This is a genomic window from Mesotoga sp. UBA5557 (assembly GCF_002425715.1).
Taxonomy (GTDB): Bacteria; Thermotogota; Thermotogae; order Petrotogales; family Kosmotogaceae; genus Mesotoga.
The window spans coordinates 1-57,671 of the sequence record NZ_DIMV01000099.1; the positions used below are offsets into that span (position 1 = coordinate 1).

Below are 57,671 nucleotides of genomic sequence, written 5' to 3' on the forward strand. Positions count from 1 at the left end.
ATGAAAGAATAATCGAGTTGGCAGCAAGCATGAGTGCACTGAAAGCTGAGGGAATAGTTAGTAAACTAATTTCCCGGACAGATTATACCTATGTATTTGGTTGAATCTTCAGACTCTGGAGTATTTCGCGTTGTGGTTTGGTAATCTCAGTAAGGATATGACCGTACTTGCCTGAATATCGTACCAGAGTTAATGTTTCCATCTCGAGAAGGAGTTCTCGGACGGTGTATTTCTCTATGAGTTTTGTATCACACATTTTCTTTCTCAAAGCACTCATAAGGATCAAGGCAATGAACTGAACAAAGAGTCTGCCATCCATAGAAGCAGCACTGTGAATGCGCAGGCGTTTCATGTCCAGCTGATTCTTCAAGTCATCAAAAGACTTCTCGATCGTATCCTTTTGTTTTGGTATACCCTTAGTGCTTCTACAGGATCTTTAATCTCTGGCGCGAAAGCGTCAGCATCACTTCCCCGGATGTTCCTCCGGGCATCACTTCCTCCGCCAGCGAGCCTCACTTCCTGCCGGAGGCAGCATCACTTCTGCATCTTGCAACTGATCTTTTGCTCTTACCGACCCCCTACCCGCTACCCCCTACCACGGCTCTATTTCAACAAAACCGTCTTCATGCTGAATGAATCCAGTATCGCGATAGTGACATCAAACTCCTCGTTGCCGAATTCGCTTTCAACAAATGGAGACTGCAGCGTGATCTCAAGCAGCTGAGTGTCGGCAGGTTTTTCGGCGGGCAGAAAGTCTACGGAATTTTGAACCACGAGTCTCAACGGGTCTTGGTTGCCAAAGAAGTAATCGATGAACGCCTTTCGCTCTTCCTCGGTAATACCATAAGTGTAGGTCGCAATCTGTCCTGCCGAGGTGTCTACAGGAACCCAACCGTAATTCGGCAGGTAGAACTCAGCCCAAAAATGAGAACCCAGCTGTCCGGAGAAAACCTGAAAGCCTCCCGGCGCCCTTGCAGGTATTCCGATGGATCTGCAGAGGGCTGAAAAGATCATCGACTGAGTACCGCAATCACCGTAACCGTGTTCGAAAGAGTAGAGGCTTTCCGGAATTCCGGCCGCCTCTATTGCAACGTGGGCCATAAAAGTGTATTTGATGTTTTCAACAACGTAGTAATATATCTTCTTTGCCTGGAGATAGGGATTTGTCTCATCACCTACGACGCTTCTGGCAAGCTCCTCGAACCTTTCATCGTAATAAATGCTTCCTTCAGACTTCGTGTATTCTCTGTAAAGCGAGCTTTCCTTGTCGTATTCGCCCACCTGATCGGGATCTATATCGAACTGCTGCTGATAGTGTGTGAAAGTAAATTGCACGGTTATGTCCAGATCTTCAACGAGATTTGAAAGATCGAATTCGAAAAGGACATAAGCTATATCACCGGAAGTTCTGGGAAGGCCGACCACCGCTTCCTTCGGGGTCACCTCAAGTACAGAGATATTCTCTTGAGCCGCCGTCTGCAGAGGAAGAGGGAACCAGATTCTCAGCGAACCTTTATCCGGCAGGAGGGATCTTTCGGTATTCACTCTGTATTCCACGAGGTAGTCCTTCGGGTTGAAATACGGGCTGTGAGCTGGCTTGAAGGAGGCGAAAGGCGTATTCTTTGGTCCGTACTCTTCTAGAAGGTACCTGACCAGCAAGACGTTGCCCGCTGACCACTCTGGCTCTCGCTCGACAAGTTCGGGATCGCGGGTAAAGAGGTTATGCTCCAAGTCTGTGTAATACATCTCTACACCGTCAATGATAGTTCTCTGTATGTCTCTTTCAACGATGAACTCTCTCACTTCTTCATCGCTCTTGAGCTCCGGATAATGTTTCACAATGATCTCTTTAGCCTCTTCGAATGTCAGCGAGAATTCCAGGGTGCTTTTCACTTCGTTCTGTCTTCTCAAATACTCGTCGGACCGTTGAAAGAAATTGCCAAAAGCAACCGTAGAAATAAGAACGATTACAAGAACCAGTTTCAATTTCATGGCTTACCCCCCTCTTTTCTGTTGCCTGATTGGACACAACAAAGCAAGTATATAATGATTGACTTTAGAAATTTAAACACTAATTGTAGTCTTATGATGTATTTTCGTCTTGTGATCTCAAGGGATGACCTTCGCAGTTTTCCCAGAAGTACGTATTTCAAGCGCTCAATATCCAGTGGAGCAGTGAAGCTAATCGGCGATAATTGGTACTGGCAAGCCCAAGAAACAGTCTACTCACCCTATCTCAGACTTAGAGGTTGAGAAACAAGACGTGTTCCAATGAAGAAGACTTCAGAAAACTGTCTATAATCCCATCAATAGGCCTTCTCAAAGCCAAGTAGTGGCAACATTCCGACTTTCATTTATTTTTTTCACTATATTGGCTCATTTCAGAGCTTCAACTGACAAACCGTTAAGCCATTTCATATGCCCAATGTAAGGCTACAGCTTGATCTTACTGCTGTAAAAGTTCTGATGCTATCTAGACGGTGATGCCTGTACTCTTATCAAAGCAAACTAGATGTTAAAAACGAGTCCCTAAAGAGCGTTATAGAGAGCTTCGCTTCTTGACAGCGAGAATTGATAAACATCGGCAGTCAACGGCCCGTCGTTCTCCGACAAGAAAGAGAAATGCAGCCAGAGGTGCAGAAGCCTTGCAGTTAACCGTTAACGGCTCACTTTCCGAAAACAGAGCATACGCCCCCTCTCTTCCAAAGGCGAAGAATGTCTTATCGTTCTAGAGATGTCTTTCATACCCCCTGTATCCTCCCTGCCACCAAGTGACTTCGCTCATGCGTTGTACGGATTTCTCCCAATGATGTAATAATTGAGTCTGAAGGGAGATGACTTGAATGGAATTAAAAAGGGTTCTCGTTGTTGATCCAGTCGATGGGGAATACATCGCAAATATCAGAATATCTGGAAACAAAATCGAATCAATTGCGAAAACGGGCGGAGATTTCAGTTCAATAGCCATGCCTGGCTTTGTCGATACGCATTCGCATGGTGCAGTTGGAATTAACTGCATGACGATGAATACAAGAGATCTTGAAAGGTGGGAGGAGTTCGCTGTAACTCATGGTGTGACTTCTCTTCTTCCAACGACAGTTTCTGCTGAAGCGAAAGAAATGAAAAGAGTTGCTGATCTTGTTTCTGACTATGTTACCGAGAGGCCCAGAACAGCAGTTAGGGGAGTTCATTTTGAAGGTCCATACATAAACCCAAAGAAAAAGGGCGCTCAGAACCCCTCTGTAATAAGACCTGCAACAGTTGAAGAACTTAGGTCTGTGCTATCGGATATCGTTTTGCTCATAACAATGGCTCCGGAAATCGAAGGCTTTCTTGAAGTTCTCCCCGAGATTGCAAAACGAGAAATAACTATCTCTATTGGACATACAGACGCCACCTATCATCAGATGAAGAAAGCTTACGAGAACGGCTGCAAGAGAATGACTCACTTTCCTAACGGAATGAACACGCTTCATCACAGGGAGATTGGTTGTGTTGGATCAGGGTTCTTGCTGCCCATGAAGCTGGAAATGATCGCAGACGGTATCCACACTGCGCCTGAATTCGTTGAAATGATTCATAAGATTCGTGGTAGTGAAGCCATAATTTTGGTCACTGATTCTCTTGATGCGACCGGACTGAATGACGGAACATATGACCTTGGAGGCCTAAGAGTAGAAGTCAATGGCAGCAAGGCAACTCTCGAAGATGGGACTCTTGCGGGAAGTACTCTTACCATGGACAGAGCTTCCAGAAACTTCAGGGAGTGGACCGGCTGCAGTCTTCAGGAACTATCGAGAGTCTCTTCCTACAACGCCCTTCAGAGCCTTGGAATCAGCAACAGAGGTAGACTGAAAGAAGGATCTATAGCGGATATAGTGATGCTTAATCGAGATCTGGCAGTTGAAGAAACTATCCTGGCAGGTCTTTCGGTCTATAGAACTAGGTGAAGTTGACTAGACCCAGATCACTGCCGATCATTGTAGACTCATTGGGCCCTGGTCGCTCTCGAGCCACAAAAGCCCAATCTGTATGACCGACAGCTAATGACTCGGTATCAATAGAAAAATCAATAGAAAACATGTGCTCATAAACCTCCGATGCGTCTCATCAAGGTCAGCTAATATAGATTCTCACTCCTCTTGATGGACATCTGCCGGTATGTTGCTGATCAGAATCCTGCCGATGATCAAGACGTCTCTTACTGTGAATTGAGCTAAAGAATTCTACTTCCGTAATGTTATGCTGTTGATTGAAGACTGCAAGGAGGTGTGACAATGGAACTTCACTCATCAAGAATTAGTTATTCTCTAGACAGGAAGCTCGATTACTTGTTCTCACTCCCACTGCAGTACAACTCTGAAGGGAGTGATTGGCCCCTCATTCTCTTTCTTCACGGCGCAGGAGAGAGAGGAGACGATCTCAGGCTACTTAAGAAGCATGGAATTCCAAAAGTAGTGGATGAGATGACAGATTTTCCTTTCATAACTGTTTCACCTCAATGCCCGGAAAACGATTGGTGGCTTAACAGGCTTCAGGATCTGAGATTTCTTGTAGATTCAATAGTTGAACAGTATAGAGTTGACTCTTCAAGATTGTATCTGACAGGACTGTCAATGGGAGGATTTGGCACATGGCATATGGCCGTCGAGTACCCTGAACTCTTCTCGGCCATTGCACCAATCTGTGGCGGGGGACTTGAAATTCTTGGTTTCCCGGAGAGAGTCGCAGAGATCAAAGACCTTCCTGTTTGGGCCTTTCATGGTGAAAAGGACAACATAGTCTCGATTGAAGAGAGTAGAGTTCTCGTAAGGACACTGAAAGAGTTCGGTGCGCATCCCATATTAACCATATATCCCGATGCCGGACACGATTCATGGACAGAAACTTACTCTAATCCCGAACTATACGAGTGGTTCATCAATAATCGAAAGTCAAGTTGATTTCATCCTTATTGGACTCGCCTGTGACCTATTGAACATGATGCCTGCCGGTTTGAGATTTCTTCTTCTGAAACCTCCCGGGCTCTTCTTCACTTGCTCACGCGCCTCTAGATAGGCTTTCAGAGACAGAATCCAGATAGCTCCGACAAGGATCCAGACAGCTATCAAAAGAAATAACAACCATCCAAAACCATCTAGTCTATCCCCAGCCCTCAAGAATCCAACAATTCCATAAACCGATACGGGTGTTACTATTCCGAGTAGAACGGATGCTCTTATGAAGTTGTTTCTTATGTGTCCTATTCTGGGCTTTTTGCTTCTTCTGACGGCAAAACCCATCAAAATCACCACCTCAAATTACCGTTACTCCTAACATGATAATTATACACTTCTTCTTTTATCTGGCCTTTAATAATAACCGATATGTGAACAACATCGACAGGATTCACTCAATGATTTCGTAACATGCTTACACAATAATCTGAACTCCGTCGCAACTGAGCTGCAAATTCTACCGCCCGCAAATGACTCAACTTTGACAGCGAGTAATCTAAAAACACCTACTGATCTTGCCTATCTCTGCTCCCAGAGCCATTTGGTGATAACGCTGCCAGACTTCTCTCCAGCAACGGGAGAGAATCCCTCTTATTCTAAAATAACGCTTCCGATCACAGAATCCCAGACCATGTTATCTTCATCAACAAGGGCAACTGTTGTGAATTCTGACCCAGAAGAGATTGTCTTCCAGTTCAGTCTTATTCTGTGTTGGCCAAGTTCAACAAGCTTCTCAACCGCTTCGGAAAAGTCGTCCTGGTCAGCAGAAGGAATTGAAGAGAGAAGAACTACGGATGCAAAAGAAGGGTCTGTGATGTCTATCTGGAAAAGCCGAACAGAATCGGGATCAGTAAGCAGTTCCACCGTCTCCTTAAGGTCGTTGTCATCGGCTATAGTTCCATGGTAATCCCAGGAGACCAGTTCCAACGAATTTGAGAATAACTGATTCCACTTATCAGAAACGGCTTCAACGTAATTTCTAACGTTCTCGGGAGTCTTGTTGGGTTTGAAACACCCAGTAAAAACTATAAGAACGATAAGCGTCGTCACCGCCGGTAAGAAGTATCTTTTCATAGCAAACGACTCCTATATTCCAATAAAATGCATCGTACGTTAAGTTTTTCCACTACTCTCTTTGATCTGCTTCTCGACTGTCGAGTCTGTAAATGGCGAGCATCATGACCCTCACATAATCTATAACTCTTATGAACAAAACAGCACGAAGATTCCTGATAATTCCCGGTTGTCACCCCCACGATAGTACATCGTTGTTTGCCAAAATGGGAGAGTACAGGGAAGCTCGTTCAGATTTATCGAATCAGTTAGCATGAGACTTTGGGGTATCTTCGGTCAGCTTTATTGAATTCACATGTCTCATCGCTAAGAGAGACGACGAATCACTTAGTGATCGTTGCTTATCGTGCACAAGAGAGAAGCATACTTAGCCATGGTCTTTCCCGCAAACAGCATATTCCAACAGACCTACCTCTCTCAGCTTGTATTGTTTTTCTTGTCACAAGTCGAATAGAATTCAAGTAAGAAGAATCCAGCGCTGAAAGTAGCTTTTCTATACATATTGTTCGGAATCCTATGGATACTGTTGTCGGATATGGTTGTAGACTGGATGTTCGTTGAGAGAAGCACCTCAACGCACGCACAGACTTACAAGGGCTGGGCCTTCGTCCTTTTCAGCGGTCTTCTATTCTACTTTCTCATTTACCGTGAGTTCAAAGGGAAAAACGACACTCAACTCGAACTGGCAAAACAGGAAGACTTTTCCGATGCAGTCCTCGACACGGCAGGAGTTTTCGTTGCGGTCTTTGATAGCGAAGAAAGGATAGTCTTCACAAACGAGGCGCTCGAGGAGACTCTTGCACTCAAATCGAAAGAAATCTCGGGAAAAGCGTGTTCCGAGGTTTTCGCGAACCCTGATTTAGCATACTGGGTAAAAAATACCTCAAGCAAGATAGCTGATGACGAGGTGGAGAACTTCTACGAAGCTGATTTGGAGACATTATCGTCAACTCTTCACATTCGATGGGCGCTGAGTAACCTAACGAGCTGGAAGGAGGAGCATGATTACTTCGTTCTGACAGGTGTAGACATAACCCAGCTAGTAGAGTCCGAAAGAAGCGCAATGCACAAGCTGGCAAATATTCGTGCACTGCACGAAATAGAAATGGCGGTCAGCTATCACTTTGAACTTGAAAAGATGTTGGATGTCTTTCTTGAAAGACTGATTTCAAGAATTAGCGTAGACGGGCCGACGTCTTCTTAATTGATGAAGACCGTAAGGTTCTAAGATATGCTCACGGAATGGGAGTCATCATTGAAGAAATGAACTTCAGAGAGCTTCCATTAGAAGGAACTATTCCCGGCAGTGTTGCTTTGTCCAGAAAACCGTATTTTGGCCCCCTGAACACTCCTGGAAATCTTGAGTGCCCAAGACTCGAAATGATCGAGGAAATGAAGGTGAAGGGTTATCATGCCGTGCCTCTAGAGACAAGAGGGAGGGTCCTGGGAGTTCTTGAAGTGTTTGACAGAAAGGAAGTCCATAGGGACAGGAATGGAATGACTTTCTGCAGACACTTGCCGGGCAGGCTTCGCTCGCAATAGACGTTACCTTGATGATGGAGAGTCTTAGAGAAAGCAATAGAATGATAGCAAAGGCCTACGATCAGACACTTGAAGTCCTTGCTATCTCTTGAAATTAGAGAAATGGACACCGAAGAACACTCACGAAGAGTGACCTCACGATTACTCTTGCCAGAAAGATGGGAGCACAAGAAGAAGATTTGGGGAACATCTACCGCGTTGCCCTACTTCACGATATTGGCAAGATTTCGATTCCGGACAGCGTGTTGTTGAAGAAGGGACCTCTCACCGAAGATGAATGGAAGATAATGAGAACCCATCCTGCAACCGCATATGAACCGCTGTCAAAGGTCGAGTACCTTCGTCCTTCGCTGGATATTCCTTATTGTCATCACGAGCGCTGGAACGGCAGCGGCTATCCTCGAGGACTTAAAGGAGAAGAGATACCGCTGGCCGCCAGAATATTCGCCGTTGTTGATGTATACGATGCGCTGATTTCCGATAGACCTTACCGGAAGGCCTGGAGCAAAGAAGAAACGATCAAGTATCTTCTCAAGAACTCCGGCACGTTGTTCGACAAAAGAGTCGTCAAAGGATTCCTTGAGATACTGAGAAGCGACTCTTAATCTCTACCTATACTTCAGACCTACCGTCACTCTTGACCTTCGCCCCCACAGTTACACCTAAAAGTAGCGATAGCTACCGTGTCCCACTCGAGTGTTATCGTTATGTTCTGCACCAGGTAAGTTGTGCCATCAACAAGCCATTCTTCAAAGTGATAACCAGAAGCAGGTGTTGCACTTAGATCGACAGAAGATCCTTTATCATATTCATACATCCCTTCCGGCGGGCTTACTGTCCCTCTTCCGGACTTGTAGATCTCTAGAATCACCTTCTCAGCCTTTTTCACAAAGGAGGCTGAGACGGATTTGTTGCTATCCATGACAATTGTGACGTTCGCGACATTTGAGAAATTCACTCCATCCACATGCCACGACTCAAACTCCCATCCTTCTTCGGGAGTTGCCGTTAAGGAGACAACGGTTCCTTCAATGTATGTGTGATTCCAAACGGAGGACTCACAGAGCCCTGCCCGGAGGGTTCCATCATCGTCAAGGTAAAGACTACAGGTGGCTCTTCGACAAAGAAGGCTCTTGCCGTCTTGTTTGCGTCCATAGTTACTTTGTGTTCCGGATTGCCTGTAACAACTACCCCATCGATCTGCCAGTAATCAAATTCCCAACCATTTGCAGGCGAAGCAACTAGCATAACTTCAGTGCCTTCCTCATAAACATGTGAACCGACTGGAGGCTCAACACTTCCACTTCCTGAAGTCTGGAGCATTGTAAGTGTGTAGGTCTTCCTGACAAAAACTGCCTTTACATTCCTATCTGTATTCATTGTGAGGTAGGCTTCCTGGTCGCCGGAATATAATGCGCCCTCAACCAACCAGTGGTCAAACAACCAGCCTTCAGAGGGGGTTGCCTTAAGAGTAACGACTGTCCCAGCATTATACTCGTGATCTCCTTCTAGAGGCTGAATCTCACCCTGCCCAATGGGTTCGAGCATATATAGTGTCACCGAAGCTACAGGCTCTTCGTTGAAGAACGCCTTCACAGTCTTATCATTGTCCATCGTCAGAGTCGTAGATTCCGCGCTCGAGTAGAAGGCTCCATTCACCTGCCAGCGATCGAATTCCCAACCTTTGGTTGGAGTAGCCGATAGGTCTACAACAGCTCCATACTCAAAGGAAAGCATGCCAGGATCCGGATCAACATCACCCTGTCCAGAGGGCTCAAGCATCGTCAGGGTTACAGGTTTCCTCACGAAAAAGGCTTTGACCACCTTTTCGGAGTCCATCTTAAGAGTCGTTGCTTCCTCGCTTGAATAGAACCCTCCATCTACTTCCCATCGATCGAAATCCCAGTTATCTCCGGGAGTTGCCTCGATGCTCACAACAGTACCAGTAAGGTAATTGTGAACCCCAGGAAGGGGCTGAACCTCCCCACCGTTTTCTGGTTCAAGCATAGTGAGAGTAACGGTTTTGAAGATACAGCCTGTAGCCAGAAAGACGACAGCAAATACTGTCAATAGAACCACCGCTATTCGCATCATGAATCCTCCCCTACATTCAATACTCGTTGTAACTTCCTCCAAAATACGTGAACCACATATCTTCTAGTCTTCTTACACGTAATTATATTCCTCATGGATTGTGAAAAAAATCATTATTAAGACTCTGCGGAGAGTTGACGGTAACTGAAGCAGATTCCCGTAGCTTCACGTACTTGTCAAATTAGGCTTATGGATTGTGGAGAGAGTAGACGCTGTTCATTCATCAATCGCGAACGCGTCTCTTATGCAAACGATTTTTCTTCACGCTTCAATTACTGTCAGAGGTGCAATTGTGTGCTGCCAGATTTGCGCTTGGATTTTTATCAATGGTAGAGTATCTACTTAGAATATGAAGAAACTTCAGTTCACTTCAAATAGAGAACGGGAATCTTGGATGTTGTGACTCAGGTATTCTCAGAAGACGAGAAAGCAGATGCTGGACAACGCCAACGAATCCTGATTCTGCATTCACAGCCACAGACATTGCATACCGAACTGACTTCTGAAGAACGGCAAGAAAAGCATCTGAAGGAAGATGGTTGTAAGACGCGCGCCGGGTCATTGAGAACTGATAGTTGGATTCTTAATCAACAATGTGTCTATCAAAACAAGTCTATACAAGCTACTTGGCATTACATCTGTGATCCGTGCCCTAGCGCAAAAGAGATTCTCTCCACAACTTCTTTCAAGAGATTGGAATACTCAAACATCACTTTCTCTCCCATCCTGAAAATCGGACCGGATATGCTTATTGATGCAACGACCTCACCCGATGAATCAAAAACAGGAGCCCCAACACATGCAACTCCTTCTTCGTTTTCTCCTTTGTCAAACGCCGTTCCTCTCAATCTAATTGTCTCCAATTCCTCCCTAAGAGTATTCTTGTCTGTTATGGTTCTTGAAGTCTGAGGGACAAGATCAAGAGCCTTTATCATCTCTTCACGATCGGCATCAGGAAGAAACGCCAAAATCGCTTTACCGACTGCGGTGCAGTAAAGAGGGGCTCGTTTTCCTATCAAAAGCTTCGTGTGCAGTGACCTTGAACTTTCAAATCCTTCAATGGAGACGACTTCATTCCCGTCAAGTATACCCATGTGTATCGTTTCACCCGTCTTCAAATGGAGCTTCTCCATCTCAGTAAATGCCACATCTTTAAGTCTCATAGAGGAAAGATAGAGACTCCCCAGTTCAAAGAGCTTGATTCCTATTCTGTATGTAGACGTGAGGGTATCCTTCTCAAGCATATGTTCTTTGCAGAGAGCTTCCGCAATTCTATACACGGTGGCCTTTGGAAGACCGCTTTTTTTCGTCAAATCGTCTAGGCTAAGCTTTGATTTCTCAAGACTAAATGAATTTACGATCCTTACTATCCTTTCAACACTCTGCATTCAAAAGCCTCAATCATGACCTAATGAGCATACCCCAGTAATCTTGGCAGCCACAAAACAAAATCGGCCCAGTAAGTAATTATTACTAGTCCCATTACTTCTATCGGTATCCAGTATTTTAGCATTTCCTTAAAAACCTTGCCGACGGGAGTCTTGCTAATCGCGCTTGTAATGAAGCCTGTCTGTCCATAGGGAGGTGTGTCAAGTGCGAGCATAAGATTGAAAGTGGTCACGATTCCGAAGTGAACGGGATCTATTCCCACTGCCCTCACGAGCGGAAAGACTATTGGTATTACAACCAGCTGTATAACGGACACATCAAAGAACATTCCAAGTATGAAGAAAAGAACGTTCACACTTAAAAGCAGTACCCATGCACTGGAAAGAAGTCCCATATCCATGAAAGCGTTCGTCAGCAATAGAGGTATCTCTTCTCTTGCAAGCACATATTTCACAACGAAGGCACCGGCAATCATGAAGCTTATCGCACCTACATTATAAACAGTTTTGAGCATTATCTTTCTCAGCTTCTTGACTCCAAGCGTACGATAGATGAAGATGCTTACAAGTATAGAATATGCAGCGAGAACGGCCGCGGATTCAGTTGGAGTGAATATTCCTCCGTAGATACCGGCCAGGAGAATGATCGGAGCCATCAGGGCAGGAAAGGATCTAATGAAGCTCTTCGCAACTACTTTAAGCGGATATCTCTTTCCTACCGGATAGTTTCTCTTCTTCGAAAGATAGAAGGCCATCCCAGCTTCAAGAAAGCCAAGAAGAAGCCCAGGTATTATTCCTGCAAGAAACAGATATCCCAGAGAGGTTCCTGTCAGCATGGCATAGATTACCATCGGAATACTGGGAGGAATGAGAGGAGAAATAGTTGCCGAAGCGCATGTAACAGCGCAGGCAAAAGCTCCATCATAACCATTGTCCATCATTGCCTTTATCTCTATTGTTCCAAGACCGGAAACGTCAGCTATTTCCGATCCGCTCATTCCCGCAAAAATAATACTGGCACCGATGTTCGCGTATGCAAGTCCACCCCTTACACCTCCCAAGAGCTGCTTCAAGAAACCGAAAAGCCGGTCGGTTATCTCGGTATCGTTCATTACGTTTGCAGCAAATATAAACATTGGAACTGCCAACAAGACATCCTGAGCTCTCAATTCTATTGCCATTATGTCGAGGAAGATTCCCAGGTCCATTCCCGAAGTGATGAAGTATGCAAAGCCCCCCATGATCATTCCAAACGCTATCGGATAACCCAGGGCGAAGGCAGCACCAAATATTATGAAAAAGAGTATCAATCCCATGGTTCAACCTCCTTGGGAACGATTCTTCCGGAGAAGAGTTCTATGAAGCTCTTCACTATCCAGATTACGTTGTGAATGAAAGTCAAGACCATGAAAATGGGGAAACACATGAAGAGATAAGTCCAGGGAATCCTTAAGACTTCGGACTTGATGATCTTATAGAAAAGAACATCGCCGAGCACAGGTCCCAGTGTTACTAAAAGCACAATGCAAAAGAAGAGATCGAACGCTATCTGTAGAATCAGTTGGGCCTTTCTGGGAAGCTTGACGAATATAATGTCGAATTTAATATGTGCATCGAATTTCCTAGCGTACGGTGCACCGAGGAATATAGTCCATATGAAGCTATATTGGGCAACCTCGAATAGTTCGGGTGAAGGAGTCCTGAATACATATCTCAGAACAACCTGCAGGAAGATACTTAAAAAAAGCAATCCCAGGAAGATTATCCCTCCCCAAGACTCTATTAGATTCAGTGCAATTTGAACCGACCTAAACAATACTCCAAAGAACCTCTTCATGATCGTCCTCCACAAAGAGTAGCTTGGGCCGGGATTACCCATTCCAAGCTACTTCTTCTTGCTTCAGCTAGTCGGAAGGATAAGACTGGATTGCTTCATACATTCCTGCGCCCCAGGCTTTGTCGAACTTATCTTGTGAATAGAACTCTCTTGCGTATTTCATGAAGGCTTCTTTGTCGGGAACTATTATCTCCATTTTGTATTCGTCGACAAATTGCTTAAGAAGCTTCGATTCTTGTTCCAGAACCAGGTAGTTCATGTAGAAACGTGCTACTTCAAGAGCTTTGATAATGTAGGTCCTGTATTCTGCCGGCAGAGATTGCCAGAACTTTTCATTGATTACTGGATTTATCATTCCAATTGAGTGATCCGTAAGAATTATGTACTTAGTGACCTCAACGAACATGGCCGATAGATCAGTTGGAAGCGGATTGTCTTGCCCGTCGATAGTGCCCAGCTTGAGCGCAAGATAAACTTCTCCAAAACCCATTGGAGTTGGATTGCTCCCGATTGCACGTCCCATGTCCATGAATGCTTCATTGTTGGGCATCCTGATCTTCATACCTTTGAGATCTTCCGGCTTGTAAACGGGACCTGCCTTTTCGGTTGTGTTGAGCTGCCTCATACCGAGATACCATGTATCCAAAACCCTCATGCCGGTCTTCGAAGCCAACTCATCAAACCAACCTTTAACCAGAGGACTGTTCATAACCGAATACATGTGATCGAGGTCCTTGAAGATATAGGCGGCATTCAGAACCCCCATCTTAGGCATGTTTCCGAGATCCGCAAACCATGATGGAGCTCCATCGCCTGCCATCTCAAGATCACCCCTCATCACAGCAAGCAACGATGTCTGCTGGTCACCAAGTTGTCCTGAATGGAAGACTTTCACGTCTATCTTGCCTCCACTCAAGTCTCCTACGATCTCTGCAAATTTGTTCATGGCCAGAACTTGAGGCTGAGTTGGCGAGGCTACCGTGTTGAACCGTATAGTATAAGTCTCCTCAACGGCAAAACAAATGCTAACTAACAGCAGAACAAGACCCACGATTAATCCCTTTTTCATCGCTAAACCCCCTTTCGGTTTTTTGGTTCTTGAAGCTCAAGAAATTTTCCCGAACTTTCTGAGAGTATCTTTCAACACTGCCACTTCGTCTTCTTCAATTTCCATGAGTGGCGGTCTTACTCTCGCGACATCCAGTCCCGAGTGGAGCGCGAAGGCCTTTTTTACTGCCGGCAACGGGTTTGTAAGCCGCCTATTTCTACCAAAGAAAGCGCTAAAAAGCTCGTAAAGCTCCTTGAAGCTACTTGTCGCTTTGGTGGCATCACCAGAGAGGAACTCGTCTATCAAGTTCCTCATCATGTCCCCAATTACGTGCGAACCTCCGCTTATAACGCCTATTCCACCCTGACTCATGACCGAGAGAACCATTAGGTCGTCTCCGGAATAAACCACTATCTTCCCCTTTGTTGCCTTCAGGAAGGCAGAGGTCTGCAACGGATTAATTCCGGCCTCATCTTTGACGGCAACGATATTCTCAAACTCAGTTAGCTTGGCCAGAGTCGCCGGATCAATATTCGAAGCCGTGAAGAGCGGAATGTTATAGACCATAATCGGAAGATCGGTCTTCTTACATATCTGAGAGAAGTGATAGTAGATTCCTTCCTGAGTCGGGTGACAGTAATAGGGAACAACTACCATAGAAGCATCGTATCCTAATCTCGCCGCTTCTTTCGTAAGTTCTATTGTCTCGCAAGTGTTAGCCGTACCTGTTCCGGCTATCAATGGTACCCTGTCGCCAACTTCCTCTTTGATTTCTGCAAAGAGTCTTACCTTCTCCTCAAAGCTCATTGTGTAGAACTCGCCGTTTGTTCCGGCTATTACAAGAGAATCAGAGTACTTCTTTCCAATCAAATAGCTGGCTATCCTCCTGGTCATAGGATAGTCGATCGAATAATCAGCTGCAAACGCGGTACTCATTGGTATGAGTATCCTCCCAAACTTGCCAACAACGTCCATTAATATGCCTCCTTATATTTCATCTATTGAAACGTCATTTCTTTCATTGAAATTATACTACTTGCCAGTCGTTAATCGGAAGTCAATGAGATTCGACCTGAACCAAATGGAGGCAAAAACACGGAATTAACGGTTATGATGTTTGAAATTCTTCTGAAAGGGCATTCTTTAGAATGTGAGCTTAGCCCCAATCAATAGCTATTGATCGGGGAACTCCGAGGAATTATCTATATAGCCAACGAATATCATGGAATTCATGAAAAGAAATCTCTACTCAGTCGATTTCCAGCATCGAAGAATCTCTTGCTTTTGCTCTCTTAACGGATTCTAATAGATTACGAAGTCGGTTATCTCTGATTCAATTGAGATCTTCTAGTCAAAACAAAGTCAAGAATTGGATTTCTGAAGCTCATCAAGAAAAGTTTTAGGCAGAAGTTGAGCCGCTTCTTTGTCGATCATCCAGAAGAGTTTCCCATATTCAGGAGATACAAGACTTATTGGTAGATCACAATCATTTTGGACCAGAACCAACCTAGCGATCTCAGCCTTCGCCTTTCCGGAGGCCAGAACGAAGATGTTTCTGGCCTGATTTAGAGCCCGCAGACCAAGCGTAACCCTTTTGGATGGCCTTCCATCGTAGCTCACTTCACTGGTAAGTACGAGGGAATCACGGTCGATAATTTCGATCGAACCGGGAAAGAGAGACCCCGTGTGGCCGTCTTCTCCAAATCCCAATATTACAAGATCGAAATCTGTGGAATGTTTTCCAAAATAGTTAATCAGTTCTGTTTCGTATTGAGCCGCGGCAATCTCAGGGGATAATTCACCTTTGATTCTGTGAATGTTTTCCTGGGGAATCTCGATCCTTCTAAGTAGAAGCTCCTTCACGAGTCCGTAATTGCTTTCATCGTCATCGGGAGTAACGCACCTCTCGTCTACCCAGAAAAGGTCGACTTTTCGCCAGGGAATACCTTGTTTGTAAGGTTCTTCGGCAAGAATTTCATAAAGTCTTTCGGGCGTAGAACCTCCCGAAAGAGCTACTGAAAATCTCTCATGAACGGTTGTTCTGTTCTCGATTAGTTTTGCCAAAGTTTCGGCGGCCGCATGTGATAGCTGCTCAAAGTTTTCGAAGATGCTCAACTGCCTATTTGCCGCCGCCATCTTGCTCCTCTGGTAGTTCTCCATCCTCACCACAACAGCAAACAAACCACTCCCGGCCTTCCCTCGAAACGAGAAAACTGCTTTCTTCGGGACCCCAACTACCGGTTGCATAAGTGCACAACTTGATTTCTCCATTCTCTTGTCTTCTTATTATAGGGTCGATTATTCCCCAAGCTAACTCGATTTCATCAGATCTGGCGAACAATGATGCATCACCCTGCATTACATCTAAAAGGAGTCTCTCGTATGGATCAGGGAGGGTGTCATTACCGAATCCGCTGGAAAAACTGAAATCCATTTTGGCTGTTCTGGTCTTCATCGGACCACCAGGAATCTTTGCCTCGAAATACAGCTTCATTCCTTCGTCAGGTTGAATACAAAGAGATAGAATGTTCGGACTGACATCTTCGCCATTTCCGGATTGTCCAAAAAGCATATGAGGAACGCTCTTGAAATGGACGGAGATTTCCGAAACCTTTCTCTTCATTTTCTTGCCAGATCGAAGATAGAATGGGACTCCCTTCCATCTCCAATTATCCACATACATCCTAAGTGCAGCATATGTAGGCGTTTTTGAATCCTTGGCAACTCCTTCTTCTTCAAGATAGCCATCATACTGACCCAGAACGACGTCTGAACACTTGTTCATTGATCTCAGAACTTTGACCTTCTCATCCCTTAGAGCATCCGCCTCGAAAACTGCTGGCGGTTCCAAAGCCACTAAAGTCAGAAGCTGAAGCATGTGATTTTGAAACATATCTCTCAAAACCCCAGCGGTATCGTAATATCCTGCCCTGTGTTCTACTCCAATATCCTCAGCAACAGTTATCTGAACATGATCAATGTATTGACGATTCCATAATGGTTCAAATATCGAATTGGAAAAACGGAAAGCAAGTATATTCTGAACGGTCTCTTTCCCGAGAAAGTGGTCTATCCTGAAAATCTGGTCTTCCCTAAAAGACTCGTGAACGATCGAATTCAAATTTCTTGCGCTTTCAAGATCTCTTCCAAAAGGCTTCTCGATCACGACGCGGACTTCTCTTCCCTCAGATCCACTGAGACCCAATTTGCCCAAGTGTCTCAGTATGATCGAATGCATTTCGGGAGGAATAGAGAGGTAAAAAAGAAGATTTGATCTAGCCTGCTCGTTCTTCTCCAATTTGTCTATCCTATTTTTCAGTTCACTGTATGTCTCTTCTTGATCATACTCGCCCTGCAAGTACTCGATCTTAGTTTCAAATCCCTTCCAGAGATTACAGATCTTTGGATCAGATCTGGAGTAATCCTGAACCCCAGAGAATAACCTATCTCTAAAGCCTTTATCCGATATCTTGCTCCTAGAAACGCCGATAACGTCGAATTTTTCAGGCAGCAGTCCTTCACAACCGAGGGAATGAACAGCCGGAATCAGTTTCCGTTGTGTAAGATCACCGGAAGCTCCGAATACAATCATTATTGAATTCTCAGTCTTCGCCATCTCTACTCTCCAGTCTTGTTTGTTTTATTTCGTGGCCGCCAAACCTGTTTCTGATGGCTGCAAGGAGTTTTGCCGAATAATCCTCTTCAACGCGGCTCTCAATTCGCTTCTGTAGAGACAATGTAATTACCGGGGCGGGGACGTCGAGATCCATTGCCTCAACAACTGCCCAACGTCCTTCTCCAGAATCTGCAACCCATGGTTCTATGTTACGGAGATCCTGATCACCGGCTAGTATATCGCTAATCAACTCAAGAAGCCATGACCTGATCACGCTTCCGTGAAGCCATATATCGGTCACTTCCTTCAAATCGAAGTCAAATTCCTTCTTCGCTCTAAGAATCTCGAATCCTTCCGCATAGGCCTGCATCAACCCATACTCTATTCCGTTGTGGATCATCTTTGCGAAATGGCCGGCTCCCGCTTGTCCGACTCTTCCCCACCCTTTGTCTTGCTCAGGCGAAAGCGTTGTGAATAATGGCGTGAGGTTCTCTATGATCTCTCTTTCCCCTCCAATCATCATGCTGTAACCTTCTGTCAATCCCCAAGTTCCCCCGCTAGTGCCTACATCTACGAACTTGATTCCTCTTTCTGAAAGTCTCTCCGATCGCCTAACTGAGTCTTTATAATTACTGTTGCCTCCGTCAATGACGATATCTCCAGAATCTAGCAAGTCTTTAAGAGCATTTACGGTCGTTTCAGTTGGAACGCCTGCTGGAATCATCAACCAAAGAATCCGAACCGGCGTCAACTTTCCCACAAGCTCTTCCAGAGAAAAGGCCGGGTAAAGTCCTATCTCTTCAGCCAGAGCCTTTGTGATCTCCGAATTCAGATTATAGCCGATGACAGTATGTCCGCCGGCGACGAGTTTTCTGGCGATATTGCCTCCCATTTTGCCAAGTCCTACTATCCCTATCTCCATATGAGGCACCTCTTTCTAAAGAATTCCGATTCTCGGTTTGATGCTCCAAAGCTTCCAGCTTCAGAGATGTATCACTCCAGGTTATGCTTTGTCACTATCAGATTTCGCCCTTCTGTGGTCCTGAAAGCAGACCTCCTACACTCCCATTTTACCAATAGTGGGTTCTTTTCTTTCTTCGTAAACTCTTCAGACGGTTTTCAAGCCTAATCCGTTTTTTGTAGATACTCGATAAGGATTTTTGCAGCTCAGAATTCCTGAGGTTCCTAGACCACAAAAAATGTTTCATTCCCGCTACCAGAGATTTGACTTTCACAGTGTGAACAAATGACTGATTTTCCATAAATCTCATATATAATTCGATAAATCAACTTTCTTCCGAGCCCTGAACTCTCCACATAGACGCGCTTTTGCCAATAAGCTGATTTACCAATCGAGATATTTGGGGCGTTGTAAATGAAGAAGTATTCTCTCTTATTTCTTCTGGTATTGCTAATCTTTGTCACGGGTTGCGTTGGTCTTCTTCGAACAAATGCAATTGAGGGCACAGTTTTTGCAGACGAATATATTGAAAACGCTATCGTGAAGGTCTTTGACCTAGACGGAAATCAGGTCATTGAAGGCGAGTTTGAAACCGACAATTATGGGAGGTTCTCGATACCCATACCCACGGGGCTGAAGTTTCCGGTAATACTTCTGGCGTCCTTCGATATTCCCGAAGAACAGGAAAGGACTGATGCCCTTGCCTCGGTTGTCGAAGAGTCGTTCTATTCGGAGCAAATACTTGTAAATCCAGTCACATCAGTTTTTACGGCCTACATGTTCAGAATGGAAACCAGCTATGCAGAGGCCATTAGTCAGGTCAGAGAAGCCCTAAACGTCCCCCCTGAGGTGAATGTTTTGAGCCAGCTTCACCCTAAATTCGAGACCTCGAATTTCTCTATGAAAAAACTCTCGGACTTCGTCCATGAAAACTTCGGCGGAGTTTACAGGGACTTCATAGAGGTAATTGTCGAGGCAATTGTCGGCGGCGCCAAGTACAATTTCGGCGTTGGTGCGACTCTGGATATTGACATCTCAAGCATAGCCAAGGACCTTTTGAAAGGAATAACAACCGGTATAGTATCAAAGGGTGCCGTAAGTGCGATATCGTGGGTTATGAAAAGCCTGTTTGGACTCGGTGATCAAAGCGCAGAAATGATAAGCGAGATTCTCAACCAGGTTCAGGAGATAAACGACAAGCTGGACGTGATGTCTGCAAAGCTTGATACTATTGATGCCGAAATACAGAGCATTCTCACGAAGCTTGACAAGCAGTATTACGATTCGTATGTGAGAATGGTAGATCAGAACTACTTCACTCCGATCGAAACCTGCACCAACAAGTATATGTTCATTACAACTCTCGATGCAACGACTACCACAGATATCGCCATCCAGGAACTGATGTACGATATTCAGATCAGCAAATTGGATCAGGTAATGCTTAACATCAAGAAAGTTATCGTTGGAGGAACTGCTGACACGAGTTATATGTCTCTGTTAGAGATTTTCATTACCAACGCAATGAATGCCATTAGATCGGCCAAGCTGATCGATGGAACTACAGATACCGGTTTTGGATTCTCACAGAGATGTCCTGCCGATTCGCCTGTGTTTATAGAGTACGTTCAAGCTTACATAGGTCTTTTCAAAGCTCTCACAACCCGTCAACTCCTCGCTCTGAACCTTCTGGTTGAATATGAGCACAAGCAGGGGAGTAGCCTTTCGCAGCTGCACTTGCAGAACTACAACTCGTACACCGCAGAGGAAGTTGAAGTCTTCTGGCATTGGCTGGAGACATTCGTAACATACATTGTCGGTGGCGAAGGCCTTATGTTGAACCCTGCTTATGATGCTGACAAAGCCTGGTTCTACAACGAAGCAGACAACGCAGCCCTGAAGGCTATGGGATTGGATTCCGGGATAGTCGTGAGAGTTTTCTGGAATACCGAACCCATGTCGTTACCTACAACACTGCCCAGCTTCCAGAAAACTCTAGGGATTTTGCTCCCGGCATTCAACGTGTTCAGGAATTCCGCTTCCGGCATCAAACTCACTCTGGACAAACAGGATATTCAGCTCACCGCTATTGACGAAGCATTAGAAGCGAGTGATCCACTCGGCACATATCGTCTCTTAGGATATACATATCAAGATACAGAGCAGACAGTCGAGCCAGGGGTAGTGTTGAGAAGATATGTCTTTGAAAACCTTTCAGAAGGCAAATACACGATTTCCAGGAGCACCAACAACAATGTGGTTCAGACGCCTTACGCAATAACCCTTCTTGAGAATACTCATAAGAATATCTGCAATAATCTGTTTATCGCAGAGGAATACCTAGATGAAACGAAGTATGCTTTGAACATAGGCCCGGAGACCTCATATGTCCAATCTCTAGCAATATCGGCCTACGCTCCCTCATTGAGAGTCAACAATCTGCAGAGGGAGATCATATACGGAAGAAGCACTGACCCTACTGACCCGGATCATATAGGAGTCCTGAATGTCGCGCTCAACAGATATATGAAAATCGATGACGAGGCGTACTGGCAAAAAACCTGGATTCTCTTCATTCCTACATGGGATAGTTTTGGAGTCGATCTTGTGAAGGTCAACAGCACAAACAGAACAACCTCGGGGAGATATAGTTCGTGGTTGACATTAACAAACAAAGGTGACAAAGGAACTGGGGATTCCTGGGGGTGGTCGACGGGACCAGTCACAAAAGATCACGCGGTATGGTTGCGGGCCACAACGCAGCTAAGTGACATGTGCCTCGCTCCATATAACCTTTCTAAGTACTACACAATTGATACAAAAGACGACAAGTACAAATATCCAAGTACGACTTACTGTCTGTATCTGAATCATGATACTGCTCAGTGGGACCTATTCATCGAGCCTACAGGAATCAATGTTCTGGGAACTCTGTTCGGCACAGACAAACTGTACTACGGAGAGATAGTAAGGCTTAGGCATGCTTCCAGTGGCAAGTACGTTTCGTATCATCAGGTTTATACCAGTTCCACCTCTTCCTACAACTGTGGCACTGTGAACGATACCGATAAATATCAAATCAACAATTGGTGGGTGATCTATAGATAGCATCTGAGAAGAATCAAAATGATAGTATTTTGGAATGAGAATCCTGATTCACAAGAGATTCTTTTCAGGATTATTTTAAACGCTCCGGTTAGGCAATTGTCAGCCTAGTCGCTTTTGGAGATAGGGGGTTGTATCTTGTGAGAAAAGTATTACTTTCGTGGTCAATGATTTTGATGCTCGTCTTATCAGCCTTTGCATTGCAGCAGAGCCTGACAGTTGATCCTGACGAAGCGAAGGAATTGGCGAACGAGGCCTATGTTTTTGCATATCCTATGCTAGAAAACTACCGAACGATGTATGTTCAGGTAACGGAAAGAGGTGGATTCAATTCATTAACCCACGTTAAGAACCTATTTGGTCCCCATAGCAGACTCATAGTGCGCTCAAACAACGACACACTTTATTCATCTGCGTGGCTTGATCTAAGAAGTGAGCCCGTTGTAGTGGAGATTCCGCCAGTACCCGATCGCTACTTTTCATTCCAGTTCATAGACATGTACACTCATAACTTTGCTTACGCAGGTACTAGGGTCACCGGCTCAGATCCATTGACAATAATGATTGCGGGACCCAACTGGGAAGGAGAAGTACCTTCAGATGTTGAGAAAATGTTCGTTAGCGAGGGAAACTTTGTCTACTGTTTAGTTAGGACAGCCGTGAATAGCGAGCTACCGGGAGATCTTGAAGAAGTATTGAAGATACAGGAGAATTATGTTCTGAGACCTTTGAGTGATTTTGCTGGCGATGTCTCACCTCCTCTTCTAGACGATTTTCTTCTTCCTTTTGACCAAGAAGCTGCTGATTCTATCGGATTCATTGCATACTTCAATTTCCTGCTTGGGCAACTAGAGATTCATCCTTCAGAGAGAGACCTAATCTATGACTTCTCGAGAATAGGAATTGGTCCGGATTATCCGTTCGATCCGTCCAGCCTGACGGAACCGGTAAGAGAAGCAATTGATTCAGGAATCGCCGAAGCTCGTGCTTCTATATGCAATCCAGGTTCTGTTTTGGGAACGATCAGAAATGGATGGACAATGTCCGAACGAATCTTCGGCGATAGGGAGAGAATGCAGGGAATGTATCTTGTTAGAGCAGCCGCTGCTCACATAGGGCTTTTTGGAAATGATCTCGAAGAGGCCTATTACCCTAGCTGCAGAGTTGACAGCGATGGGGATCTACTAGATGCCTCGAGATTCAATTACACGCTTTCATTTTCAAAGGAAGAGATGCCTCCGGTTGATCCCAGGGGATTCTGGTCAATAACCATGTATGATACGGATCAGATGATGGTTTCAAATTCTCTTAACAGGTATTCAATCGGGGACAGATCTGAGTTGATCTATGAAGAAGATGGATTTCTAATTCTCTATTTGCAGCACGAACCACCGGGACCGGACAAGGAGTCGAACTGGTTACCAGCCCCTGATGGACTGTTCACCATAACTATGAGGATCTACATCCCTGCAGCTGCGGGACTCGATCCTCTGTACTGCCCACCCGCAGTGAAGAAGTCTCGACTTACAGACTAGAGCATAGAGTTCGCTTTTTTTCCTCATCATTATCCGTAAGTCATCGAGTTCAACGGCACTCATATGTTGACGTTTCTCTCTTGCATGAATGCTGTGTTTGGCTCCTGATGAATCTGATCTTAAGTCCTCCCTTAAGGGTCACGCAGTGGCGGAGGGTGTAGGTCTTTGAGGACCGGAAAAGCCGCTGACCTATAAAGCTCCTCTTGAGAGCGGCTGTTGGTTCCTAGTAAGAACACATAGAGCACAAACCACATAACGCCAAAGAGCGAATTCATCGTTCAACTTCGGATATGCCACTAGTTTTAGAAGCACTTCAAAGAGCACACACTCCACCACAAGCGGGGACCAAGATCAAGAGTGTAGGAGTTCATGAACCCAGGTATAGTGATTACAATTCAAGAACAAAGGAACGAGATGATCGAACAATAAAGAAGATATGTGGTCAATGATGAGCTCTTTCTCATATTGATAGTTGGCTTCATCGATTGATTTCACATTCCTTCCACCTATTGATTTCTATAATTGTTTTAGTTTCATATGGAGGTGACAAGAATGAAAAAGATACTGGTTGTTTCGATATTGGTGTTGATCTTCGGGGTCGTCGCTACTGCAGCTCCAAATTTCGGAGACAGAGTAGATAAAGATATTCTGAAACTGCAGCGCCAGATTCAGATAGCAAATGTGCTAAATGCAGTTGAACTTTCTCCTGAGCAGCTTCAGGAGATTTACGATCTTGCGAAATCCACTCGCGAGGAACTCGAAGGCCTCAAAGAGAGGATTACTAATACTCTTGAGAGCACTCTCGAGGAGGCAATTTCAGGTGAAATTGCTCCTCTTCCAGAAAGAGAAGCTTTTGCGACTAGAATGCAATCCATAATGGAGAATTACCTAACAGGTTTAAAATCAATAATCTCTATCAAGCAGGGTGAAAATCTTGCCGAGTACTTGCAGCAACGGGTAGCTTCGAACCGCGTAGGCACAAGCAGAGTAAATGAAATGAGAGAAAGAATTGAGGAGAAGCTTCCCGATGTAGCGGAACAGATGAGACATCGTCTGGAGAATCTCCCGCCCGAAGCTCAGGAGCGATTGAAGAATCTTGATGTTCAGGAAAGAATGAAAGTTGTCAAAGAGCAAGTTTCTGAAAGAATTACCGACAGGAGTCCTGAGACACTGCAGAATAATTTGCAGAACAGAATCACACCTCAAAGATTGGCCATGATTCTACTATCTGACGAGGCACTTGAAGTAATGGAGAAGATGTTAGCCAAGTAGTTGTCTTCGAAAACCGCTTACTTAAGCCGGAGAGTGAACTTGACTCCGGCTTCTTGCTTTCTTGCAAATGAATGAGAAGGATAACAGCAGTTGGGCTGCCAGTAACACTTACAGTAGTCGGGTTCATTGCGATTAAGGCCGGCGTAGTGATTACTAGTTATCGGAGGCGAACATATTTGTAGTGAGATTACCGGCTCTTTGTAAACACCATAGCGCTCGTCAAGTATGCGAAGCCCTTCTGTCTGTTAAGAGTGAACGAAGAAAAGGTATCGACCTCAAGCAAGAGATATTCTTCGGCTTGGACTATCATTGCAGTTCAATAATGTAAAGCTAATGAGTCTTCCGGTAATGATCCCTCTGTTCCTGAAATGCATCAGTTGTACTGTTTTGTCTTTTATTTAGGAAGTAGGCGAACCATCCGATTTCGGTTCTGTTATTCGTCCGACCATAAGAGCTGGTCAACTGATTGCGATAAATTTCACCTTGTCTCTTCGCGAAAGTCTTTTCTTGCTTCAGAATACTCAAGTCATAGTTGTTGACAACAACATTTTTCTCGGTAAAGATGGAATTCGTTTTCTTAGATAATCCCCTGCAGATAAACCTAACGAAACGCAGGCAGCTATAGTACGTCTGAAGTATTCAATGGTTGAGGTAATAAAATATGATTAATTTGTCTGGTGAGTAGACAACAAATCAAGTTGAGGTAGGTCAATTGGCTATGAAAGCAAGAAGACGAACCGCGACAGATGTAGTAAACAAGCTCAAGAAAATGATAGTCCTCGAGGATCTAGAGAGACTTCCAGGGGAACTCGAACTTACTGAACGATTGGGCGTAAGTCGAACCGTTGTGCGTGAAGCGCTCAGGGTTCTCGAATATGAAGGCATAACCAGAACCGTTCACGGAAGCGGAACTTTTGTTCTTAAGAGAACGAAGTTAAGAATTCAGTTCAATGTCAATTTTGAGATTGAGACAGACAGCGCAAGAGACATATTTGACTTGATAGAAGTCCGAAGCACTTTAGAGAAATCTGCGATAGCTCTCGCAATATCCAATTCAAGTCAGAGTGATATTGAAGAGTTTTCTCGCTGTATGGAAAAACTTCTAGAGGCTATAAGAGACAAGCATGACCTCGCAAATACAGACGCCGCCTTCCACAAGAAGATATTTGAGATCTCTCACAATCGATTCCTCAAGGAGGTTTTCGACGTGGTCTTTGATGGACTTGAGATCTTGTGGAAGTCGCCACTTGGATTGGATACTTTCGGAGATGCCGGACTGCCTCTTCATGAGGACCTCTATGAGGCAATAGCATCCAGAGACGTTAAGGGCGCACTGAGAGTCTACGATCAGATCATCGAGATTGACAAGAAGGACATAGTTGACCTAACTGGTTATGGTCGGGAACTGCTTCATAACTGCCAGGGAGTTGATAGGAGTGACTCATATGAAGATTGATGTACTGAAGATTCTTGAAAGAGATGACAAATGGTACTTAGGAGGGGGGAACAGGCTCCTATGGGCTCCTCCATTTCCGTTGTTTCTCGATAGTCCGGGAGCATGGGATTTTCTGAGTTACTTTGACATGAGAATTGATCCAGGTTATGCGATCAGCACAATGAAGAATGGAATCCCAATCGATTTCAGGTGCGTAGACAGGACATGGAACCCCGCGGTTCTTAAGAGCAGGTTTTCGGCTGAGAATATTGAGTTGATCGAAGAGAAAGCTTTGCTAGAAGAGGACTTTCTTCTCTCAAAAGTAACGCTCAAGAACATGGGCGAGGAACCGATCGAGTTGGATGTTGTGGTTTGGACAGCCCAGCAGTGCTCTGAGAGTGATCTAGAGACAGATATAACGCATGCAGAACCTGCGAAAAACGGAATTCTCTTCGGAAAGAAACTCATCAAACCAAACAGAAGACCAATCGAGTCAGAGGTGATGTTAGCACTTGAAGCCATGGAGAACTACAACATTACCTTTTCAGAGAGAACGGCCAACATCCCGAATTTCAGATTGACTCCATTCTACGAGAAACTTAGCAAGAAAGGGCTCTTGGCCGGAATCGTCAATAATGGCATTAACAGAAACGGACTACTCTACATGGGCGTTCACAGAAGAATCACTATCGATCCGATGGACGAGTCTGTATTTGTCTGTGGTCTTGGTGCCGCGCAAAGTGGAGAAGAGGTTATTGAGAGAGGAGAAAGGCTGCTCAGTATAGATCCTGTTAAAAAGAGCACGGAAACCTGGAAACGGTATTTTGCATCGTTGCCTCAGTTTCGCGTTAGTGATCCATTCATGCAGACATATTACTACTACAGGTGGTATGGACTAAAACTGTTCACAAGCGAGGTTAGCGAGTCATTTATGAAGCATCCGGCAATTGCCGAAGGCCTCGACTACTTCAGAGCACTGATCACTTACAGCGCACAATGCCATATCCTGGAAACTCGCTGGTCCAACAGTCCGAGTATTGGTCAAGGGAGTCTGCTGAACTTCTTGGAGAATCAGAAAGAAGATGGGGCGTTCGTAGGTCATATCTATGTTAACCAGATTCAGGAGAACGGTTTCTACCACGCCGACTGGGGGAGGGCGATTCGGGATCTACATAGTGTTCACCCAGATATTGATTTCATAAGCAGGATTTATGAACCACTAAAGAAGTATCTAGCCTACTTCGATTCATCTAGAGATCAGGAGAACTCCGGACTCTATGATGTAGTCGATCAGTTCGAGACAGGACAGGAGTTTATGAGCAGATACACTGCCGTTGATCCAATGTCTGATAGGTACGGCTGGACAAATAATATAAGGCTTAAAGGCGTAGATGCAACAGTCTATGTATACAACCTCAAGAAGGCGCTCTCCTGGATGGCGGGAATTCTCGGTCTTGATGAAGAAAGCAGCCGTTTCAAATTGAGCGCCGAGAAGACGAAGAAGGCCGTTCTTGAAACAATGTGGGATCCGGATTACGAAATCTTCTCAGATGTCAATCCAGCCAATTTCAAGAGAACGGGAGTGAAGGCAGCAGTATGCTTCTATCCCTATCTAACGGATATCGTAGATGAGTCTCACATTCCTGGTCTCAAGAAGCATCTGCTCAATCCAGCAGAGTTCTGGACCGAGTTCCCAGTACCAGCAACAAGTCTAGATGATCACTCCTTCAGTCAATGGGCCGAATGGAAAGGCAAAAGACACAACTGCCCCTGGAACGGAAGAGTATGGCCAATGACAAACAGCCATATCGTAGACGTTCTAGGAATATGTGCAAGAAGATTCAAAGACCCACTCCTTCGCGAAAAGACTGTTGAGATTATCGAGAAGTTCATCAAAATGATGTTCTTTGACGGTGATCCAAGAAGACCGAATTGCTTTGAACACTATAACCCTTTCAACGGAAGGCCGAGTATCTACAGAGGTGTCGATGATTACCAGCATTCATGGGTAATCGATCTTCTGATCAGATACGTTGTAGGCATTGATATCTCTGAGAATGGAATCGAATTTGATCCATTTCCCTTCGACCTTGATTTCGAGATCGATAATCTGGAGGTTGCAGGAAGGCAAGTTAGAGTTGTTTCGAATAATGGCGCGGTTGAAGTTCAGCTTGGCGGGAAAACAACTGTAATCAATTAATCACCCGCATTCTAGCGGACAGGTAATCAAAATGGAGGTGGGAGTATGCAAAAGGTAAGATATCTGAAGGGTTCTCTTGTGATTGCTCTGATTTTGCTTTCTTCACTTGTACTGGGAGCAACCAAGCTCAGAGTCGCGACCTGGGCAGGCGCTGAAGAAGCAGCTCTTGACGAAGCAATCATTGCCGAATTCATGAGGCTGAATCCGGAGTATGAGGTAGTCTACGAACCGGTTCCAGGCGACTATTATCAGAAAATCCTGACCGACATCGGAGCGGGAACTCCACCCGATGTCATTCTGCTTGATGCCGAGATGATTCCTGCATTTGTCGAAGGCAACTACTTGACAGACATCAATCCTTTCATCAGCAGGCTGAGCAGAGAAGGTGCAAGCGGCACCAACTTGGACGAGTATTTCCCAGTACTTGTCGACATCTTCAGATCAGGTAGGAGTCTGTACGCCCTTCCAAAGGACACGAGCCCAATTGGGATATTCTACAACAAGAAGGTCTTTGATGAACTTGGCGTGCCTTATCCTCCTCAAGATGGTTGGACAATGGAGGAATTTGCAGAGACCGCTCGTCTCTTGAGCAAGGACACTACTGGTGATGGAAAGAACGACGTTTGGGGCTTCGCTTTCCCGTCATGGGTCGGTGTTGTTATACCACTCCTTTGGGCAGGCGGCGGAGAGGTCTTCAGCCCGGACTTCACTCAGACATCTGGTTATCTCAACAGCGATCTGAACGTGAATAATTACGCCTTCTACATCGACCTCCTCTCAAAGGGATATGCACCTTCTCCTCAAGAGGCTAGCTCTTTGGGCGGAACTTCTGCACTCTTCTATACAGGGAAAGTGGGGATGGTAATCACAGGTAGATGGTTCAACGTGTCAATCAGAGGTCAGATTGCCAAGGGGGCTGACCTGGTTGTTGGAGCTGCACCAATACCTTACGCAAGTCCTGAAAGCAAAGCAACCGTAACCTACGCTTCCGGTTGGGCGGTCCCTGTCAACGCTCCCGACAAAGCAGGCGCGACAAAGCTTGCTGCATTTCTCTCAAGCGAATTTGCTCAAACAAAACGTTGTTTAGAAGGCGGACTGGCAATATCTGCAATAAAGAACATCGCAGAGCTACAGGCAGCTCAGGACGAACTCGACGCAGCTTTCATCAAGATGCTTGATTTTGCAAGAGTCCCGGTTGGTTCTCAGACGAAATACTATAGACCGCAGTTCGAAGACACATGGGCAGAGGCATTTGACAGGATGAACGTAGGTGGAGAGACCGTCAAGCAGGCAATGGATTGGGCTGCAACAACAATGGACACGTATATCGAAAAGGGTGAAAACTGATTTCTTCATCTGAGGGGCAGTCTGCACTGCCCCTCGTTTTCCGGGAGGGATGGCTTTGAGGCACTACAAGATCATTGTCGGGTTACTGGTGTTTGTTGGCCTTCTGATGATATCGGCATTTGCCATTTTGGGTTTCTATGCCAGAAATGGCCTCAATGACTTCTTGGTTGAGAGTGAGGCTTCTTTGCTAAGAAGCTTCAAACTCAACTACCAAAACCTGACGGCCTACATCGACCTGGAGATGGATCCTTTGATTGAGAGGCCAGAATTAGTCACTGCCGTACTCGAGAGTTTTTCAGATGACGTTGTCTTTGCTGGCTTGTTCGATTACTCAGGCAACCTGATTGATGACTTTGGTTATTTTGCGCCGGATAGTCTATCTTCCTCCCTGTTTTTCGAAAATCTTACCTTTTCGATTGGATATCCGAAGACTGAGCTCGTCGTTTATGGTGATGAAACATACATTCAGACTGGGATACGCCTACTTGACGACAATATCCTTCTGGTTGTTCTCGACAGATTTGACGATCTTCTCGACAAAGCAAGTGAAACGTATGAAAGAGATTTCGTCGTTTACTTCGGTGACGAAAATGATTTCGCTGTTCCCAGAGATTCGCCCAGAATAGAAGACGACTTGATTCGTAGTCTCTTCAGAAAAACGATAAATAGCCAAAGACCAGAATCTGCGGAGATCTCATTTGAAGGAAGCAAAGCGTTGATAAACGCAATTGCGGTCTATGATTCCGACAACTGGGATGTAATTGGATTCTTCTCAACTCTCACAACCGATGCGGATTGGGAAGACAAATACACCTCTTTGTCGCTTTTTCTGTGGATCTCTGCTCTTGCTTCATTCGTTTTTGCCGTTTTCGTCTTGCTCTCATTCTACAAGAAGGCAGCATCCCACGCCGCTCTGAATAAGCGTACTCGTATGATATTTGGGCTGACAGCATATCTGCCTGCGATCGTACTGATCGCTTCATTCGCCTTCTTTGTCTTTGGTGAAGCTCTTGGAGAGATTAGCGAAGGCGTTGGGTTGAAGAGAGCAAAGGCCTGGTTCAATGATGTTGAACATTTAGTATTGAAGGGGGACCAAGGGTTCTTCGTTGATTTCGTTGACACATCGAGACGAAGTACGGGAGCAAACTTCATTGTCCAGCACGAAGGCGAAGTGGTCGCCTCTAATCTGACTGCCAGAAGAATCTCGAATCTCGAGATAGTCACATCTTCTCAAGTAAATGGAATAGAAACCGGTTCTGCGAAAGTCAATGATGTGATTCACACATATGCAAGCCGGAATATTGGCGGATACGATTTCACTGTGTTGTTCGAGGAGACTCTTAGAGAAAACTCTATCTTGTCTATTCAGTTCTTCTCCATAGGGGCAATTCTAGTACTTCTGGTAATGGTAATAGTAAGCGTCTTTATAGTGACAAACATTGAGTCTCACAAACTTATAACACGAACTTTCATTGGTTATGGTTTTCTACTGCCGGCTCTTGTCCACCTTGTCTGGTGGGCGGTCGGTCCTATGGGTTTTGCGCTGTTCCTCGCGTTCAGAAGATGGAGTATCGTTGATGCAGCTAAGCCGTTTGTTGGACTCGAGAACTTCATTGAGCTTTTCGGAGATCTGAAGTTCTGGAATGCAATGAAGAATACTGCAGTTTATTCGATTTACGTTCCAATAGGGATGTTCATTTCTCTCCTCCTGGCAATTGCCGTAAACAAGCTGGGGAAGCTATCTATTGTCTTGAGAGTTCTCTACTATCTTCCCGTTGTAACTGCAGGGGTCGCAACTACAATCGTGTGGCGCTGGATTTTCAATCGAGACTTCGGGGTCCTGAATTTCATTCTTGGCCTTGTCGGAATAAAGCCAATAGCCTGGCTTGAATCACCTCAGTTCGCACTGATATCAATGATGATAATCGGTATTTGGTCTGCTATTGGCAGTCAACTACTCATATTCCTGGCTGGGCTCCAGGGCATTCCGAAGGACTTCTATGACGCGGCTGCAGTTGATGGAGCGAGCAAACCAAGAATTTTTTGGAAGATAACGCTCCCACTGCTCAAACCGACGAGTCTCTTCGTTCTTGTCACCAGCGTCATTGGGTCATTCCAGGTCTTCACTCCAATTTATGTCTTGACCCAGGGAGGACCTCTTAGGTCAACAGATGTCGTCTTCTATCATATCTGGCAGTCTGCCTGGGTGGATATGAGAATGGGGTACGCCGCAGCACAATCGTGGATCTTGTTCCTGTTGCTGGCCGCACTGACTCTGGTGGAGTTCAAGCTCTTTGGCAAAGAGAGCTGGCAGGCTTACTTCTAGAGAGGAGATGATGAGATGAATAACAGATTCTTCTCGATTTTCGTCAAAGTAGTAATTATGGCTTTGCTAATTCTTCTCGGACTATCCACACTACTTCCTTATATTCTCATGATCTCTTTCTCATTCATGGCAGAGTTTGAAATGTACAGACTTCCACCAAAGCTGATCCCGGATGTTCTTCGTTGGGAGAACTACGTGGAAATGTGGCAATCGCAACCATGGGGAAGATATATCTTCAACACTTTATTCATAACAATTGCAGTGCTTATTGGCCAGATAATCCTGGTAGCGATGGGCGGTTACGCTCTCTCTCGCTTACACTTTCCGGGTCGAGATTTCATGTTTAAACTATTCATTACTTTCATGCTTCTCCCTGGAGTTGTTACTCTCATTCCGGGATTCATCATCCTGCACTCGATGAACTGGGTTGATACCTATTGGGCGATGATAGTTCCAGCGCTTGGAAATATCTGGGGAATGTTCCTCATGAGACAGTATATGCTTAGCCTTCCAAGCAGCTTAGAAGATGCCGCGAGAATAGATGGAGCGTCTTCCTGGCAGATATTCTGGAAAGTAATCATGCCTCTTTGCAAACCGGTGATTGCAACAGTTGGGACCTTCACTTTTCTTTCACAGTGGAGATCTTTCTTCTGGCCATTGATAGTTACGAGAAGCAAAGAGATGCGAGTTATTGAAGTCGGCGTAGCGATGTTCTCCTCTCAATACGTAACAAACTACCCTGCACAGATGGCCGCTGCAGCTCTTTCGTCTATTCCGATGATATTGGTCTATATTTTCGCCCAGAAATGGATCGTTCAGGGAATAAGACTTACATCGGGCTACGACAAGTAGCCAGTCGCTGGCAGAACAGAAGAAAGGGGTGATCAACTTGTCATTCTTTGGTGACATATGTGAGATCAAAAACGAATGCTCACGATCGATTTCTGCGGAGAATCCCGACGGAAGTGTTTCCGGAGGAGCTCTTGAACGTCCTGAAGGGAAGGGGTCTGCAAGAAAGCTTGGACAGGGGTGGAAAGTCAGACCTTGTATCGAGCTTCCAGCAACGGGAAGAATCGAACTGGCAAGAATTGAGGGACCCGGTACTATAAGGCACATCTGGATAACCGTTGACAGTAACGCATACAGAAGCTGCCTGATAAGGTTCTACTGGGATGGGGAACAATCTCCTTCAGTTGAAGCTCCGCTAGGAGACTTCTTTGGTTGCACTCACGGATTGAGATACAATATTAACTCGCTTCCTGTGGCGGTAAATCCATCGGGCGGATTCAACTGCTACTGGCCGATGCCTTTCGAAAACTGCGCGAGAATTGAAGTCGAGAACCTCTCTCCAAAGCCTTTTCAAAACTTCTTCTATCAGATTGACTACTCACTGGGGAGTATACCTGAATCAGCCGCATACTTCCATGCAGAATGGAGAAGATCGATGACCACTCGAGAGTGTCCGGAACACGTAATCCTGGACTGTGTTAGCGGCATCGGTCATTATGTGGGCACGGTTGCCTCCTGGACTCAGTTCTCAAATGGCTGGTGGGGAGAGGGAGAAGTCAAGTTCTTCATTGACGGTGAAGAAGACCCAAGTATCTGTACAACGGGAACCGAAGATTACTTTGGAGGTGCATGGTGTTTTGGTGAGTCCTTCTCCGCTCCTTTCTGCGGTTACCCCCTATGGAAAAGAGATGAGGGACAGGTTCCCAGGCACGGCCTCTATCGCTGGCATATTCCTGATCCCATACGGTTCAGCAACTCAATCAAAGTAACAGTGCAAGCGCTTGGCTGGTATCCCGACGGGACATTCCAGCCCTTGACGGACGATATTGCCACAGTAGCTTACTGGTATCAAAGGGAGCCTCACTTGGACTTTTCAAAGAGATATTCTCAGGATGAACTGTGGTCGAGGTAAGAAACTGCAGATGATCTGTGTCATTGAAGAGAAAGGGAACCACCTCGCTGAGATCATTCAGAAAGCTGGATACCAAACCAGTGCGAGAGTTGATTGCGATAAGAATGAACTGACAATACTGAACAACATCGTACCGGATCTGAAATCTCTATCGCCCTCAATAGGCACCAAACCCATAATTCTGATAGGAAAGGCCGTCAGAATTATTGAAACGATTGGGGTAGAGGATGCCGGCACTATTGAAGAGCGAAGAGTGTTTATGGACAGCTCCCCGTGGGACAAAAGGGGATTTCAATGCTATAAGAACCACCCTCTATTTGAAGGATTGTTTGGAGGCTTCTACAGCATCCATCTCAACGGCCTTGAAAAGATACCGAATGTCTTCTACTATCTTGGCAGTAGAGCAAAGGTAGTGGCCGTTGAGAAAAGATATATAAGCTATATTAGGGAGAGAAAACTGATTTGGCTTCATGATATTGGAGGCTTTCCAGTTCTCTCTATAGGAGGCTATCTTTCATTTGAGGAACCCGATAATCCGTATAATGCCGAAGCACGAAGGTTCATCGAGAACAGCATCCTCTGGATGCTTTCTCCTAACAGACAAGGCAAATACTGGATAGAATCGGACTCGGTATTTGTTCAGACTTCAGAGACTTCAGATCAAAGACTTCCATCAGTCTTGTCAGTGACTAACTGGCCAGTTCCGTCTATGGAAATCGAAAACGCAAGAGGTTACATCAATTCCACAGGCCGACGTATTCTTGCAAATCTCTCTGTCCATAGAATTGAAGAAGTGTGGGTGCATCCCTTCCGAATCTTTAGATCCATGGAGTTCTCTATAGATGGAGAACACTTGTCAGAAGCGCTCAATAGGGTTCTCTACACACCCGAAAGAGTCGTATATAAGCTTTGCTGCGGAGAGATAACTGTCTTCTGTAGTCTAGAGAACCCCTATCTGTTCTTGCAGTTCGATTTCTACGACTACATAGAACACAGCATTGATATTCGTATCGAATCTGATCTCAGGATAATGTGGCCAATGGATGATGCTTTCAACGGAGAAAAACGGTTCACCAAACTTGATAACGGGTTCATTCTTAAGACCGAGGACGGCCAGATCAAGAGCCTGTTCATCTTCTCGAGTCCATCATCACTATCTCTGGATAGGATTGACAAAGAGATCTCAGTGACGATTGGTAGCAAAGTGACAGGAACGGCCGTGCTCTCGGTGATCTCATGTATCGAAGACGAAGAGCTCCCGAAGCAAATCGATATGCAAGATGAGATACTCAAGGCCAACGAATTCTACCTGAAGTACCTCGAGAAGGGGCGGATCATAACAGATGACTCAAGACTCAATGAGGCTCTTGACATGGCAAGAATTGGAGCAATCAAGTTCAGAGTGACCGTACCGAATCTTGGAACTGGCCTTGTAGCTGGATATGCTTCAAGTAGACCGGGCTGGTTCAGTGCGAGGCCCGGCTACGCCTGGTACTTCGGCCGAGACAGCCTCTGGTGCTCACTGGCATTTCTCGACAGTGGAGACTTCACCACCGTCAAAGAGAATCTAGAACTTCTAATGAAATTCCAGAGAATCGATGGAAAGATCTATCATGAACTCACTACCAGCAATGTTGTTCACTATGACGCTGCCGACTCCACTCCCCTCTATCTTTACGCGATGTATAGGTACTGCTTGCAGAGCGGCGACATAGAATTCGCAAGGAAAAACTGGGGCAGAATAGAGAAAGCTCTAGACTACTGCTCAGAAACCGATTCAGATGGTGACGGTCTTATTGAAAACACTATTGCTGGCCACGGCTGGGTCGAAGGGGGAAAACTGTACGGCGCAAAGGCCTCATTCTATTTGAACTGCATATGGATTGCAGCTCTCAGGGGCATAGAAATGCTTTCCAGTTATCTTGGAGAGGAAAGGGTTAAGTCTCATTTGTCAAATCTACAAGAACGATGCTTGATTGGCCTCGAAAAACTATACGATCCTGAGACGGGTTTTGTGCTGGGAATAGATGAAGCGGGAAAGCAAATGAAATTCAGAACGATTATGTCTTCAATGGGTTTGATCTTCAACTGTGTGCCTCACGAAAGAATCTCCGCCCAGATCGAAGATCTGGCTAGTGATGACTTTTCCACCGACTGGGGGGTAAGAATAATAGGGAAGAGCTCAGGGATATTCAATCCCAAAGGCTATCATGAGGGAAGCGTCTGGCCTCTATTTACCGGTTGGGCTGCTTTGGCTCAGTTCAGACTTGGGGCGGATCTTGACGCTCACAATCACATGCTTGCCAATCTATACACAAATAAGGACTTCTCATCAGGGTATATCCCGGAAGTTCTACACGGAAATACCTACGAACTCTCCGGGATATGTCCTCATCAGGCATGGTCTGAAACAATGGGATTTCAACCCTTCTACGAAGGTGTGCTTGGCTTCGCTCCAAACATGATCGAGGGTATCATTGACTTTCAGCCCTCAATACCGTTAAACCTCAGGAGAGTGGAAGCTCCCTGTCTAGCGTTGGGGAGCAACTGTCTGGCGTTGTCATATGAATGTACGACACTGATTAGTGACTGGATAGAAGTGACACAGCACTTTAGAATACATATGGAGAAAGAATTCTCTGTACGTTTCACACCGTGGATACCCAAACAATCAAGTAATGTTGGGATTTCTGTCAACAACGAACCGCTTCCCGTAAGAACCCTCGACGGAATCACATCAAAGAGAGTTGAACTTGACACAAGTATATCGGGAAAGATGCTGGACATTTTTATTACTTATACAGCCCCGTTCTTGATCTTTCCAGTTGAACCACAGCTCACCAAAGGCAAAAAGAGTTCACAACCCAGGATAATATCAATTAGGAGAATATCGGAATCTGACTGCTGGCAGCTGATTGTTAGATCACCGGGAAAGATTACTTCCATTCCTATTATGGCATCCGGGAAGATCGAAGCCGAGAACGCCGACATTGTGGGCAACGAACTCATCGTGAAGGGTAATAAGAGCAATTCATACAAAACGGTGACTGTTCTTCTAAAGGCTTATTCACGAAATGCTTAGACTGTACCGTGAAAAGGCGACAACTGTAATCACCTCTGCTGAGAAAGAAAAGTCTGACAGTATGTGGTTGTGGCGTCGACGAGAAATCGACTATTTGTTGAAGTCTGCAGTGTTTTCGCTTCATTGAATTCCCCACTAGATTCTCTTTTTGTGCATAACCAGATACTATTTGCTTTATCATTAGTTCTGTTCTGAGCTCTACGCGACAAGGCGTTCTCGAATAGACGCACTCACTTATTTGGCGTTGTTGTGCTCAGTACCTGGCCTGTGAACTGAAGAGGGGCACTTCATGAGTTGGCATAAGTTGGAACCCGCCTCGTTCTGCAATTTCGGCCTATCTCAGTACCAGCGCTTCATGGGGGTGGAAACACAATGAAACTTAAACTGTTTTTCTTTGCCCTTTTCCTATCAATTGTACTTTCTTGACAACCTCATGCATCTTCAGGAGTAATCAACCACCTTTGATTGATCAATAGCTGTCAGTCCTTTCGTCAGATCTTATCTCGACTCTGGCCCTAATAATGTGCCGCTTACAAGAGACAACCGTATAATTAGCTATTCATCTGAATTATAGCTTACCACAATGATGCCGATAACGACCGTTCCGAAAATCAGGGTCTTTCACGACAGATCAGGAAGTGCCAATTCAGTTGACCTGAGTCTTGGAGAGAATATCTGCAACTCAATGCGTCTAAACGCGAAAATGAGCACAAGAAATAACTCTGGACTATTTGGAAAAAACTGCGAGTCCCAATTTCAGGACCTGTTCTAGGAAATCGCGCGATGTCTGTTTGGAACCTGGGGTTACTCCAATAGTCTTCGGCCTCAAAGTCATCTAGTCTGAGTTTCTATTGCTCTCGACCACTTTCAAGGCGCCGATCGACGAATCTCTGCATTGCCCTGGAAAGAAACTATGAAAGGCCCTCACCGAACTCATCTATGTTCACTTTGAACCGCTCATCTATCACGTACATCTGTACCAAGGCGGCAAACGACTCAATGGTGTTGTAATGTTCAAAGCTTTCGTTGAACGTATTATACATCTTCTCGATTGCTTCCTGGGCGCGGGCTAAATCGGGAACTTCGTCCCTAATCTCCGCTAGCCCTCTAAATAGCTCATCTAGTGTCTTCTCCATGTCATTCCTCTCCCGATCGCTCTTCGATGCGATAAAATCGTTGCTTTTTTCGACTGTCTCGTCACCAGAAAGTTGTCTAGCTTCTTCTTCATATGGGTTGTAAGAGAAATCAAATCCTTTGAACTTTTCTCTTTGACTCATCGAATCTTCCCCTCTCATAGTTTTGAGCGTCTTTTCAAGAGTGTTGAGCATAGCTTCAATTCTCTCTTTCTCAAGAATCAAGTTCTTCTTCTGAAGTTCTAAGGCCTTCTCTCTATCGAACCTTGGATTGCTTAGAAGCTTCTCGATCCTCTCCAGAGAAAAGCTACACTGTTTGAAAAAGAGAATCTGCTGAAGTTTATCTAGATCTCCTTCGGAATACTCCCTGTATCCATTTGCCAAATTGCGCTTGGGACTTAGAAGTCCTATCTTGTCATAGTGCTGAAGCGCCCGAACGGAGAGACCGGTGAGCTCTGCAACTCCCTTCACATTCATGTGATCCTTCCAACATTCATCAAATATTACTACGATGCGTTACAGTCAAGGACGCATCTTCTGATCAGTGTAGAACGATGTTAGCTCAGCCAGGGCGAATGCTTCCCCTATCTCATTCGAGTCAAACCGCACAGTTATGGGCATCACTTGTATCACTTTCAGGAGGTAAAGCCAAAGCAATTAACAGTTGATTACTCCGATCTGTTACTTGCCCAAACAATTTCGCCCAATATACAGTCAGATAAGCGGGAGAATCTATGTCCCGTTTTCTGTATCTTATACAGGTATAATGTGATTAGCATAAAGTGATGTGAAAACAGACCATTCATAGAGCTCATAATCGTACTTGGTATGACCACTTCCATTTGCAACACCAGGTAGTTCACATGGGGGATTCGAAGATGGATCTTAAGAAGTTAATTACCCTGCTGTCTGTGGTTGTGTTCTTGTTCGCTTTCTTAGGCGCAGGATCGACTCCGGCAACGAACAACTGCGACGAAGCAAGGGAAATCGCACGACAGGCGTATATTTTCGCTTATCCAATGCTTGAGAATTTCCGAACAATGACTCTGCAGGCCGTGATACCAGATGCGTTCAACCGGTTCAAGCATAGCAAAGGTTTGCTTGGGCCTGAATTCAGAGAGATTGTCCGCCCGAACAACGATACAGTGTTCTCGGCTGCATGGCTTGATTTGAGAGCTGAACCAATCATAATTCAGATACCTGCTATTTGCGAAAGATACTACTCCTTACAGTTTGTCGACATGTATACTCATAACTTCGCATATGCAGGAACGAGAACCACCGGTTGCGGGGCAAGGACTTTCTTGATCACCGGTCCGAAGTCATTAGTAGAAGTTCCCGAGAGCATTGATGAAGTATTCACCAGCGAAGGAAACTTTGTCTTGTGTCTAGCAAGGATTTCAATAAACCCAGAGATATCCGGTGAGATTGATGCGATACGCAAAATTCAAAAAAGCTTTCTAATCCAGCCCCTGAGTTCCTTTCTTGGTTATGAAGCCCCTAAATCTGTAAGAACAGACACTTTTCCGGTCTTCAGACAGGAACGAGCCGAGTCGGCCGGTTTTATCTACTATCTGAACTTCCTTCTAGGTCAGCTAGAAATTCATCCATCTGAGAAAGCCTTGATCGAAAGATTCAGCCTTATTGGAATCGGACCGAATCTTCCGTTTGACGAAGCAGATCTTAATTCCGAAATACGGGCTGCAATTGAGCAAGGGATTGAAGATGCCATGGAAGTTATTCTCAGACCGGGTGAACTGCTGGGAACTACTAAGAATGGCTGGAGTCTCACAAAGCGAGTCTTCGGTAATCGAAACCAGATGCAGGGTAAGTATGAGATTCGAGCTTCGGCCGCTTACATGGGTCTCTATGGGAGCGATCTTGAGGAAACCTACTATCCAATAAGTTATGCAGATGCCGATGGAGAATCTTATGATGGCTCAAGGTACAATTACCTGATCCATTTTGAAAGCAACGAAATTCCACCCGTTGGACCGGGTGGATTCTGGTCCATCACAATCTACGATGAAGACCAGTTCATGGTGCCTAATCCAATTAACAGATACTCAATAGGTGATCGGTCAAGATTGTCATACAACGATGACGGGTCTCTCGACATCTATATCCAGCATGATTCGCCAGGCCCTGATCTCGAAAGCAACTGGCTCCCCGCGCCCAATGGACCTTTTTCTTTGTCCTTGAGAATGTATCTGCCTTCACCAAGAGCCCTTGATCCTCTATACTGTCCTCCTGGAGTAATAAAGTCAGAATATAGGAATGAATGCCAGCCCGACTATCATAATTAGCTTTTGCTATTAAGTGAGCCAATCTCTGAGTTGAGACCGTACAAACGCAGTAATGATTTTTCGGAGCGTTAAACTAAATAGAATTATACGTGCTATCATTAATCAGTATGCTTCTAACATCTTATGTAGCGTTTTCAAAGCCCCGGGGCGAGTCAATTGGATAGAGCTGGACTTTGCATAGGCTCAAGCACTATTTCCTGGTATGATGGTCAAACTCCCAGAAGGCTTTTGCATGAAGGAAATCCACTAAGAGTACTCAAAAGCTTTCTTCCGGAAATCCTTGAAAGAGGAGTAGTCGTAGTAACTGGAAAGAAAGGAAGAAGGCTGTTGAATCTTCCCCAAATCCCCGAAGTTGAAGCCACTGAATTTGCCTACAAAGAACTGAAAAGCAAGTACGGAGATCATGAGGCAATTGTGAGCGTGGGCGGAGAGAATTTCACGCTGTATAAGCTAAACGATAAGGGAAACATCACAGCCGTCTTCACAGGAAGCAAATGCGCTTCAGGAACTGGAGAGTTCTTTCTCCAGCAACTAAAGCGAATGGATGTCGAACTGGATACAGCAAACGCAGTGGAAACAAACGAGATTTACGAGCTTTCTTCCAGGTGTACCGTGTTTTGCAAGAGCGATTGTACTCATGCTCTTAACAAGGGAACACCTAAAGAATCGGTTCTCAATGGTCTTGGAAAGGTCATGTCCGACAAGATCGGTGAGCTCATGCACAGGGCTGGTGTAAAGAAGATACTTCTAGTTGGTGGAGTAACAAAAAACCGGCTTGTGCTGAATCACTTGAAAGAAATCGCGGAAATTACCATACCTGATGAGGCTCTCTTCTTTGAGGCCTTCGGCGCTTATCTACATGCCAGTGCTCTCGAAGAAATCGAGATAGATAAAGAGACTGTCTTCAAGGAAGGTATAATGACTTTCCCCAAGAATGAGCCCCTTTCAAAGTTTGTAGACATGGTCGATTTCAAGGAGATGCCTTTCGAGACAGCTGAAGACGGTGATTCTTGCATTCTCGGTATAGACGTTGGCTCAACTACAACCAAGGCGGTTGTTATGAGAACCAAGGACAATACCATTCTTGCTAGTTCATATCTCAGGACTATGGGAGATCCAATAAACGCTACACGCCAGTGTCTTGAAGAGATTCGTGCTTCGCTCGATGTTCCTGTCGAAATAATTGGTCTCGGGGTTACAGGTTCTGGAAGAAAGATAGTTGGCCTTTTCTGCGAGACGAGTGCCGTTTACAATGAGATCATGGCTCACGCAAGGGCTGCCTCATTCTTTGATAGAGAAGTCGACACGATATTTGAGATTGGCGGTCAGGATGCCAAATACACTTTCTTATCCAATGGGGTTGCCCTGGATTATGCAATGAACGAAGCCTGTTCTGCGGGTACGGGGTCATTTCTCGAAGAATCTGCAAAGGAATCTCTGAACATAGATTACAGAGAGATTGGAGACTATGCGCTTAAAGGGCAATCTCCACCAAACTTCAGCGATCAGTGTGCGGCCTTTATCAGCAGCGATATTAAGACTGCGATTAACGAAGGCATCTCCAGAGAAGATATCTGCGCCGGCCTGGTTTACTCTATCTGTCTGAACTACACAAACAGAGTGAAAGCTATGAGACCGGTTGGGAAAAAGGTCTTTATGCAGGGAGGCGTATGTCTCAATCGTGCTGTCCCCGTGGCAATGGCGGCAGTTACTGGGAAGGAGATAATCGTCCCACCTCATCCCGGACTCATGGGCGCATTTGGTGTATCACTCATGGTTAAGGAAAAGCTTGAACAAGGCCAATTGGAAGAAGAACGCTTTGAGCTGGTTGACTTGATCTCAAAAGAAGTGCGCTATCTCAATACCTTCATTTGTGACGGTGGAGCAGAGAAATGCGACAGAAAGTGTCCGATCCGCATAATTGAAGTTGGAGGGAAGAAGTTTCCCTTCGGCGGTGCTTGCAACAAGTATGAAAATGTTCGTCTTAACCTTCCCATAAACAGAAACGAATACATATATACTACCGATAGAGAGAAGATAGTCTTTGAACGGTCAGACGAAAAGGGCATCGAGACTATAGGAATCAGCAAGTCTCTCTCTATGAATACTCTCTTCCCTCTCTTCTCAAATTTCTTCAGAAGTCTAGGGTTTAAAATCGTCGTACCGGAAAAGTCCGACCCCAGAGGCTGGGATAGAAAGAAATCGGAATTCTGTTTTCCAGTCGAACTGTCACATGGTTATATGTATGATCTTTTGGAGATGAATCCCGACTATTTCTTCATTCCAGCAGTCAAGGGTTTAGAGGTTGCGAACTCCGTTGAAAACTCGGTGTTCTGCCCATTTGTGCAGAGCGAACCGGACTGGCTAATGGGGAGTTTTGAGGAGCTCGGGTCGAAAAGGATTTTGACAGATTTCTTCGATTTTTCGCAGGGCTTCGAAAAAGAGAAAGAGAAGTTCGTCTTACTTGCGAAGTCACTGGGAAGGAACCGCGAAGAAGCTTTGAACGCTTTTTCCAATGGAGTAGAATCCTACGAAGATAGCGTTATAAGGATAAAGGAGATTGGGAACAGGTTTCTTGAAAACGTCGCGAGATCGGATTTCGGTGTCGTGATCTTCGGCCGATCATACAATGCCTTTTCCAGTGACGCCAACATGGGAATCCCGGAAAAACTTGCTTCACGCGGAATTCCTGTAGTGACTTTTGACGCTCTCCCTTATGAAAACGAAAGGTCACATGAGAAAATGTACTGGGCATGGGGTGAGATGAACCTAAAGGCGGCCAGATATGTAAAAAATAATCCAAAGCTCTTCGCACTCTACATAACCAACTTCAGCTGCGGACCTGACTCATTTTTGATCTCCTTCTTTAGAGACATTATGGGGAAAAAGCCATCCCTGATTCTGGAACTGGATAGTCATACATCGGATGCCGGAGTGGAGACCAGGATCGAAGCCTTCGCCGATGTAGTTAGAAGCTCCATAGAAAGGAACGCGGAGCCAGTAGAAAGCAAACGGGCGAAGAGACCGAAACTGATAACGAATAACGGGACATTCAGCATAGAGCTGCAGGACGGAAGACACATTCCCATTACAGATCCTTCGGTCAAAGTAATCGTCCCTACCATGGGCGAGTTTGCAGCTCAGCTCATGGCTGCTGCCTTCGAAAAGGTCGGCATCAACACTCACGTTCTCCCGAGACCGACAGAATTAGAGTTTCAGCTGGGAAAATCCAACTCATTATCCAAGGAATGTTTGCCTTTTCACCTGACTCTAGGAAGCCTTATTCGCTACCTTGAGGAAAACAAGGACGACAAAAGCGTAATAATGTACTTCATGCCTGATACTCGCGGCCCCTGCCGATTTGGTCAGTACAGTACTTACATAGATCTTTGGCTGGACAAGAACAATGCAAGCAATGTTCTACTGTTCTCCCTCAATTCTGAGAACGGTTATGCGGGCATGGGCCTTCAAACTAAACTGAGAATATGGACAAGCATGATCATGGCTGACGAGTTCTGTAATGTTGAAAATGCCCTTCTTACGCTAGCCTCAAATAGAGACGAGGCTATCGAAGCATCCAGAGAAGCTCGCGAGATTCTTCGTGAGAGCTTGAGACGCGATTCATATGGTGAAGTAATCAGAAAATTGGAGACAATCTGCGAGAAGATCTCAAGGATCCCTCTAAAGAGCGATTTCGAAACGACACCAAAAGTTCTGCTTTCAGGGGAGATATACGTTAGAAACGACGAGTTCTCCAGAAAATCACTCGAGTTGTTCTTTGCAGATAATGGAATAATTATGCATGCTTCACCAATTGAAGAGTGGATCTACTATCTGGACTACATATTGCTGAAGAAATATGTACCAACAGAGCTTGGACCGTTGAAGAGAGGGTTGAAACATGTTGAAATTGTTGTAAAGCGATCTATAGAAAAGCGAGTCAAAAAAGTCCTCGAAAAAAGTGGGCTTTACAGAGCGCACTTAGTTGATATTGAAGGTATGGTAGATGTCTCAAAGGACTTTCTGAACCCCAAGCTTACAGGAGAAGCAGTCCTCACTCTAGGAGCCGTCTTGTTCGAATCGATAGACAGATATGACGGAGTCATTTCTATAGGCCCATTTGGATGTATGCCGACCAGGATTGCAGAAGCCATTGCAGAAAGAGGACTAGATCACCAAAGGAGAAACTCGAACAAGCTCAAAAGAGAGGTCTTTGATCTTGCCGGCAATATCCCGACACTCTTCTTTGAGTCTGACGGAAACCCATTCACTCCGACCGTCGAAAGCAGACTTGAATCCTTCGTGGTTCAAGTGAAGAGGGTGAAATCGTTATTGCTTCGACTGAGGGAAGAAAAAGCCTTAGCCCCAGATTAGACAGAGGATTCTTGGAGCAAGCAACTGCGATAAACGAAGACCTGTGAAGTACACAGAATCCGGCTCCCAAAATCCTTTCAAAGATCAGGGTAGCTCTCAGTGAAGACTTGTTTTCAGAAACAGTCATGGTAAATAGGTGGCGTTTCTCAGCGTTTATCTGTGGATTTGATCCAAACTATGTCGATTTTCCGAGTTCCACCTCCTTTTGTATTCTATCTATAACGAACAGAACGTGAAGTAAGTACAGAAGCACAGCTCCATTAGCCGCCAAGACCACGCCAATAACCAATCCCGGCAAGAGATGAGAAATCAGCATTGATAATCCAAATGTGATTGCAAGAACATTAAGAGTGAGCTGGGCGACGGTCAGCTTAACAAGTATACCGGGTATCTTACTGCCTCCTCCACCCGTTCCGCTCGCCTGCCGACCAAGGAACTTGCCTATTGAAATCGCCCCTCCCAAAATATTCAGGACACCGACAAGCAGGGTGAGCGGATAGACCAAGATCTCCGGGATAATGCACGATACAGTTCCAAGGGATGCAAATAAAAACCCGATCAAGATCACAGGCAGCGATCTTGGAAAGACTCCTATCGGGGTGCTTCCCGAGGCAATCATCTGGATAGCGAAAATCATCATCAGCAAACCAAGCTGGGCACTTCCCGAAAAAGGCAGAAGCCCGAGATTTACCGGAATCAACAGCACACCAAGAATTATCATGAAGACACTTGTGAATAGAATCATCGCCCTGTCCATAGGTAGTTCTACTTCTTTGTCTTTCCTTTTCTGTTCTTGTGGGTAAGTGCTGTATATCTTTCTCAGAACAAAAGAAAGATATACAATGGCGGCTCCATAGATCAGAACCAAGATCGCCGTCATCTGAACACTTAGAAGACTCTGGTTCCACAGGAGTATCGATATGAGAATCGATGAAACGTATGCCACCGTACATCCAGCTATCAAATGTCGGAAGATCCCCCCATATTCGGACCATGCTCTGAGCTTATCCTTTGACAGAACCATCTGAACAAGCAGAAAAGCTCCTCCGGGGCCAAAGAAAAGGAATAGCAGAAGCCTGGGGATATCGTTGAAGGCATCTGGAATGAAACAAGTTATCGTTCCAATTCCACCAATGATAATTCCTGCAGCCACGACGAGCTTTGATCGTTTCAAGTCACCAAAGGGCGTTTTCCCCATTGAAATTATCTGCAGCGAGAACATCACCAACAGAAGACCGTAAAGACCATTCTCATAGTAGGGTAGGCCGCCTGTAGCAACAGGGAAGAGCAGCATGCCAGTAATGAGAAGAATGAGCCCGGCTATCATCAATATTACAACTTCCAGAGAAAGCTCCGATTCGCTAAATACTTTTGTCAGTTTCATGGGCATTCATTCCGATCAATAGTAGGTTCCTTTGGTTCTGTAGTTCTCAAGGCGTTCTGCGGCCATATCAAACGCGAGCTTGTCGAACTTCTCTCGGTCTGTTCTGTAGGCCAGTTCGGCATCTCGGATGCTCTGCGGGAAGACAATCAGCAAATCTCCCTCTTCCATCTTCTCAAATATGTAGTTCACCGCATCTTCAACGGACACTGAATCCGGCGGGGGAGTCAGCTCGCCAAATATAGCCGTACGCACATTTCCCGGGCATACAACACTGAATTTAAGACCCTCGTAAGAGAGCTCGTAATAAAGGCTTTCCGTCATGGTTTTCACTGCGCTCTTTGTACTTGCATACAGTGCTTGATATGGAAGCGGAACCAACCCTGCTATAGAAGCTGTGTTTACAATATGGCCGGATTTTTGCTCTCTCATGATCGGTATGGCATGGTAGGTCCCGTAGATCACTCCCCAGAGATTGATATCCACAACCTTTTTCCAGATTTCGAAAGTCACCATCTCGGTCGGGATTGTCATTCCGATCCCTGCGTTGTTGAAGACGAAGTCAAGATGTCCTGCATTCTTCTTGGCAGACATGATTAGCTTCTCAACCTGATCATCCTTTGTGACGTCAGTAAGAAAAGGTACAGCTTCACCGGCGTATTTCGAATTTAATCTCTTAGCTTCTCTATCGAGATTGTCCTGATTAACGTCGGCCATAAAAACAGTCGTTGCCCCCCTGGAAAGCATCTCTTCGGTCATACCAAGCCCTATTCCTGAAGCCGCTCCGGTAACCACAGCCACTTTCTTCTCAAAGTATCCGTTCATTTCCTCCTCCTCCTCTCATATCCTATGGAAGTATCCTGGAATCGCCAACATTCAACTTAATTATTCCTTTTGCCATTGCCGCGGATGTAACCTTTTTGATCGGCAAAGCCTTCAGTGACCTTATGATTCTTGACTGCAATGGGTGCTGCTCATATGTTAGGCCGATCCATTCGACCGTGCCGGTACCATTCCACATCTGTTTGAAAACGGCCTCCTGAGGATAGAGAGTTGCATGACTCAAGGTAGCTCCGCCCTTTCCGAGATTAGGCAAATACCTCCACCCAAAGAGATTGATCTTAGGATTCTTGTTCAACTCCGCCAAATCTTCTTCACTTACCTCATCGCCTCTCTGGAGGTCTATTTTCAGGAAGGTAAACTGCTCGTAGCTGGCCGCCACAAACCAATGATTTTCCAGATGGCGCTCAGACGAGATATCTGCGAACACCTTCGGTACTCCGTCCTCTTCACGGCCCCCGATTATCGGGCAGGTCTTGTTCTCCCATACGACAAGCGCATAGACTCCTTCGAGACCATCTGAGTTTCCCACATACTTTACAGGTGCCGTTACCTGAATTAGCCTGTATTCTCCCCCAATCATCCAGTCTACATCCCGGCAATTGGTGTACTGAACGGTAACGATAGGTTCTTTGAGCTTGAAATCTTCAGGGATGTGGTTCAGTAGAGCTTCTTCGTCCGTCTCATACTCCACCGTAATAACGGTATTGTCTCCGTAGACAACCCTTACCGGGTAGAAAGGATCGCCACCAAAGTGCACAGGCATCTTGTAGATAAAGTCATGGTTGAAAACGAATTTCCCTTTTTTCCCAGACACTTCATTTCCTCCTCTCTGCATCATGATGATTTAATTGGGGATTTTGATTAACGCCAAATCCTCCAGACTCGTAAAACTTCGTGTATGATTCTTGCAACTCTGCTTCCTTATTGATGTTTGAATGAATCTATAATTATCCAAAAAAGTCGGTAAGTCTCTTGAAGAAGTCAGGATGAATGAAGACTGTACGAGAAACCCGGCCTCTACTTCAAGATTATTAGAACACAAACCCTCATGAACTTCCAAGTAAAAATGAATCAGCAAGAACAGAAGGAATAAGCTTCATTTCTGCGCAGTATTTCCGTAAACTCTGTCGCCATACTCAACGCTGGGCTTGATTCTAGAGATGATCTCTTCCAAGTTCTATTCTTCTGAATTGACCTGGCCTGCAATTCTCTTATCGGTACGGCTTGGTTTATGTTATCCTGGAGCTCTTACTATTCAGAAACTGTCGAAAGGCGCTGTTCAAAAGCATCCAATCCCTGTATAATTGGAATAAATTCTCGCTTCTGAGGAGATTCCGTAACCGACTTGCCAAAAGGCATGATGCTCTTGACGCGGAGTGGATAGAGAATGGCTAAACGCTTTCTAATTGTACTCTTGACAATCTCGATTGTTTTTCTTGCATCCGGATGCCTCTTTTTTGGACTACCCAACTTAAATGGCAGCTGGGATGTCATCATGATTTATTCCGGCGGGGCTTCTGAAACCGCAACTTTTCATATCGAGCAACACATAGTATACAACTACAGGGGAAGTTTCTGTCTTGATTCATCTTGCAGAGAACTTTTCGGAATGATCTCAAACGATCGCGAAGTACATATAAACACCTGGACTTCTGAAAGAAGAATAGATTTCGCTGGATCGGTAACCAAGGACACGATGTCGGGAACGTTCACGATTTTCGATCTGGACGAAGGAACCTGGGAGGCGACGAAACGTTAGTTCGTGACCTCTCCGATAATCCGTGAATCTTTCAGATTTATCAGTTGTAACTTGCTGAGAGTTGGGATCTAGATCCCTTGCATAGGCTGTAGAAGATTGTGTTCATTCAGGTAAGACAGAATAGATATTCTCCACAGGCGCAAAGGATCAGATTACAATAGATCATCGGATTCATCAAACACTATCTCTTGAAAGCAGGTTTTTGGAGGGCGGAATGACAACAATATATCTAATGCGGCATGGACAGAGTCAGGCAAATGTAGAGGGGATATTTGCAAATGGCGATAATGGTTTTCCCCTAACCGATGAGGGAAGGATACAGGCGAAAATGGCCGCGCGCTATTTGAAGCTTAGGAACATTCGCAAGATCTACACCTCACCGATTCTGAGAGCAAGGGAGACCTCACGCATAGTCTCATCTGATCTTGAAATCGAACCTCAACTACTTGATGAGATCCGTGAATTTCACGTTGGCGAACTTGAGGGCCAGCTCATTGAAGGAGAAGCAGAAAGAGCGTTTCTTGAACTTGTAAGAAGTTGGATTGATGGCAAGATAGATAAGAGAATCCCCAACGGAGAGAGTCACAGAGAAGTTATCGATCGATTTTGGAAGGCTATGAATACAGTTGTTAGTGAATGTCCCGAAGGAGAAGCCCTTATGGTAAGTCACGGAGGCTTTCTGTCAATGACCCTTCCCTTCGTTTGCAACGGAATCGACCCGAAGAGATTCTTCTCGAGATCAGGCATTTCGATAAACAACTGCGCTATAACCACCGTGAAAGCCTACAGAAGAAACGACTCTTTTTCGCTCGAGCTTGTGGACTGGGCGAATACTTCGCATATGGAACTGGATTTCGAAAAGGAACCAGTAGAGACTATCTGGAACTCAGAAGATTGATGGAAAGATGATTTAGGAAGGAGGCAACAGTCGTGAAGATTGGAATAATCGCCTATTCGAAGACCGGAAATACACTGTACGTTGCCGAAAAACTGAGAGATGAGTTGATCTCCGCGGGAAAAGAAGCATCTGTGGTAAGGCTGAGATCGGAGACTCCCGATCTCGAAAGATATGAGGGACTGGTCTTCTGCTCTCCGGTGAATGGCGGAGCACCCGCCGATACTATGAAGAGCTACCTTGCCAAAATGAAGTCCCTTGAAGGCAAGAAGGTTGCCCTTATGGCTACGGGTCTCTTTCCAGCCGCTTTGGGAAGGAGACAGACGCTTGCCTACATGAAGAAGATCTGTAGAGAGAAAGGGGCAGAGATCTGCGGGGAGGCCAGCGTTGGATGGTGGAGTTTTGGACGAGAGAGAAAGATAGAGAGGTTGGTAGATGATCTCGCTTCTTGTTTCAAGTGACGGATGATTACAGTCCGTGTGTGCAAATCAGAATTACAACTGCCGGCCAAATTCACCTTCATATCATTCACTAATGAGTTCAACCAGATTTCTACAGGCCGCTTTTTGAAGATATTCCTTGTTGCAGAGGCAGAAGGCATTGGTTTTGAGAAAATGATAATCTCCCGCTAAACCGGGACAAAGTCTGCCGAAAACGCATCAATTTCCACGTACGATACCCGACAGTGCTAAGAGCTCGGGCCTTTCGGAAAGCTCTTCGCGTCTTCTCGACTGATATACTTGTTGCGAAAGCGAAATCATCGCTGATCTCGACAGTGATTTGTTTTTAGAGACTATCATCAAAGGAGGACTTTTCAATGCGCAAATTGCTTTCAATGACTGCAATAGTTCTTCTAGTTTCTTCACTCTTTGCTTCAACACCGGAAGAGATTCTCGTCAAAAGCGGGACTTTTCTTATGGGAACCACCTGGAGAGAGGAAGGCGTGGATAATGAAGCGGTTCGACGGATCCATCTGAATTACGATTACTACATCGGAAAGTACGAAGTTACCTTCGACGAGTACGGTTTTTTCACTGCGGAGACTGGAAGGAGTCTTCCAGACGATGCGAGTTGGGGAAGAGGGTCTAGACCTGTAATCAACGTGAGCTGGTGGGACGCAATTGATTACTGCAACTGGCTTAGCCTTAAAGAAGGGTTGCCCCTTGCCTACGACATTGAAGGCAATCTGCTTGACGCATTGGGCAACAAAACCACAGACCCCTCAGAAGTTGAAGGTTACCGGCTTCCGACAGACGCAGAGTGGGAATTTGCAGCGAGGGGGTAACTTGAGCAAGGGCTATACAAGATCAGGTGGAAACTCGGTTGACTCAATAGCCTGGTATAAGTCGAACTCCGAAAACATGACCCATCCTGTGGGAACTAAAGCACCGAACGAACTGGGAATATACGATATGTCTGGAAACGTCTGGGAATGGGTAAGCGACTATCACATCAACTACTCTTCGTTAGAAGAAACGAATCCCTATGTTGATGTTTTCTCAGCTTACAGAGTTAAGAGAGGTGGCAGCTGGATAGACTGTCCCGTTGGTGTAAGTATCGATGTGAGATCGAAAGGTTTGCCAGGTCATACCATTACAAATCTCGGCTTCAGAATCTGTAGATCAGCAAAGTAAAGGCTTCTGCAATAATCTTAATTCCATCATAGAACCGTGTCTGGAATCATCTGGTGTCAAAGCTAACCCAGAACTTAATCATCTCCTGCAGTAGAAAGCAACGGAAATTAACAGTAGAACAACTTTATTGGCCCAATCGCCGAAACCGATTTTCACTCCTATTCCTAATTGCTCACCCAAAAATCAAACTGCCAAATCATTTGCTTCAGTTTTGTTTTTCGGAAAGAATGTACTATAATCTAGGTACATATGTTCTGAACAAATGATAGGAGAGATGTTATGACGGGAAAATCGATTAGAATGAACCGGATACTTAAAGAAGACGGAAAGACGGTAATCGTAGCGATGGATCACGGACAGTTTCAGGGTCCGATAAACGGCATCAGGAATGTCAGGGAGACTCTGAGTAACATAATTGTCGGCCGGCCCGATGCAATAATCCTTAATCCGGGCGTTATCGAAAAGAACGGAGATTTGCTTGGAGGAAAAGTTTCGATTCTATGCAGAATAACCGGTGCATCTACTAACTACTCCACTATGTTTGACTACCACAGAATTACTACTTCCGTCGAACATGCGCTATCAATAGGAGCAGACGGAGTCGTTGTTATGGGATTCATAGGAGGCGATGGCGAAAATGCGTCACTGGAGATTATTGGCAGGGTGGCTGAGCAATGCAGCAGACTGGGGATGCCACTGATTGCTGAAATGCTTCCGCAAGCCATGGATCACTTCACTGACCCCGAATATATTGCTCTCGGAGCCAGGGTCGCATATGAACTTGGCGCCGATCTGATAAAGGTGTATTACACTGGCTTTGAATCTTTTTCAAAGGTTCTGGAATCGGTCCCTGTGCCGGTTGTGATTGCCGGCGGGCCGAAGGGAAAGGATGCCTTTGAAATGGCGAGAGAGGCTCTTGAACTTGGCGCGATGGGAGTTGCTTATGGAAGAAATGTATTCCAGGCCGACGACCAGACCGAATACGTAAGAAAGCTGCTGAAAACGGTCCACGGCTAGTCCGAAATGAGGTGGCGTTTATGAAAAAAACACTCTTGTTGGTTTTCGTATTGCTTGTTGTTAGCTTGGTGATCGGAATTGAAGGGTATGTCTTTGTTGACCTTAATTCAAACGGAATACTCGACGCAGAGGATCAGGTTGTTCAGGGTTGTCTTATTTCAAATGGAATTGAGATAGTATCTTCAGACAGTGGCGGGTTCTACAACATCTCTGATTCAAATGGCTTCGTATTCCTGATCAAACCAGATGGTTATGTATGCAGCGAGTGGTATGCTAGAGGAGTCGAGAATCACGACTTCTTGCTGACGCCGATTGTGGAGAACGGCGTCTTCGCGGTTGTCAACGACATTCACTATGCCGATGATCCTGATCTCTTCTATGAGTCCCTGGGCGACAGAGAGATGATCGACAACCCAGATGAATACATGACTAAACTAGTTTCGATTCTTGAGACAATTAGTCCCGATTTCATTGTCTGCAACGGCGACATGGGAGCAAGCATCAAGGACATCGACGACGAGACTGCAACCAGATGGGCTACTAAGGTGAGAGACTATCTCACAGTCGGAGACATCCCAGTTTACTACTCAGTCGGAAATCATGAGACAAACAAAAAGAAGGAAGATCCGTACGACATTTTTCACAACGTCTACGGACCTAAGTATTACTCTTTCAATAGCTGCGGAACGCACTACATTGTGCTCAATACCCACAATGTTGTAGATGGCAGTTTCATCTACGAGATCGACTCCGTGCAGCTCGAATGGCTAAGAAGAGATATAGAATCTGTCGCTCTCAATACCAGAATAATTGTTTTCTCTCATGAACCGATATTCAATCTGGCAAAGACCGACAATTATTATGAGATGATGCAGATCTTTGCAGACGAGTGCTCATATCACATCAGCGGCCATAGACATACTATGATAGAGTACTTCGACGCCCCGTTTGTTGAGCTAACCTGCGGCGCCGTATCGGGAGCGTGGTGGGAAGGCCCTTCCCCAACGGGTGACGAATATGGATTCACGCTTTTCGAAATGAAGAGAAATGATCTCAACTATTGTTTCGTTACTCTTACAGAAGATTATTCCGGGTGGTTCGACATGAGCAGAGAGACTCCCTATTCCGGAGTGGAGTATATCCGATTCTGCACGTTTCCTTCAGTATCGGACGATATTGAAGTACTTCTCAATGATCGTGTCTTCGAGTGCGATGTTTTGAAGAGAGAGATGAGATTCTGGAGCGAGTACTATTTCAACGTTAATCTTTCTTCATGTGGCGATGGCCTAAACGAAATAGTTGTACGCATCGGAGATAAAGAATTCAGAAAGAAGCTCTTCGTCAGAAGCGCTCCGGTAGATATCAAATCTATGAAAACCAATCCAGAATACTTTGAGGGATCTCTTGTGCTCGTCTCGAATTGTTCCAATACCGGTCAGTGGGGTACAACCTACACATTTAACGATGGTAGCGATACTTTCATGGTTCAAATAACCAATCTGGACATTCCATTTGCCATTTCCAAAGATGAGAAGTACTCTCTCTACGGAATCTTTAGAAACAACGAGAGAGTAGTCGATCCTCTGAAACTGTTAGTGGCCGAGGGAATTGCTCAGGAAGAATAAGGAGGGGAAATAAGTATGAAGAAAACCTTAGTGGTTGTTCTTGCGGCAATGCTTCTGTTTTCTGCTGCGGTAATCGCGAATCCCGTACTAAAGATCAGTGGTGTGATCGCGTTGAGAAACGAGGAAGGCGTCTGGCAACTCACACTTGACGAGTTCAAAGAACTGCCCCAAACCGAGTTCTTTGTCACCGATCCCTGGATGGGTGACAAAACATATGTGGGAGTAACTCTCGCCGATCTGCTGAAGTTCGTAGGAGTTCCTTCGGGCGCGAAAAAAGTCGTGATGGTCTGCTCCGATGAGAAAGAATTCGCAGTAGCTTATGAAGATGCTTTGAAGTATCCGATAATGCTGACTCACTCAACCAGATCGGGCGAAAGCTTGAGGGCTCTTCCAGCAAGCCAGGGCGGTCCTATAAAGCTTGCATATCCGATCAACGACTTCCCTGAAATCACCGACAAGTATCCATCAGATAACTGGGCATGGTACGTTGTCGAAGTCAGGGTTGAGATGTGATTTTCGTAATGGGGGAGGCCAACTCCCCCATTATCTGTTAGAAGAGGTGGCTGATTTGAAAGCAGCAATTTACAAGGGCATTGGGAAGATCGAAATCGAAGATATTGATACTCCCACAATTCAGGTAAACGAAGGCCTTGTCAAGATAGGGATGGTCGGTGTTTGCGGCACAGATATCAAGACATTCAACAAAGGTCATCACATGTTCAAACCGCCTTGCATTCTAGGGCATGAATTCACGGGAAGAATTGTAGAAAGAGGCGCATCGGTAGATCGCGATTTCGGTGATTCTAGATATGTTATTGCCCCCTACATAGAGTGCGGTAAATGTGAGATGTGTCAAAAGGGAGTTCCCGAGCTCTGCTCAAAGAAATTCTGGGTCGAAGGGGCCTTTACCGAGTATGTGAAAGTGCCGTCGGAGATCCTGGAAAGGGCGACTCTGAAAATACCCGATGATGTTCCTGAAAGTACCGCGACCCTTACAGAACCGCTTGCCTGTGCGATTCATGGCATTGATAAGGCAAGAATAAAACCTGAAGACAGGGTCCTGGTTGTTGGAAGCGGGCCAATGGGGCTGCTTCTTGGAAACGCTCTGAAGAACATGAGATGCGAGACATACATTTCCGATGTTGATAAGAACAGGCTGTCCATGGCAGCAAACTGCGGTCTCAAAACTATAGACTTCAGTGATTCGAGTTTCGAAAGCTTCAAGAAGAGTCAATCTCGTTTCGATTCAATTATCCTTGCAAATGATAAAAAGGAACTTGTCAATCAGCTTCTACCTTTTGTTTGTCCGGGCGGAACATTTGAACTGTTTGGTGGAATGTCGAGAGACACGATCCTGGAGATAGATCCTTACTTTATTCACTATAAAGAGGTAGATCTCGTCGGCACTTTTGGTTTCTCCGAGAAGGATTTCAAGAAGGCTTTCGGCTTCATCACTAGCGATCCAGATTCTTTCTCGAGATTGATTTCCAGAGTTTGGGATCTGGAGAATATTGACGAAGCCTTTAAAGATGCTATTGACAAGACCAAAATCAAGATTGTCGTCAAGGTCTCCCACTAGGAGGGATTTAAGTGAAGAAGGTATTTCTCTTTTCGTTACTTCTCATAGTCAGCACGGTTGTATTCGCTGTTACCCTCGATTTCTACTGTCTTGCCTGGCAACCTGCAGCGGTCGACAAAATATACGATCTGGTCGATATCTGGAACATGGAGAATCCGGACATTCAGGTCAATATCATCTGGGGTACATGGGAGTCTTCAGACCAGTACCTGTTGACGAGTTTTCAGGGCGGAAATGCACCGGACGTCTTTCATACTGATGCAGAGAAGTTCCGAGAGTATGGGATGATGGGATACGCTGCACCGCTGAACAGTTACGTCACAGACGACATGATTGCTGACATTCCCGCCCACATATTCGAAGATTGCTACGATTTCACTGGCAATCTATATGGTATTCCGTGGTGTCAGGAAACGCAGGTGATCTTCTACAACAAAGACATATTCGAAGAAAGCGGAATCAGATTACCTCTCGACAGAATGATTTCGTGGGAACAGCTCCTCGATATTGCTCAAAGCGTTACAAAGAAAGACGAAAACGGGAATGTAATAACCTGGGGAATCCTCGCTCCGCTGATGGAGAGGTTTCACTGGACGTTGATCGCTCAGAAAGACGGAACGATACTTACGAAGGACAGCAATCATAAATGGAAGGTCGAGATCAATGAGGGGGCAAAAGAGGCTATTGAATTCTACCTTTCGCTAATAACGGAGCACAGGGTGATGCCGAGAGATGTTATAAGCATAGACTACACCTCTCTAATGCAGGGATTCATAAACGGAAACTACGCAATGGTTACCTTCGGCTGCTGGAACAGACGGTTCTTGCTTCAGAACAAGAACTTCAACTGGGGTATGCTTCTTGTCAAGAACGGTGACAACAAGATCAATGCGTCCGACCCCCAGGCTTTCGGTATCTCAAAGCTGTCCAAGCACAAGGATGAGGCCTTTGCCTTTATAGAATTCATGACAAATACTGAAAACTCAGCCGAGATAAGCTACAGCGACTATCTCTTCCCTGTCAGAGAGTCATCTCTCGAGGATCCGAGATTCAGCTCTCCGGAAAACGAATGGGACATCGCAAAAGCCTGGCTCCAATACTCGGACAACGTGAAGCCGGGGATGCCCGGATTCTACTCCTTCGAATGGAAGCTGTTTGTTCCGAATCTCGAAAAAGTCATCCTCGGAAGCGTGAGCCTCGATGCCGCCCTTAAGGATACTGTCACTGAAGGAAACAAGATGCTGAAGAAACTCGGGCTTCAATAATCAGTTATAGCTTGAGGAGAGTGAAAGGACTCTGCAGAGGTTGTGTGTACTGTTTGATCTAAGCTCTTTTGAGAGACTCCTTTCATTATTTCCTTATTAAGAGCTTGTATTCGCCAGTATTAAGGTGATACTGGCAGTCTGTGAAAAACATGCTACCGATTAACTCGGTAACTGTCGGGAGTGATGATAAATCAGAAAGAGCGAAACGGCCAAGGCGCTGCCGTATATTCTACCGGTATTGATCGTAGTAGCGCTCATAAGTGTATACCCATTTGTTAACGGGATATACAACAGTTTCTTTTCCGATGCTGTCTTCGGAGGTGGAAAGTACTTTTCAGGCCTTGAGAATTTTAGAGACCTGATGTCTGACAGCCTCTTCTGGACCGGACTGAAGAACAACTTTATATGGTCGGCCGCATGTGTGGGATTTGAGCTTGCAATAGGTATGCTGATAGCGCTGTTGCTCAATCTTCCGTACATAAGGCTCAGAGGGCTATACAGAGCACTAATCCTTCTTCCCTGGGCAACAACTCCCGTTGTCGCGGCGTTGATCTGGAGATACATCTTTGGGGTAATGGGACCGCTGAATTCCTTTCTGAATGCTGTGGGATTTGCAAATCCTCCCAACTGGTTGGTAACCCCCGGCTATTCTCTCTTCGCCTGTATAGTCGCAAACATCTGGATAGGCCTCCCATTCGTTATTGTGACTCTTCTGGCGGGACTGCAGTCCCTTCCGTCTGATGTATACGAGGCCGCTGAAATAGATGGTGCCGGTGTATTGAAGAGGTTCTTTCATCTCACTCTGCCTCTAATGAAGAGCTTGATTCTGATCCTTGTTACCTTGAACACTATCTGGACTTTCAACATGTTCGATATCGTCTACTCAATGACAAACGGTGGACCTGGAAACTCTTCTATGTTGCTGTCGCTGTACTCCTATCAGAACGCTTTCGCCTACTTTCAGCAGGGTTATGCTTCTGCAATCGGCGTAATCTGTCTGCTTATTCTCCTTCTACCAGTAACCTTTTACATTAGGGAGGTAAGAAATGAGGCCTAAGAGAAGCGTAGTAATTACAATGA

Annotated in this window: 46 protein-coding genes and 1 pseudogene (1 of these 47 running past the window's edge); 29 read left to right on the plus strand and 18 right to left on the minus strand. The window is 45.3% G+C overall.

The genetic code is table 11. The features are described from left to right. Nucleotides 1–88 precede the first annotated feature (88 nt). A pseudogene (locus B3157_RS12940) lies at nucleotides 89–444 on the minus strand (transposase); the annotation flags it as partial. A gap of 159 nt (nucleotides 445–603) precedes the next feature. Continuing rightward, nucleotides 604–1,992, minus strand: coding sequence for a transglutaminase-like domain-containing protein (locus tag B3157_RS12185; RefSeq protein WP_214061276.1), 1,389 nt, complete (start codon nucleotides 1,990–1,992; stop codon nucleotides 604–606). 851 nt (nucleotides 1,993–2,843) lie between these two features. Between B3157_RS12185 and nagA the strand changes: the two genes are divergently transcribed. Then, on the plus strand, nucleotides 2,844–3,950 hold the full coding sequence (nagA, locus tag B3157_RS12190) for an N-acetylglucosamine-6-phosphate deacetylase (RefSeq protein WP_292590716.1): 1,107 nt from the start codon (nucleotides 2,844–2,846) through the stop codon (nucleotides 3,948–3,950). 327 nt (nucleotides 3,951–4,277) lie between these two features. After that, nucleotides 4,278–4,943, plus strand: coding sequence for a prolyl oligopeptidase family serine peptidase (locus tag B3157_RS12195; protein WP_292590717.1), 666 nt, complete (start codon nucleotides 4,278–4,280; stop codon nucleotides 4,941–4,943). On the opposite strand, the gene B3157_RS12200 is transcribed toward B3157_RS12195, so the two are convergent. Then, nucleotides 4,935–5,282: a hypothetical protein gene (locus tag B3157_RS12200; protein WP_102819448.1), complete on the minus strand. Its 348-nt coding sequence runs from the start codon at nucleotides 5,280–5,282 to the stop codon at nucleotides 4,935–4,937. The genes B3157_RS12195 and B3157_RS12200 overlap by 9 nt on opposite strands. A 306-nt stretch (nucleotides 5,283–5,588) precedes the next feature. Next, complete coding sequence (locus tag B3157_RS12205) at nucleotides 5,589–6,071, minus strand: hypothetical protein (protein ID WP_292590718.1); 483 nt, start codon at nucleotides 6,069–6,071, stop codon at nucleotides 5,589–5,591. A 550-nt stretch (nucleotides 6,072–6,621) separates the two neighbouring features. On the opposite strand from B3157_RS12205, the gene B3157_RS12210 reads away from it, so the two are divergent. From B3157_RS12210 to B3157_RS12220, 3 genes are all read left to right on the plus strand, one after another. Continuing rightward, nucleotides 6,622–7,275, plus strand: a complete 654-nt coding sequence (locus B3157_RS12210; RefSeq protein ID WP_292590720.1) for a PAS domain S-box protein — start codon at nucleotides 6,622–6,624, stop codon at nucleotides 7,273–7,275. 59 nt (nucleotides 7,276–7,334) lie between these two features. After that, on the plus strand, nucleotides 7,335–7,613 hold the full coding sequence (locus B3157_RS12215; protein ID WP_292590721.1) for a hypothetical protein: 279 nt from the start codon (nucleotides 7,335–7,337) through the stop codon (nucleotides 7,611–7,613). A gap of 179 nt (nucleotides 7,614–7,792) precedes the next feature. After that, nucleotides 7,793–8,218 carry an HD-GYP domain-containing protein gene (locus B3157_RS12220; protein WP_292590722.1) on the plus strand — a complete coding sequence of 142 codons (426 nt, stop codon included), beginning with the start codon at nucleotides 7,793–7,795 and terminating at the stop codon, nucleotides 8,216–8,218. Nucleotides 8,219–8,244: 26 nt separating this feature from the next. On the opposite strand, the gene B3157_RS12225 is transcribed toward B3157_RS12220, so the two are convergent. The 10 genes from B3157_RS12225 to gnd all read right to left on the minus strand — a co-directional run bounded on the left by B3157_RS12225 (nucleotide 8,245) and on the right by gnd (nucleotide 18,518). Continuing rightward, on the minus strand, nucleotides 8,245–8,646 hold the full coding sequence (locus tag B3157_RS12225) for an InlB B-repeat-containing protein (RefSeq protein WP_292590800.1): 402 nt from the start codon (nucleotides 8,644–8,646) through the stop codon (nucleotides 8,245–8,247). Then, a complete protein-coding gene (locus tag B3157_RS12230) occupies nucleotides 8,622–9,704 on the minus strand; it encodes an InlB B-repeat-containing protein (protein ID WP_292590723.1) in 1,083 nt (360 codons plus the stop codon). Before B3157_RS12230 ends, B3157_RS12225 begins: the two co-directional genes overlap by 25 nt. A 635-nt stretch (nucleotides 9,705–10,339) precedes the next feature. After that, the gene (locus B3157_RS12235; protein ID WP_214061225.1) at nucleotides 10,340–11,095 is read right to left on the minus strand and encodes an IclR family transcriptional regulator; all 756 of its coding nucleotides are present in this window, start codon (nucleotides 11,093–11,095) and stop codon (nucleotides 10,340–10,342) included. Nucleotides 11,096–11,115: 20 nt separating this feature from the next. Next, complete coding sequence (locus B3157_RS12240) at nucleotides 11,116–12,411, minus strand: TRAP transporter large permease (protein ID WP_214061224.1); 1,296 nt, start codon at nucleotides 12,409–12,411, stop codon at nucleotides 11,116–11,118. Beyond that, nucleotides 12,402–12,932 carry a TRAP transporter small permease gene (locus tag B3157_RS12245; protein WP_292590725.1) on the minus strand — a complete coding sequence of 177 codons (531 nt, stop codon included), beginning with the start codon at nucleotides 12,930–12,932 and terminating at the stop codon, nucleotides 12,402–12,404. Before B3157_RS12245 ends, B3157_RS12240 begins: the two co-directional genes overlap by 10 nt. A 67-nt stretch (nucleotides 12,933–12,999) precedes the next feature. Then, nucleotides 13,000–14,001, minus strand: coding sequence for a DctP family TRAP transporter solute-binding subunit (locus B3157_RS12250; protein WP_102819412.1), 1,002 nt, complete (start codon nucleotides 13,999–14,001; stop codon nucleotides 13,000–13,002). 36 nt (nucleotides 14,002–14,037) lie between these two features. Next, a complete protein-coding gene (gene dapA / locus B3157_RS12255; RefSeq protein WP_292590727.1) occupies nucleotides 14,038–14,955 on the minus strand; it encodes a 4-hydroxy-tetrahydrodipicolinate synthase in 918 nt (305 codons plus the stop codon). A 387-nt stretch (nucleotides 14,956–15,342) separates the two neighbouring features. After that, complete coding sequence (gene pgl / locus B3157_RS12260; protein WP_292590729.1) at nucleotides 15,343–16,116, minus strand: 6-phosphogluconolactonase; 774 nt, start codon at nucleotides 16,114–16,116, stop codon at nucleotides 15,343–15,345. Further along, nucleotides 16,100–17,596 carry a glucose-6-phosphate dehydrogenase gene (gene zwf, locus B3157_RS12265; RefSeq protein WP_292590730.1) on the minus strand — a complete coding sequence of 499 codons (1,497 nt, stop codon included), beginning with the start codon at nucleotides 17,594–17,596 and terminating at the stop codon, nucleotides 16,100–16,102. The genes pgl and zwf overlap by 17 nt, the downstream gene beginning before the upstream one ends. Beyond that, nucleotides 17,583–18,518, minus strand: coding sequence for a phosphogluconate dehydrogenase (NAD(+)-dependent, decarboxylating) (gnd, locus tag B3157_RS12270; protein WP_102819415.1), 936 nt, complete (start codon nucleotides 18,516–18,518; stop codon nucleotides 17,583–17,585). Before gnd ends, zwf begins: the two co-directional genes overlap by 14 nt. Before the next feature lie 453 nt (nucleotides 18,519–18,971). Here gnd and B3157_RS12275 point away from each other — a divergent pair, with 453 nt between their 5' ends. From B3157_RS12275 to B3157_RS12320, 10 genes are all read left to right on the plus strand, one after another. After that, nucleotides 18,972–21,665: a hypothetical protein gene (locus B3157_RS12275; protein WP_292590731.1), complete on the plus strand. Its 2,694-nt coding sequence runs from the start codon at nucleotides 18,972–18,974 to the stop codon at nucleotides 21,663–21,665. A gap of 137 nt (nucleotides 21,666–21,802) precedes the next feature. Beyond that, on the plus strand, nucleotides 21,803–23,197 hold the full coding sequence (locus tag B3157_RS12280; RefSeq protein WP_292590733.1) for a DUF1254 domain-containing protein: 1,395 nt from the start codon (nucleotides 21,803–21,805) through the stop codon (nucleotides 23,195–23,197). 552 nt (nucleotides 23,198–23,749) lie between these two features. Continuing rightward, a complete protein-coding gene (locus tag B3157_RS12285; RefSeq protein WP_292590734.1) occupies nucleotides 23,750–24,469 on the plus strand; it encodes a hypothetical protein in 720 nt (239 codons plus the stop codon). A gap of 718 nt (nucleotides 24,470–25,187) precedes the next feature. Beyond that, complete coding sequence (locus tag B3157_RS12290) at nucleotides 25,188–25,925, plus strand: FadR/GntR family transcriptional regulator (protein WP_181815882.1); 738 nt, start codon at nucleotides 25,188–25,190, stop codon at nucleotides 25,923–25,925. Further along, complete coding sequence (locus B3157_RS12295; protein WP_292590737.1) at nucleotides 25,915–28,104, plus strand: MGH1-like glycoside hydrolase domain-containing protein; 2,190 nt, start codon at nucleotides 25,915–25,917, stop codon at nucleotides 28,102–28,104. The genes B3157_RS12290 and B3157_RS12295 overlap by 11 nt, the downstream gene beginning before the upstream one ends. 45 nt (nucleotides 28,105–28,149) lie before the next feature. Then, on the plus strand, nucleotides 28,150–29,451 hold the full coding sequence (locus B3157_RS12300; protein ID WP_214078344.1) for an ABC transporter substrate-binding protein: 1,302 nt from the start codon (nucleotides 28,150–28,152) through the stop codon (nucleotides 29,449–29,451). A 55-nt stretch (nucleotides 29,452–29,506) separates the two neighbouring features. Next, nucleotides 29,507–31,777 carry a carbohydrate ABC transporter permease gene (locus B3157_RS12305; protein WP_292590738.1) on the plus strand — a complete coding sequence of 757 codons (2,271 nt, stop codon included), beginning with the start codon at nucleotides 29,507–29,509 and terminating at the stop codon, nucleotides 31,775–31,777. Nucleotides 31,778–31,792: 15 nt separating this feature from the next. Beyond that, nucleotides 31,793–32,629: a carbohydrate ABC transporter permease gene (locus B3157_RS12310; protein WP_292590739.1), complete on the plus strand. Its 837-nt coding sequence runs from the start codon at nucleotides 31,793–31,795 to the stop codon at nucleotides 32,627–32,629. Nucleotides 32,630–32,666: 37 nt separating this feature from the next. Beyond that, nucleotides 32,667–33,698, plus strand: a complete 1,032-nt coding sequence (locus B3157_RS12315) for a glycoside hydrolase family 172 protein (RefSeq protein ID WP_214059724.1) — start codon at nucleotides 32,667–32,669, stop codon at nucleotides 33,696–33,698. Continuing rightward, nucleotides 33,679–36,780: an amylo-alpha-1,6-glucosidase gene (locus B3157_RS12320; RefSeq protein WP_292590740.1), complete on the plus strand. Its 3,102-nt coding sequence runs from the start codon at nucleotides 33,679–33,681 to the stop codon at nucleotides 36,778–36,780. The genes B3157_RS12315 and B3157_RS12320 overlap by 20 nt, the downstream gene beginning before the upstream one ends. A gap of 911 nt (nucleotides 36,781–37,691) precedes the next feature. On the opposite strand, the gene B3157_RS12325 is transcribed toward B3157_RS12320, so the two are convergent. After that, nucleotides 37,692–38,390: a MerR family transcriptional regulator gene (locus tag B3157_RS12325; RefSeq protein WP_292590741.1), complete on the minus strand. Its 699-nt coding sequence runs from the start codon at nucleotides 38,388–38,390 to the stop codon at nucleotides 37,692–37,694. A 401-nt stretch (nucleotides 38,391–38,791) separates the two neighbouring features. Here B3157_RS12325 and B3157_RS12330 point away from each other — a divergent pair, with 401 nt between their 5' ends. Beyond that, the gene (locus B3157_RS12330; protein WP_292590742.1) at nucleotides 38,792–40,219 is read left to right on the plus strand and encodes a DUF1254 domain-containing protein; all 1,428 of its coding nucleotides are present in this window, start codon (nucleotides 38,792–38,794) and stop codon (nucleotides 40,217–40,219) included. A 156-nt stretch (nucleotides 40,220–40,375) separates the two neighbouring features. Next, a complete protein-coding gene (locus B3157_RS12335; protein WP_292590743.1) occupies nucleotides 40,376–44,593 on the plus strand; it encodes an acyl-CoA dehydratase activase in 4,218 nt (1,405 codons plus the stop codon). A 175-nt stretch (nucleotides 44,594–44,768) separates the two neighbouring features. Here B3157_RS12335 and B3157_RS12340 read toward each other — a convergent pair whose 3' ends face one another. From B3157_RS12340 to B3157_RS12350, 3 genes are read right to left on the minus strand one after another with little or no spacing between them, the layout of a single operon-like run. Then, nucleotides 44,769–45,977, minus strand: a complete 1,209-nt coding sequence (locus tag B3157_RS12340; protein ID WP_214059874.1) for a hypothetical protein — start codon at nucleotides 45,975–45,977, stop codon at nucleotides 44,769–44,771. A gap of 15 nt (nucleotides 45,978–45,992) precedes the next feature. Then, nucleotides 45,993–46,799: an SDR family NAD(P)-dependent oxidoreductase gene (locus B3157_RS12345; RefSeq protein WP_292590744.1), complete on the minus strand. Its 807-nt coding sequence runs from the start codon at nucleotides 46,797–46,799 to the stop codon at nucleotides 45,993–45,995. 22 nt (nucleotides 46,800–46,821) lie between these two features. Then, on the minus strand, nucleotides 46,822–47,631 hold the full coding sequence (locus B3157_RS12350; RefSeq protein WP_214059876.1) for an acetoacetate decarboxylase family protein: 810 nt from the start codon (nucleotides 47,629–47,631) through the stop codon (nucleotides 46,822–46,824). A gap of 573 nt (nucleotides 47,632–48,204) precedes the next feature. On the opposite strand from B3157_RS12350, the gene B3157_RS12355 reads away from it, so the two are divergent. From B3157_RS12355 to B3157_RS12410, 12 genes are all read left to right on the plus strand, one after another. After that, nucleotides 48,205–48,576 (plus strand): hypothetical protein, encoded by a 372-nt coding sequence (locus B3157_RS12355; RefSeq protein ID WP_214059877.1) that lies wholly within the window; start codon nucleotides 48,205–48,207, stop codon nucleotides 48,574–48,576. 214 nt (nucleotides 48,577–48,790) lie between these two features. Beyond that, nucleotides 48,791–49,474: a histidine phosphatase family protein gene (locus B3157_RS12360; RefSeq protein ID WP_214059878.1), complete on the plus strand. Its 684-nt coding sequence runs from the start codon at nucleotides 48,791–48,793 to the stop codon at nucleotides 49,472–49,474. Nucleotides 49,475–49,506: 32 nt separating this feature from the next. Further along, complete coding sequence (locus B3157_RS12365) at nucleotides 49,507–49,932, plus strand: flavodoxin family protein (protein ID WP_214059879.1); 426 nt, start codon at nucleotides 49,507–49,509, stop codon at nucleotides 49,930–49,932. 356 nt (nucleotides 49,933–50,288) lie between these two features. Further along, nucleotides 50,289–50,756 carry a formylglycine-generating enzyme family protein gene (locus tag B3157_RS12370; protein WP_292590745.1) on the plus strand — a complete coding sequence of 156 codons (468 nt, stop codon included), beginning with the start codon at nucleotides 50,289–50,291 and terminating at the stop codon, nucleotides 50,754–50,756. 1 nt (nucleotide 50,757) lies between these two features. After that, nucleotides 50,758–51,105 carry a formylglycine-generating enzyme family protein gene (locus B3157_RS12375; RefSeq protein ID WP_292590746.1) on the plus strand — a complete coding sequence of 116 codons (348 nt, stop codon included), beginning with the start codon at nucleotides 50,758–50,760 and terminating at the stop codon, nucleotides 51,103–51,105. Nucleotides 51,106–51,384: 279 nt separating this feature from the next. After that, complete coding sequence (locus tag B3157_RS12380; RefSeq protein ID WP_214059880.1) at nucleotides 51,385–52,122, plus strand: class I fructose-bisphosphate aldolase; 738 nt, start codon at nucleotides 51,385–51,387, stop codon at nucleotides 52,120–52,122. Nucleotides 52,123–52,142: 20 nt separating this feature from the next. Beyond that, nucleotides 52,143–53,747 carry a metallophosphoesterase family protein gene (locus B3157_RS12385; RefSeq protein WP_292590747.1) on the plus strand — a complete coding sequence of 535 codons (1,605 nt, stop codon included), beginning with the start codon at nucleotides 52,143–52,145 and terminating at the stop codon, nucleotides 53,745–53,747. 15 nt (nucleotides 53,748–53,762) lie between these two features. Then, nucleotides 53,763–54,260 (plus strand): molybdopterin-dependent oxidoreductase, encoded by a 498-nt coding sequence (locus B3157_RS12390; RefSeq protein WP_214059882.1) that lies wholly within the window; start codon nucleotides 53,763–53,765, stop codon nucleotides 54,258–54,260. 55 nt (nucleotides 54,261–54,315) lie between these two features. Further along, nucleotides 54,316–55,326 carry an alcohol dehydrogenase catalytic domain-containing protein gene (locus B3157_RS12395; protein ID WP_292590748.1) on the plus strand — a complete coding sequence of 337 codons (1,011 nt, stop codon included), beginning with the start codon at nucleotides 54,316–54,318 and terminating at the stop codon, nucleotides 55,324–55,326. Between the two features lie 11 nt (nucleotides 55,327–55,337). After that, nucleotides 55,338–56,591, plus strand: coding sequence for an ABC transporter substrate-binding protein (locus B3157_RS12400; protein WP_292590749.1), 1,254 nt, complete (start codon nucleotides 55,338–55,340; stop codon nucleotides 56,589–56,591). Nucleotides 56,592–56,829: 238 nt separating this feature from the next. Further along, nucleotides 56,830–57,648, plus strand: coding sequence for a carbohydrate ABC transporter permease (locus B3157_RS12405; protein ID WP_099828458.1), 819 nt, complete (start codon nucleotides 56,830–56,832; stop codon nucleotides 57,646–57,648). Continuing rightward, nucleotides 57,638–57,671, plus strand: the 5' portion of a protein-coding gene (locus tag B3157_RS12410) for a carbohydrate ABC transporter permease (protein ID WP_099828459.1). 794 nt of this gene lie beyond the right edge of the window; only the first 34 of its 828 coding nucleotides appear in the window; the start codon lies at nucleotides 57,638–57,640; its stop codon lies off the right edge, out of view. The genes B3157_RS12405 and B3157_RS12410 overlap by 11 nt, the downstream gene beginning before the upstream one ends.

What these genes read in the sequence shown, in the direction of transcription:
- B3157_RS12380 (WP_214059880.1), top strand. Translation starts at nt 51,385, where the DNA reads ATGACGGGAAAATCGATTAGAATGAACCGGATACTTAAAGAAGACGGA.
- B3157_RS12240 (WP_214061224.1), bottom strand. Translation starts at nt 12,411, where the DNA reads ATGGGATTGATACTCTTTTTCATAATATTTGGTGCTGCCTTCGCCCTG.
- B3157_RS12215 (WP_292590721.1), top strand. Translation starts at nt 7,335, where the DNA reads ATGAACTTCAGAGAGCTTCCATTAGAAGGAACTATTCCCGGCAGTGTT.
- B3157_RS12320 (WP_292590740.1), top strand. Translation starts at nt 33,679, where the DNA reads ATGAACTGTGGTCGAGGTAAGAAACTGCAGATGATCTGTGTCATTGAA.
- B3157_RS12340 (WP_214059874.1), bottom strand. Translation starts at nt 45,977, where the DNA reads ATGAAACTGACAAAAGTATTTAGCGAATCGGAGCTTTCTCTGGAAGTT.
- B3157_RS12330 (WP_292590742.1), top strand. Translation starts at nt 38,792, where the DNA reads ATGGATCTTAAGAAGTTAATTACCCTGCTGTCTGTGGTTGTGTTCTTG.
- zwf (WP_292590730.1), bottom strand. Translation starts at nt 17,596, where the DNA reads ATGGCGAAGACTGAGAATTCAATAATGATTGTATTCGGAGCTTCCGGT.
- B3157_RS12360 (WP_214059878.1), top strand. Translation starts at nt 48,791, where the DNA reads ATGACAACAATATATCTAATGCGGCATGGACAGAGTCAGGCAAATGTA.
- B3157_RS12345 (WP_292590744.1), bottom strand. Translation starts at nt 46,799, where the DNA reads ATGAACGGATACTTTGAGAAGAAAGTGGCTGTGGTTACCGGAGCGGCT.
- B3157_RS12250 (WP_102819412.1), bottom strand. Translation starts at nt 14,001, where the DNA reads ATGAAAAAGGGATTAATCGTGGGTCTTGTTCTGCTGTTAGTTAGCATT.
- B3157_RS12235 (WP_214061225.1), bottom strand. Translation starts at nt 11,095, where the DNA reads ATGCAGAGTGTTGAAAGGATAGTAAGGATCGTAAATTCATTTAGTCTT.
- B3157_RS12195 (WP_292590717.1), top strand. Translation starts at nt 4,278, where the DNA reads ATGGAACTTCACTCATCAAGAATTAGTTATTCTCTAGACAGGAAGCTC.
- B3157_RS12230 (WP_292590723.1), bottom strand. Translation starts at nt 9,704, where the DNA reads ATGCGAATAGCGGTGGTTCTATTGACAGTATTTGCTGTCGTCTTTCTG.
- B3157_RS12385 (WP_292590747.1), top strand. Translation starts at nt 52,143, where the DNA reads ATGAAAAAAACACTCTTGTTGGTTTTCGTATTGCTTGTTGTTAGCTTG.
- B3157_RS12295 (WP_292590737.1), top strand. Translation starts at nt 25,915, where the DNA reads ATGAAGATTGATGTACTGAAGATTCTTGAAAGAGATGACAAATGGTAC.
- B3157_RS12275 (WP_292590731.1), top strand. Translation starts at nt 18,972, where the DNA reads ATGAAGAAGTATTCTCTCTTATTTCTTCTGGTATTGCTAATCTTTGTC.
- gnd (WP_102819415.1), bottom strand. Translation starts at nt 18,518, where the DNA reads ATGGAGATAGGGATAGTAGGACTTGGCAAAATGGGAGGCAATATCGCC.
- B3157_RS12205 (WP_292590718.1), bottom strand. Translation starts at nt 6,071, where the DNA reads ATGAAAAGATACTTCTTACCGGCGGTGACGACGCTTATCGTTCTTATA.
- B3157_RS12310 (WP_292590739.1), top strand. Translation starts at nt 31,793, where the DNA reads ATGAATAACAGATTCTTCTCGATTTTCGTCAAAGTAGTAATTATGGCT.
- B3157_RS12390 (WP_214059882.1), top strand. Translation starts at nt 53,763, where the DNA reads ATGAAGAAAACCTTAGTGGTTGTTCTTGCGGCAATGCTTCTGTTTTCT.
- pgl (WP_292590729.1), bottom strand. Translation starts at nt 16,116, where the DNA reads ATGGCGGCGGCAAATAGGCAGTTGAGCATCTTCGAAAACTTTGAGCAG.
- B3157_RS12210 (WP_292590720.1), top strand. Translation starts at nt 6,622, where the DNA reads ATGTTCGTTGAGAGAAGCACCTCAACGCACGCACAGACTTACAAGGGC.
- B3157_RS12325 (WP_292590741.1), bottom strand. Translation starts at nt 38,390, where the DNA reads ATGAATGTGAAGGGAGTTGCAGAGCTCACCGGTCTCTCCGTTCGGGCG.
- B3157_RS12370 (WP_292590745.1), top strand. Translation starts at nt 50,289, where the DNA reads ATGCGCAAATTGCTTTCAATGACTGCAATAGTTCTTCTAGTTTCTTCA.
- B3157_RS12245 (WP_292590725.1), bottom strand. Translation starts at nt 12,932, where the DNA reads ATGAAGAGGTTCTTTGGAGTATTGTTTAGGTCGGTTCAAATTGCACTG.
- B3157_RS12185 (WP_214061276.1), bottom strand. Translation starts at nt 1,992, where the DNA reads ATGAAATTGAAACTGGTTCTTGTAATCGTTCTTATTTCTACGGTTGCT.
- B3157_RS12355 (WP_214059877.1), top strand. Translation starts at nt 48,205, where the DNA reads ATGGCTAAACGCTTTCTAATTGTACTCTTGACAATCTCGATTGTTTTT.
- B3157_RS12300 (WP_214078344.1), top strand. Translation starts at nt 28,150, where the DNA reads ATGCAAAAGGTAAGATATCTGAAGGGTTCTCTTGTGATTGCTCTGATT.
- B3157_RS12200 (WP_102819448.1), bottom strand. Translation starts at nt 5,282, where the DNA reads ATGGGTTTTGCCGTCAGAAGAAGCAAAAAGCCCAGAATAGGACACATA.
- B3157_RS12285 (WP_292590734.1), top strand. Translation starts at nt 23,750, where the DNA reads ATGAAAAAGATACTGGTTGTTTCGATATTGGTGTTGATCTTCGGGGTC.
- nagA (WP_292590716.1), top strand. Translation starts at nt 2,844, where the DNA reads ATGGAATTAAAAAGGGTTCTCGTTGTTGATCCAGTCGATGGGGAATAC.
- B3157_RS12290 (WP_181815882.1), top strand. Translation starts at nt 25,188, where the DNA reads ATGAAAGCAAGAAGACGAACCGCGACAGATGTAGTAAACAAGCTCAAG.
- dapA (WP_292590727.1), bottom strand. Translation starts at nt 14,955, where the DNA reads ATGGACGTTGTTGGCAAGTTTGGGAGGATACTCATACCAATGAGTACC.